Source organism: uncultured Aliivibrio sp. (assembly GCF_946479765.1).
In the GTDB taxonomy this organism is placed as follows: domain Bacteria; phylum Pseudomonadota; class Gammaproteobacteria; order Enterobacterales; family Vibrionaceae; genus Aliivibrio.
In genome coordinates, this window is the sequence record NZ_CAMLHO010000014.1 from 1 (window position 1) to 57,671 (window position 57,671).

The 57,671-nt window shown below is 40.3% G+C and carries 51 protein-coding genes and 1 tRNA gene; 32 read left to right on the forward strand and 20 right to left on the reverse strand.

The features are described from left to right. Nucleotides 1-119: 119 nt before the first annotated feature. A tRNA-Gly gene (locus Q1K78_RS07250) sits at nt 120-195 on the reverse strand. A 136-nt stretch (nt 196-331) separates the two neighbouring features. Next, entirely contained in the window at nt 332-877 is a 546-nt protein-coding gene (gene orn / locus Q1K78_RS07255) for an oligoribonuclease (protein ID WP_300176075.1), read from the reverse strand. Nucleotides 878-975: 98 nt separating this feature from the next. Between orn and rsgA the strand changes: the two genes are divergently transcribed. From rsgA to Q1K78_RS07270, 3 genes are all read left to right on the forward strand, one after another. Then, entirely contained in the window at nt 976-2,031 is a 1,056-nt protein-coding gene (gene rsgA / locus Q1K78_RS07260) for a small ribosomal subunit biogenesis GTPase RsgA (protein ID WP_300176078.1), read from the forward strand. 57 nt (nt 2,032-2,088) lie between these two features. Further along, nucleotides 2,089-2,952, forward strand: coding sequence for an archaetidylserine decarboxylase (asd, locus tag Q1K78_RS07265; protein WP_300176081.1), 864 nt, complete (start codon nt 2,089-2,091; stop codon nt 2,950-2,952). A gap of 177 nt (nt 2,953-3,129) precedes the next feature. Beyond that, the gene (locus tag Q1K78_RS07270) at nt 3,130-4,704 is read left to right on the forward strand and encodes a methyl-accepting chemotaxis protein (RefSeq protein ID WP_300176084.1); all 1,575 of its coding nucleotides are present in this window, start codon (nt 3,130-3,132) and stop codon (nt 4,702-4,704) included. Nucleotides 4,705-4,833: 129 nt separating this feature from the next. Here Q1K78_RS07270 and epmA read toward each other — a convergent pair whose 3' ends face one another. Further along, nucleotides 4,834-5,808 (reverse strand): elongation factor P--(R)-beta-lysine ligase, encoded by a 975-nt coding sequence (epmA, locus tag Q1K78_RS07275; protein ID WP_300176087.1) that lies wholly within the window; start codon nt 5,806-5,808, stop codon nt 4,834-4,836. A 407-nt stretch (nt 5,809-6,215) separates the two neighbouring features. Here epmA and frdA point away from each other — a divergent pair, with 407 nt between their 5' ends. The 4 genes from frdA to frdD are packed head-to-tail and all read left to right on the forward strand — an operon-like array spanning nt 6,216 to nt 9,524. Further along, nucleotides 6,216-8,021 carry a fumarate reductase (quinol) flavoprotein subunit gene (gene frdA, locus Q1K78_RS07280; RefSeq protein ID WP_300176090.1) on the forward strand — a complete coding sequence of 602 codons (1,806 nt, stop codon included), beginning with the start codon at nt 6,216-6,218 and terminating at the stop codon, nt 8,019-8,021. Then, nucleotides 8,021-8,764 (forward strand): succinate dehydrogenase/fumarate reductase iron-sulfur subunit, encoded by a 744-nt coding sequence (locus Q1K78_RS07285; protein ID WP_300176093.1) that lies wholly within the window; start codon nt 8,021-8,023, stop codon nt 8,762-8,764. Before frdA ends, Q1K78_RS07285 begins: the two co-directional genes overlap by 1 nt. A gap of 2 nt (nt 8,765-8,766) precedes the next feature. Then, complete coding sequence (frdC, locus tag Q1K78_RS07290) at nt 8,767-9,150, forward strand: fumarate reductase subunit FrdC (protein WP_300176096.1); 384 nt, start codon at nt 8,767-8,769, stop codon at nt 9,148-9,150. 11 nt (nt 9,151-9,161) lie between these two features. After that, nucleotides 9,162-9,524, forward strand: coding sequence for a fumarate reductase subunit FrdD (gene frdD / locus Q1K78_RS07295; RefSeq protein WP_017022845.1), 363 nt, complete (start codon nt 9,162-9,164; stop codon nt 9,522-9,524). A 72-nt stretch (nt 9,525-9,596) separates the two neighbouring features. Here the strand turns inward: frdD and efp are convergent, their stop codons facing one another. After that, nucleotides 9,597-10,163, reverse strand: a complete 567-nt coding sequence (gene efp, locus Q1K78_RS07300) for an elongation factor P (RefSeq protein ID WP_012551228.1) — start codon at nt 10,161-10,163, stop codon at nt 9,597-9,599. Nucleotides 10,164-10,195: 32 nt separating this feature from the next. On the opposite strand from efp, the gene epmB reads away from it, so the two are divergent. Continuing rightward, nucleotides 10,196-11,218: an EF-P beta-lysylation protein EpmB gene (epmB, locus tag Q1K78_RS07305; RefSeq protein ID WP_300176104.1), complete on the forward strand. Its 1,023-nt coding sequence runs from the start codon at nt 10,196-10,198 to the stop codon at nt 11,216-11,218. 105 nt (nt 11,219-11,323) lie between these two features. Here epmB and pfkA read toward each other — a convergent pair whose 3' ends face one another. The 3 genes from pfkA to Q1K78_RS07320 form a co-directional block, all read right to left on the reverse strand. Further along, on the reverse strand, nt 11,324-12,286 hold the full coding sequence (gene pfkA / locus Q1K78_RS07310; RefSeq protein WP_300176107.1) for a 6-phosphofructokinase: 963 nt from the start codon (nt 12,284-12,286) through the stop codon (nt 11,324-11,326). Nucleotides 12,287-12,502: 216 nt separating this feature from the next. Next, a complete protein-coding gene (gene fieF / locus Q1K78_RS07315; RefSeq protein ID WP_300176110.1) occupies nt 12,503-13,408 on the reverse strand; it encodes a CDF family cation-efflux transporter FieF in 906 nt (301 codons plus the stop codon). 158 nt (nt 13,409-13,566) lie between these two features. Next, a complete protein-coding gene (locus tag Q1K78_RS07320) occupies nt 13,567-14,070 on the reverse strand; it encodes a CpxP family protein (protein WP_300176113.1) in 504 nt (167 codons plus the stop codon). Nucleotides 14,071-14,272: 202 nt separating this feature from the next. Between Q1K78_RS07320 and Q1K78_RS07325 the strand changes: the two genes are divergently transcribed. The 3 genes from Q1K78_RS07325 to Q1K78_RS07335 all read left to right on the forward strand — a co-directional run bounded on the left by Q1K78_RS07325 (nt 14,273) and on the right by Q1K78_RS07335 (nt 16,951). Beyond that, nucleotides 14,273-14,959 (forward strand): response regulator, encoded by a 687-nt coding sequence (locus tag Q1K78_RS07325; protein ID WP_300176116.1) that lies wholly within the window; start codon nt 14,273-14,275, stop codon nt 14,957-14,959. An 18-nt stretch (nt 14,960-14,977) separates the two neighbouring features. Next, nucleotides 14,978-16,354, forward strand: a complete 1,377-nt coding sequence (cpxA, locus tag Q1K78_RS07330; RefSeq protein ID WP_300176274.1) for an envelope stress sensor histidine kinase CpxA — start codon at nt 14,978-14,980, stop codon at nt 16,352-16,354. Nucleotides 16,355-16,471: 117 nt separating this feature from the next. After that, nucleotides 16,472-16,951, forward strand: coding sequence for a tRNA (cytidine(34)-2'-O)-methyltransferase (locus tag Q1K78_RS07335; protein WP_300176119.1), 480 nt, complete (start codon nt 16,472-16,474; stop codon nt 16,949-16,951). Nucleotides 16,952-17,049: 98 nt separating this feature from the next. Here the strand turns inward: Q1K78_RS07335 and cysE are convergent, their stop codons facing one another. The 4 genes from cysE to Q1K78_RS07355 all read right to left on the reverse strand — a co-directional run bounded on the left by cysE (nt 17,050) and on the right by Q1K78_RS07355 (nt 20,139). Then, a complete protein-coding gene (cysE, locus tag Q1K78_RS07340) occupies nt 17,050-17,871 on the reverse strand; it encodes a serine O-acetyltransferase (RefSeq protein ID WP_300176277.1) in 822 nt (273 codons plus the stop codon). An 18-nt stretch (nt 17,872-17,889) separates the two neighbouring features. Continuing rightward, a complete protein-coding gene (gpsA, locus tag Q1K78_RS07345; RefSeq protein WP_300176122.1) occupies nt 17,890-18,921 on the reverse strand; it encodes an NAD(P)H-dependent glycerol-3-phosphate dehydrogenase in 1,032 nt (343 codons plus the stop codon). A gap of 166 nt (nt 18,922-19,087) precedes the next feature. Then, nucleotides 19,088-19,558 (reverse strand): protein-export chaperone SecB, encoded by a 471-nt coding sequence (secB, locus tag Q1K78_RS07350; protein WP_300176125.1) that lies wholly within the window; start codon nt 19,556-19,558, stop codon nt 19,088-19,090. A gap of 128 nt (nt 19,559-19,686) precedes the next feature. Then, nucleotides 19,687-20,139, reverse strand: a complete 453-nt coding sequence (locus Q1K78_RS07355) for a rhodanese-like domain-containing protein (protein WP_300176128.1) — start codon at nt 20,137-20,139, stop codon at nt 19,687-19,689. A 222-nt stretch (nt 20,140-20,361) separates the two neighbouring features. Here Q1K78_RS07355 and Q1K78_RS07360 point away from each other — a divergent pair, with 222 nt between their 5' ends. Beyond that, the gene (locus tag Q1K78_RS07360) at nt 20,362-21,507 is read left to right on the forward strand and encodes a peptidoglycan DD-metalloendopeptidase family protein (RefSeq protein ID WP_366899648.1); all 1,146 of its coding nucleotides are present in this window, start codon (nt 20,362-20,364) and stop codon (nt 21,505-21,507) included. 106 nt (nt 21,508-21,613) lie between these two features. Here the strand turns inward: Q1K78_RS07360 and Q1K78_RS07365 are convergent, their stop codons facing one another. Beyond that, entirely contained in the window at nt 21,614-22,147 is a 534-nt protein-coding gene (locus Q1K78_RS07365; RefSeq protein ID WP_300176132.1) for an FxsA family protein, read from the reverse strand. 432 nt (nt 22,148-22,579) lie between these two features. On the opposite strand from Q1K78_RS07365, the gene aspA reads away from it, so the two are divergent. The 7 genes from aspA to Q1K78_RS07400 all read left to right on the forward strand — a co-directional run bounded on the left by aspA (nt 22,580) and on the right by Q1K78_RS07400 (nt 32,870). After that, entirely contained in the window at nt 22,580-24,028 is a 1,449-nt protein-coding gene (gene aspA, locus Q1K78_RS07370; RefSeq protein WP_300176135.1) for an aspartate ammonia-lyase, read from the forward strand. Between the two features lie 164 nt (nt 24,029-24,192). Continuing rightward, nucleotides 24,193-25,494: an anaerobic C4-dicarboxylate transporter gene (locus Q1K78_RS07375; protein ID WP_300176137.1), complete on the forward strand. Its 1,302-nt coding sequence runs from the start codon at nt 24,193-24,195 to the stop codon at nt 25,492-25,494. A gap of 159 nt (nt 25,495-25,653) precedes the next feature. After that, nucleotides 25,654-27,504: a protein-disulfide reductase DsbD gene (locus Q1K78_RS07380; RefSeq protein WP_300176141.1), complete on the forward strand. Its 1,851-nt coding sequence runs from the start codon at nt 25,654-25,656 to the stop codon at nt 27,502-27,504. 107 nt (nt 27,505-27,611) lie between these two features. Continuing rightward, nucleotides 27,612-28,412 (forward strand): glucosamine-6-phosphate deaminase, encoded by an 801-nt coding sequence (gene nagB, locus Q1K78_RS07385; RefSeq protein ID WP_300176279.1) that lies wholly within the window; start codon nt 27,612-27,614, stop codon nt 28,410-28,412. A gap of 696 nt (nt 28,413-29,108) precedes the next feature. After that, nucleotides 29,109-31,061, forward strand: coding sequence for a PTS mannitol transporter subunit IICBA (locus Q1K78_RS07390; protein WP_300176144.1), 1,953 nt, complete (start codon nt 29,109-29,111; stop codon nt 31,059-31,061). 80 nt (nt 31,062-31,141) lie between these two features. Next, a complete protein-coding gene (locus Q1K78_RS07395) occupies nt 31,142-32,290 on the forward strand; it encodes a mannitol-1-phosphate 5-dehydrogenase (protein WP_300176147.1) in 1,149 nt (382 codons plus the stop codon). A 49-nt stretch (nt 32,291-32,339) separates the two neighbouring features. Continuing rightward, nucleotides 32,340-32,870 carry an MltR family transcriptional regulator gene (locus Q1K78_RS07400; protein WP_300176150.1) on the forward strand — a complete coding sequence of 177 codons (531 nt, stop codon included), beginning with the start codon at nt 32,340-32,342 and terminating at the stop codon, nt 32,868-32,870. Nucleotides 32,871-32,890: 20 nt separating this feature from the next. Here the strand turns inward: Q1K78_RS07400 and arsJ are convergent, their stop codons facing one another. The 6 genes from arsJ to Q1K78_RS07430 all read right to left on the reverse strand — a co-directional run bounded on the left by arsJ (nt 32,891) and on the right by Q1K78_RS07430 (nt 38,954). Next, a complete protein-coding gene (gene arsJ, locus Q1K78_RS07405) occupies nt 32,891-34,099 on the reverse strand; it encodes an organoarsenical effux MFS transporter ArsJ (protein ID WP_300176153.1) in 1,209 nt (402 codons plus the stop codon). A 68-nt stretch (nt 34,100-34,167) separates the two neighbouring features. Then, entirely contained in the window at nt 34,168-34,665 is a 498-nt protein-coding gene (locus tag Q1K78_RS07410; RefSeq protein WP_300176156.1) for a phosphatase, read from the reverse strand. 30 nt (nt 34,666-34,695) lie between these two features. Next, nucleotides 34,696-35,697 carry an ArsJ-associated glyceraldehyde-3-phosphate dehydrogenase gene (locus Q1K78_RS07415; RefSeq protein WP_300176159.1) on the reverse strand — a complete coding sequence of 334 codons (1,002 nt, stop codon included), beginning with the start codon at nt 35,695-35,697 and terminating at the stop codon, nt 34,696-34,698. A 23-nt stretch (nt 35,698-35,720) separates the two neighbouring features. After that, nucleotides 35,721-36,050: a metalloregulator ArsR/SmtB family transcription factor gene (locus Q1K78_RS07420; RefSeq protein ID WP_300176162.1), complete on the reverse strand. Its 330-nt coding sequence runs from the start codon at nt 36,048-36,050 to the stop codon at nt 35,721-35,723. A 186-nt stretch (nt 36,051-36,236) separates the two neighbouring features. Next, on the reverse strand, nt 36,237-38,069 hold the full coding sequence (gene glmS / locus Q1K78_RS07425) for a glutamine--fructose-6-phosphate transaminase (isomerizing) (RefSeq protein ID WP_300176165.1): 1,833 nt from the start codon (nt 38,067-38,069) through the stop codon (nt 36,237-36,239). Nucleotides 38,070-38,189: 120 nt separating this feature from the next. Further along, nucleotides 38,190-38,954, reverse strand: a complete 765-nt coding sequence (locus tag Q1K78_RS07430) for a DeoR family transcriptional regulator (RefSeq protein WP_300176167.1) — start codon at nt 38,952-38,954, stop codon at nt 38,190-38,192. Between the two features lie 226 nt (nt 38,955-39,180). Here Q1K78_RS07430 and Q1K78_RS07435 point away from each other — a divergent pair, with 226 nt between their 5' ends. The 4 genes from Q1K78_RS07435 (at nt 39,181) to Q1K78_RS07450 (ending at nt 42,691) form a co-directional block, all read left to right on the forward strand. After that, on the forward strand, nt 39,181-39,810 hold the full coding sequence (locus Q1K78_RS07435) for a response regulator transcription factor (RefSeq protein WP_300176171.1): 630 nt from the start codon (nt 39,181-39,183) through the stop codon (nt 39,808-39,810). Between the two features lie 85 nt (nt 39,811-39,895). After that, the gene (locus Q1K78_RS07440) at nt 39,896-40,519 is read left to right on the forward strand and encodes a MarC family protein (RefSeq protein WP_065592897.1); all 624 of its coding nucleotides are present in this window, start codon (nt 39,896-39,898) and stop codon (nt 40,517-40,519) included. Between the two features lie 191 nt (nt 40,520-40,710). Next, a complete protein-coding gene (locus Q1K78_RS07445; RefSeq protein ID WP_300176177.1) occupies nt 40,711-40,977 on the forward strand; it encodes a DUF4212 domain-containing protein in 267 nt (88 codons plus the stop codon). 10 nt (nt 40,978-40,987) lie between these two features. Then, on the forward strand, nt 40,988-42,691 hold the full coding sequence (locus tag Q1K78_RS07450) for a sodium:solute symporter family protein (RefSeq protein WP_300176180.1): 1,704 nt from the start codon (nt 40,988-40,990) through the stop codon (nt 42,689-42,691). 105 nt (nt 42,692-42,796) lie between these two features. Here Q1K78_RS07450 and Q1K78_RS07455 read toward each other — a convergent pair whose 3' ends face one another. Together Q1K78_RS07455 and Q1K78_RS07460 are read right to left on the reverse strand one after the other, a co-directional pair. Continuing rightward, nucleotides 42,797-46,243: a PAS domain-containing hybrid sensor histidine kinase/response regulator gene (locus tag Q1K78_RS07455; protein WP_300176183.1), complete on the reverse strand. Its 3,447-nt coding sequence runs from the start codon at nt 46,241-46,243 to the stop codon at nt 42,797-42,799. A 132-nt stretch (nt 46,244-46,375) separates the two neighbouring features. Then, nucleotides 46,376-47,521 carry a 3-phenylpropionate MFS transporter gene (locus Q1K78_RS07460; RefSeq protein WP_300176186.1) on the reverse strand — a complete coding sequence of 382 codons (1,146 nt, stop codon included), beginning with the start codon at nt 47,519-47,521 and terminating at the stop codon, nt 46,376-46,378. Nucleotides 47,522-47,735: 214 nt separating this feature from the next. Between Q1K78_RS07460 and Q1K78_RS07465 the strand changes: the two genes are divergently transcribed. The 9 genes from Q1K78_RS07465 to fis all read left to right on the forward strand — a co-directional run bounded on the left by Q1K78_RS07465 (nt 47,736) and on the right by fis (nt 57,603). Then, a complete protein-coding gene (locus Q1K78_RS07465; protein ID WP_300176189.1) occupies nt 47,736-49,568 on the forward strand; it encodes a putative nucleotidyltransferase substrate binding domain-containing protein in 1,833 nt (610 codons plus the stop codon). A gap of 3 nt (nt 49,569-49,571) precedes the next feature. After that, a complete protein-coding gene (locus tag Q1K78_RS07470) occupies nt 49,572-50,213 on the forward strand; it encodes a 3'-5' exonuclease (protein WP_300176192.1) in 642 nt (213 codons plus the stop codon). Between the two features lie 204 nt (nt 50,214-50,417). Continuing rightward, entirely contained in the window at nt 50,418-52,367 is a 1,950-nt protein-coding gene (gene acs, locus Q1K78_RS07475) for an acetate--CoA ligase (protein WP_300176195.1), read from the forward strand. Nucleotides 52,368-52,825: 458 nt separating this feature from the next. Beyond that, complete coding sequence (gene aroQ, locus Q1K78_RS07480; RefSeq protein ID WP_300176198.1) at nt 52,826-53,275, forward strand: type II 3-dehydroquinate dehydratase; 450 nt, start codon at nt 52,826-52,828, stop codon at nt 53,273-53,275. Between the two features lie 30 nt (nt 53,276-53,305). Next, the gene (accB, locus tag Q1K78_RS07485) at nt 53,306-53,764 is read left to right on the forward strand and encodes an acetyl-CoA carboxylase biotin carboxyl carrier protein (RefSeq protein ID WP_300176201.1); all 459 of its coding nucleotides are present in this window, start codon (nt 53,306-53,308) and stop codon (nt 53,762-53,764) included. An 11-nt stretch (nt 53,765-53,775) separates the two neighbouring features. Then, nucleotides 53,776-55,119 carry an acetyl-CoA carboxylase biotin carboxylase subunit gene (accC, locus tag Q1K78_RS07490; protein ID WP_300176204.1) on the forward strand — a complete coding sequence of 448 codons (1,344 nt, stop codon included), beginning with the start codon at nt 53,776-53,778 and terminating at the stop codon, nt 55,117-55,119. Nucleotides 55,120-55,235: 116 nt separating this feature from the next. Then, nucleotides 55,236-56,120: a 50S ribosomal protein L11 methyltransferase gene (gene prmA / locus Q1K78_RS07495; protein WP_300176207.1), complete on the forward strand. Its 885-nt coding sequence runs from the start codon at nt 55,236-55,238 to the stop codon at nt 56,118-56,120. Nucleotides 56,121-56,315: 195 nt separating this feature from the next. After that, complete coding sequence (dusB, locus tag Q1K78_RS07500; protein ID WP_300176282.1) at nt 56,316-57,284, forward strand: tRNA dihydrouridine synthase DusB; 969 nt, start codon at nt 56,316-56,318, stop codon at nt 57,282-57,284. A gap of 22 nt (nt 57,285-57,306) precedes the next feature. Further along, nucleotides 57,307-57,603, forward strand: a complete 297-nt coding sequence (gene fis, locus Q1K78_RS07505) for a DNA-binding transcriptional regulator Fis (RefSeq protein WP_005421285.1) — start codon at nt 57,307-57,309, stop codon at nt 57,601-57,603. Nucleotides 57,604-57,671: the final 68 nt, after the last annotated feature.

Sequence of the window (57,671 nt, forward strand, 5' to 3'; positions counted from 1 at the left end):
CTTCGGGTTATGAGCCCGACGAGCTACCAAACTGCTCCATCCCGCGTCCGGATGCATTGTTAAGTACAATGAAACTTTATCTTATCATTCAACGCATTGAACAAGAAGCTTTAATTTTTTGGAGCGACACACGAGGCTCGAACTCGTGACCTCAACCTTGGCAAGGTTGCGCTCTACCAGCTGAGCTAGTGTCGCATTCTGAATAAGAAGTAGCTCCTCGTTCAGAGGTTGCGAATTATACGAGTAAAACGTGATGATGCAAGCGGATTTTGAAAAAAAAACGAAATTTCTTTAAAATCCGCAACTTTCGCTCAACAAACAATCAAGTTGATTAAATAATGAATATGTTTTTACGGTAATACTTTAATTCAGCGATAGATTCTCTAATATCATCTAATGCTAAATGGGTTCCCGTTTTTTCAAAACCATCAAGTACTTCCGGTTTCCAGCGACGAGTCAGCTCTTTAATTGTACTCACATCTACATAACGATAGTGGAAATATTCTTCTAACTTCGGCATATGCTTATATAAGAAACGACGATCTTGACCAATACTGTTACCACAAATTGGCGATACGCCTTTTGGTACCCACTTCTCAAGAAACGCAATTGTCTCTTCAATAGCAGACGCTTCCGTATGCTCGCTCGCATTTACTCTAGCAACCAAACCACTATTAGTATGTGTATTGGTACACCAGTCATCCATCTTAGCCAACTCGTCTTCAGATTGATGAATAGCAATAACAGGCCCTTCTGCTAAAATATTTAGCTGAGCATCAGTTACAATGGATGCGATTTCGATAATTTTATGAGTTTCAGGATCTAAGCCTGTCATCTCCAAATCTACCCAAATCAGGTTTTGATCATTAATTGCCATAGAGAGTTGCCTATTTTGTAACTAAAAAGGGTATGATACTCGGGCCGATTTATCTTTCAACATAAAACTGAAAGCCAACCTACAAGTGAAATCATTTCGTGGCAAAGAAGAAAAAACTAACTAAAGGCCAAGTACGCCGAGTACGTTCAAATCAAAGCAAACGTATTGAAAAAATAAAAACCACTGTCGAGTGGGATGAATCTTCATTAGAAGCGGCTAAAGAAGGGTTAGTTATTACTCGCTTTGGTCAACATGCAGATATTGAAGATCCTGACAGCAAAGAAATACATCGTTGTAACTTACGTCGAGGTATTGAAAGCTTAGTCTCTGGCGACCGTGTTATTTGGCGTCCTGGTACTGAGATTCTTGCTGGTATTTCAGGTGTTGTTGAAGCGGTAAAGCCACGCACCTCCATGCTAACTCGCCCTGATTATTACGATGGTATCAAACCAGTTGCAGCCAACGTTGATCAAATGGTCATTGTCTCTTCTATTCTTCCTGAGTTGTCATTAAACATTATTGACCGCTATCTTATCGCCTCTGAGACTCTACAGATAAAGCCATTAATCGTATTAAACAAAGTCGACTTGCTTTCTGAACAAGAGTTTATTGACGTTAGACAAATTCTTAGCTTATATGAAGATATTGGCTATAAAGTAAAATTCGTTAGTAAAGAGTCCGGCTATGGCATACAAGAGCTTGAAGCTGAACTGAAAGATCACATTAATATTTTTGTAGGTCAATCCGGCGTAGGTAAATCAAGTGTTGTTAATGCATTGATGCCTGAGCTTGAAATTATGGAAGGCGCTGTATCTGAAAATTCAGGTCTTGGTCAACACACCACGACGGCTGCTCGTCTCTACCACTTCCCTCATGGTGGCGATCTTATCGATTCCCCTGGAGTTCGTGAATTTGGCTTATGGCATTTAGAAAAAGAAGAAGTAACCGCGTCTTTTGTTGAGTTCAAAGGTTTCATCGGTGGCTGTAAATTTAGAGACTGTACGCATAAAGATGATCCTGGTTGTCTTCTTCAAGAAGCAGTATCCAATGGCAAAATTGCCAAGCTTCGCTTTGATAGCTACCATCGAATTATTGAAAGCATGTCAGAAAACAAGGCCAATCGCCAATTTTCTCGCAGCAGAAAAGCCGATTAATAACAAAGTAAAGATGTGGTAATATTCACTATTATTGATAACTAGTAGGCAAAGAACGTGTCAGATAATTTAAAAATCGGGTTACAATATTTAACCCCAAAACATGCACTTACTCGTTTGGCTGGCAAATTAGCATCAGCAAAAATGGGTTGGTTAACGACAGCGGTAATTAAGTGGTTCATCAAACAATACAACGTTGAGATGAACGAAGCTAAAAACCCGGATCCTGCCGCATATTCTACATTCAACAACTTCTTTGTTCGTGAATTAGAAGATGGAGCACGCCCAATCAATGACGATAATAATGTTATCTCTCACCCAGCGGATGCTTGTGTAAGTCAGTTTGGTCCAATTACTGATGGTCAATTAGTTCAAGCAAAGGGGCACGTTTACTCAGCACAAGAGTTACTAGGTGGTGACGCTGAATTAGCTGAAGAATTCATGGGTGGCGAATTTGCTACTCTGTATTTATCACCACGAGATTATCATCGAGTTCACATGCCATGCGATGCGACATTACGCAAAATGGTTTATGTTCCTGGTGATTTATTCTCGGTTAATCCATTAACAGCAGAAAACGTCCCAAATTTATTTGCTCGTAACGAACGTGTTGTGTGTATTTTTGATACTGAGTTTGGTCCGATGGCTCAAGTCTTAGTCGGTGCAACTATCGTTGGCAGTATTGAAACTACTTGGGCTGATACGGTTACACCACCAACGGGTCCTGCTGTTAAAACATGGCACTACCCGCTTTCTGGCGATGATATGATTTGCTTTAAGAAAGGCGAAGAAATGGGTCGCTTTAAATTAGGATCTACGGTTATTAACCTATTTGCCCCTAATTCAATTACATTTGATGCCTCAATGGAAAATGGCGTCCCAACTCGTATGGGCACTCCATTCGCATATATTGCAAAATAAGTAATTTACTTAACATAAACCAAAAGTAGCGAACCTTGTGTTCGCTATTTTTTTGTATTGTATATTTATACCGCTAAGATTAGAATCCCCGATTACTTGTTTACTAACTATTTTATTTACAAAAAATTTATGATAAAAAAAATAACCACTCTCTTTATGATTTTGCTTTTTTCTGGCATGTCATTAATCGTATTATTTAATACTAATACAATGTTTAAAGCACTTAAAACTGAAAATAAAATCAGGGTTGACCAATTACTGCTAGTTCAAGCTCAAATGATTAATAACTTAGAAATGAAAGTAAAAAATCAAGAGATGACAAAAGAGAAAGCTCAAGCTCTAGCTATATATTTATTACGTAATACAAACTACGCTTCAGATGAATATGTTTGGGTTGCAAATAAAGATGAGAAAGGAATATTACGATTTTTATCTGCCCCATTAGACCCCGGTATTCATGATAAAGTATTTATTGATATTGTAGGTAAAGATACCGAAACAGCATTATTAAGTAATCTTGATAACGCTCCATCAAATACACTTATTAGTTATACTTGGAAATCGTCAAAAGGAAACGTAGTCGCTAATATTGATAGTGTTGCATTAAAAACAGGCGACTGGGGATGGTATTTAGGCAATGGTGTTCAAGAAGAATATGTAAAACAACGATTAATGGGATCAGCTTGGTATAATGCTTTCTTTATTCTCACCATCTGCGCCGTCTTGTTTATATTAATGCATATTATTTTAAAGAAAGAACTTCGTATTATACCTCAAATAAATAATGTTATCGGTAATATGAGAGAAGGTTTATTTAATCCTATTCAAATACCTAAATCTGGTAATGAATTAGATGGGATCTCAGAATCATTATCTGGATTACAAGAAAAGATTGAATCTATTGTGACATCATCAAGTTATCACATGAATGAATTATCAAATAACCAAATAAAAATCATCGATATTATCCAAGATAATTCAGATAATGCACAAAAAGAATTTTTAGAAGTAAAAGAAGTTGAAGAATCCATCCTTTCGCTATCTGCTGCTGCATCAGATGTAAATAAGATAATCACAGATTCAGGCTCTGTTGTTGCATCTACAATGGATATTATTTCCATTAGTTCGAATACATTACAACGCTCAGAAGGTATTGCGACTAAAGTAAATCATACAATGGAAGAATCTACGAATGTTGTAAATGAGTTACGTGAAAGTGCAGAAAAAATCAGCTCTGTTATTGATGTTATTGATGTAATATCTGAACAAACCAATTTATTGGCTTTAAATGCAGCAATTGAAGCAGCACGAGCAGGGGAGCAAGGCCGTGGTTTTGCTGTTGTTGCTGATGAAGTCCGTGCTTTAGCTGGTAAAACACAACAATCGACCATTGATATTCAACATACGATTACACAACTTCAAGACCTTTCGAAGCGTGCTAATGATTACATGCAACAAAGTTCAGAACTTGTTGCAGAGTCTCAAACCATCTCGAATGAATTGATTGAATCATTCCGCATTATTTCTCAAAAAGTAGCTGAAATTTCAGATATTAATACCGTTGTTGTCACTGAATCAAACAAGCAATTAAACGTAACGAATGAAGTATCTGAGCGCTTACAAAAGATCAACAGCATTGTTCAACACAACCTTTCAGGTGTAACAAAAGTGTCTGAAATGAATAATGATATCTCGAACTTAACCATTAATTTAAAGGAGGATTTATCCTTCTTCAAAGTTAAACACCATTGATCTACTAAAACTAAACACCATTTAACGATCTTCGATCGCGAAAGATACATAGTTCAATAATAAAGCACTAAGCCAGTTTTCTGGTTTAGTGCTTTTTTATATCATAAAAATAACACATCCATTGGCACGTTATGCTCTATCAAAAGGAAAAGCCATCACTTGGTCGATGTGCTTCTCTCCTATTGCTAACATAATCAAACGATCGACCCCTAACGCCACACCCGCACAATCTGGAAAGCCGGCTTCCAATGCTGCAATCAAATGATAATCAATCGGTTGTTCCATTAAGCCCATTGATTTACGTTTTGCATTATCTTCTTTAAAACGGGCAAGTTGTTCTTTTGCATTATCGAGCTCATGAAAGCCATTCGCTAACTCAATCCCTTTAAAATACACTTCAAATCGCTCTGCGACTCTAGGATCTTCAGGGTTAATTTTAGCAAGCGCTGCTTGAGAAGCAGGAAAATCATAAACACAAACAGGAACGGTTTGCCCTATTTTCTCTTCAACTCCCATACTAAATAGCAATTGCAATAACGTATCTCGGTCTTCTTCGACATCGGCAATATCTGATAAACCTAAAAGTGCAGCAACAGATCTAAGTTCACCCATTGATGCCTCTAATGGGCAAACACCAAGCACACGAATAAAAGCTTGTTGGTACGTCATTCGTTCAGCGTCACCACATTTTAAAACAAGTTTAAGTAACTCGTTCATCTCATCCATCAATTGGTGATGATCAAACGTTGGGCGATACCACTCCAACATCGTAAATTCAGGATTATGAAAACGCCCTGCTTCTTCATTACGAAATGCTTTATTAATTTGATAAATAGCACCGCTGCCAGCTGCCAATAATCGCTTCATATGAAACTCTGGGCTAGTCATAAAGTACAAGTGTACGCCATCAGCATAACCAGGCCCAACAAAGTCCGTTTGAAACGTATGAAGATGAACATCAGTGACTGTTGCGTGACTCATTGCTGGCGTGTCTACTTCCATCACTTTTCGTTCAAAGAAGAATGATCGGATTAAAGCAAGAATATCAGCACGTTGCTGTAATTGTTCAATTGATGCACTAGGCATCCAGTTTTGACTCATCATAATTTTACACATTAGAAAAACTTATCCAAAATGATACCCGATCCTTAATTTTAAAGTTACCTATTTTTTAACTTTATAAATACCCTTAGTCATCAAGGGGATACAGGTCTGATAAGAACTATTATCACTTAAAAAGCAACAACTTAACTACAATTTAACGCCAAAATTAACAGCTGTAACTAGTTGACGGAGATCACATTATTCGCAAGAAACCACCCCATAAGTGGTACTTGCACTACAAAACTTTATCCATATCAATTTTTATTACAAAAGCTCACATAGAATAGGTAACAGAATTTTTAAGTTATTATTTGCTCTTTTTTGTCACATGAGCAGGCTAGATTCACATAATTGATCATATTTGAATGATTAGTTTAATTTTTTATCTTTTATCCCGGAGAATAACTGTGAAAACTATAACCACAGATATTGCAGTGATCGGCGCGGGCGGTGCAGGTCTACGTACCGCTATAGCAGCAGCAGAAGCGAATCCAGAGCTAAACATTGCTCTAATCTCAAAAGTTTATCCAATGCGTTCGCACACTGTTGCCGCAGAAGGTGGATCCGCGGCCGTGACCAAGGAAGAAGATACACTAGACAATCACTTCAACGATACTGTTGGTGGTGGTGATTGGCTGTGTGAACAGGATGTTGTTGAATACTTTGTAAAAAATGCATACCGCGAGATGACTCAACTAGAACAGTGGGGTTGTCCTTGGAGCCGTAAAGAAAATGGCGAAGTAAACGTTCGTCGTTTTGGTGGTATGAAAGTTGAACGTACGTGGTTTGCAGCCGATAAAACGGGCTTCCACATGCTTCATACTCTATTCCAAACTTCAATGAAATACCCTCAAATTAATCGTTACGACGAATACTTTGTTGTGGACCTTCTTGTTGAAGATGGTCAAGTTCAAGGTTTGATTGCTATCCACATGGCGGAAGGCGAACTTATCTGCATCAAAGCTAAATCTGTTGTATTAGCAACGGGTGGCGCAGGTCGTGTTTACCACTGTAATACTAACGGCGGGATCGTAACTGGCGATGGTATGGCAATGGCATATCGTCACGGTATCCCTCTACGTGATATGGAATTCGTTCAATACCACCCAACAGGCTTACCAGGTACTGGTATCTTGATGACGGAAGGTTGTCGTGGTGAAGGCGGTATTATCGTAAATAAAAACGGCTATCGTTACCTACAAGATTACGGCATGGGTCCTGAAACTCCTGTTGGCGAACCTAAAAATAAATACATGGAACTTGGTCCTCGTGACAAAGTTTCTCAAGCATTTTGGCATGAGCAGCAAAAAGGCAATACTATCAAACACCCTCTTGGTGATGTAGTGCATTTGGATCTTCGTCACCTTGGTGAAGAATACTTAAATGAGCGCCTACCGTTTATTTGTGAGCTTTCAAAAGCCTACGTTAACGTTGACCCAGCTAAAGAACCAATCCCAATTCGTCCTACTGTTCACTACACCATGGGTGGCATTGAAACGGATAAAAACAACGAAACAAGCATCAAAGGCCTATTCGCTGTTGGTGAATGTTCTTCTGTTGGCCTTCACGGTGCAAACCGTTTGGGTTCTAACTCATTGGCTGAACTTGTTGTATTTGGTCGCCTTGCTGGTGAAAAAGCCGCTGAACGTGCAGCTGAATTCACTTCATGGAATGACGAATCAATTCAAGCACAAATCAAAGCGGTTGAAGCGCGTCTTGATGCCCTAATGGCACAAGAAGGCGATGAAAATTGGGCTGATATCCGTACTGAGATGGGCCATTCAATGGAAGCTGGCTGTGGCATCTACCGTAAAGAATGCGAAATGCAAGATACGGTTGAAAAACTAGCTGAGCTTAAAAAACGTTACAAAAAAATCAGCATTAAAGACAAAGGCAAAGTATTCAATACTGATCTTTTATACGCTATTGAAGTGGGTTACGGCCTTGAAGTTGCTGAAGCAATGGCTCACTCAGCTATTCAACGTAAAGAGTCTCGTGGTGCACACCAACGTCTAGATGAAGGTTGTACAGAACGTGATGATGTGAATTACTTAAAACACTCATTAGCGTATTACAACGAAGATGCAGCGCCTACAATCAAATACAGCGGCGTAACCATTACAAAATCTCAACCAAAAGCTCGCCTATACGGTGAAGCAGCAGAAAAAGCGGCAGCAGCAGAAGCAGCGAAAAACGCAGAGGAACAAGCATAATGACAGCTGGAAAAAGAGTCCAAAAAGTACATATTCTGCGTTATGACCCAATGACAGATTCAGAACCACACCTACAAACATTTGATGTACCTTGTGATGATACAACATCAGTATTAGACGCATTAGGCTACATCAAAGATAACCTAGATAAAGACCTTTCTTACCGTTGGTCTTGTCGTATGGCGATCTGTGGTTCTTGCGGCATGATGGTAAACAACGTACCTAAGCTTGCATGTAAAGCGTTCTTGCGTGATTACCCAGATGGATTAACTATCGAGCCATTAGCAAACTTTGCTATTGAGAAAGACTTAATTGTAGATATGACGCCATTCATTGAGCGCTTAGAAGCAATCAAACCTTACATCATTGGTAATGACCGTACTCCTGAACAAGGTCCAAACAACCAAACTCCTGAGCAAATGGCGAAATACAAACAATTCGCTGGTTGTATCAACTGTGGTCTATGTTACGCAGCTTGTCCTCAATTCGGTCTTAATCCAGAATTCATTGGCCCAGCAGCACTAACCATGGCACACCGTTATAATCTTGATAGCCGTGATAATGGTTCTGCTGAACGTATGAAACTTATCAATGGTGACAATGGCGCGTGGGGCTGTACTTTCGTTGGTTACTGTTCTGAAGTGTGTCCAAAACACGTTGACCCTGCTGCTGCAGTAAACCAAGGCAAGATCGCATCGTCTCAAGACTTTGTTATCGCAATGCTTAAACCTCAGGAGGCATAAAGATGAGCAACCGTAAACCTTACGTTCGCGAAATGACACGTACGTGGTGGAAAGATCACCCTTTCTACCGTTTTTACATGGTTCGTGAAGCAACCATTCTTCCATTGATTTTCTTTACTATCTGCCTGCTTGTTGGTTTAGGTAGTTTAGTAAAAGGTCCACTGGCTTGGGCTTCATGGTTAGATTTCATGGCCAACCCTATTGTGATTGCTTTGAACATTGTTGCTTTAGCGGGTAGCTTATTCCATGCTCAAACTTTCTTTAGCATGATGCCGCAAGTAATGCCGATCCGTCTGGGTGGAAAAACACTAGATAAAAAAGTGGTTGTGCTTGCACAATGGGCTGCTGTTGCAGCAATTACATTACTTGTATTGGTTATCGTTTAAGGAGAGTTATTGTGGTAAATCTTAATCCAAAGCGTTCTGACGAACCTGTATGGTGGGGCTTATTCGGTGCTGGCGGCACTTGGTTTGCAATGCTAACACCAGTAACAATCCTTGTTCTTGGTATTTTAGTACCACTTGGCGTGATCGGTCCTGAATCAATGAACTACCTACGTGTTGCTGGTTTTGTAACAAGCATCATTGGGGCATTATTTGTGATTGGTTCAATCTCAATGCCAATGTGGCATGCAATGCACCGTGTACACCATGGTATGCATGATCTTAAATTCCACACAGGAACAGCAGGCAAAATCGCTTGTTATGCAACGGCAGCACTAGCAACCGTTCTTTCTGTTGTATTTATCTTTATGATCTAATCTGAATTCAGATAAATAAAAAAAGGTTGGCTCTCATGCCAACCTTTTTTGTATCTGTAATATCAAATGATATTACTTCACACGACCTACGTATTCACCCGTACGAGTATCTACTTTAACTACTTCACCGATAGCGATGAATAGTGGAACACGAACAACAGCGCCTGTTGCTAATGTAGCTGGTTTACCACCAGTACCTTGAGTATCACCTTTCAGACCAGGGTCTGTTTCAGTCACTTCAATCTCAACAAAGTTTGGCGGTGTCACTGTAATTGGATTATCATTCCAAAGAGTCACAGTACAAGTGTTGTTTTCTACTAACCATTTAGCCGTGTCACCAACCGATTTAACATCAGCAGCGATTTGCTCAAAGCTTACGCTGTTCATGAAATGGAAGAATTCGCCATCACTATACAAGTAGTCAAGTTCTACATCGACAACATCAGCAAGCTCAAAGCTTTCACCTGATTTAAATGTTTTTTCTAGTGTTTTACCAGAAAGCAATTTGCGAAGTTTTACACGGTTGAATGCTTGGCCTTTACCAGGTTTAACATATTCATTGTCGATAATTGAGCATGGCTCGTTATCAAACATAAATTTCAAACCGCCTTTGAATTCATTGGTACTTACTGACGCCATGATTTCCTCTTAACATCGTTGAGTTATAAATAATGTCACACATAATAACCCGAAATGACGCTCCTGTTGAGCAAAACTGGCTCAAAGAGATCTCAAATGCGATCTCAGATCCTCATCAACTGCTTTCAACTCTAGGGATTGATAGCTCGCCTTGGGAGAAAGGATTAGAAGCGAAAAAGTTATTTGCGTTACGTGTGCCGACAAGTTTTGTCGATCGAATGGAGTTTGGCAACCCTTTTGATCCTTTATTACGTCAAGTATTGCCTTTAGATCAAGAATTCGAAGTACATGACGGATATTCGACCGATCCTCTTGACGAACAAGACAACGAACAACCCGGATTACTTCATAAGTATAAAAACCGTGTTTTGTTAATTTTGAAAGGGGGCTGCGCTGTAAATTGTCGTTATTGTTTCCGCCGTCATTTTCCTTATGAAGATAATAAAGGCGGAAAATCAGTCTGGCAAAATTCCATCAACTATATTGCAGCGCACCCTGAGCTCAATGAAGTGATTCTTTCTGGTGGCGATCCTTTGATGGCAAAAGACCATGAACTTGAATGGTTAATTCAACATCTCGACAAAGTACCGCATATTAAACGCCTTCGTATTCACAGCCGTTTGCCTGTTGTCATTCCGAATCGAATTACTGATACATTGTGTCGCCTATTTGCAGAGACTCGACTTCAAGTTATTTTGGTTACGCACATCAACCATGCCAATGAAATTAGTCCCTATTTCACAGATAAAATGACGCAACTAAAACAAGCTAACGTTACACTATTAAATCAAAGTGTCTTACTCAAAGACGTCAATAACACAACAGAAGCATTAAGAAATTTGAGTGAAGCATTATTTGATGCTGGCATCTTACCTTATTACCTTCATGTATTAGATAAGGTGCAAGGATCTGCCCATTTCTTTGTTTCCGATAAAGAAGCCAAACGATTGATGGGAGAGTTGATAGAGAACGTTTCTGGTTATCTTGTACCAACATTAGCAAGAGAAATCGGTGGCCGTAAAAGCAAAACACCACTCGATTTATATTTAGAATAAAGCAGGTATTTAAAATAATACGCTAAAATACACTCTGTATTTCAGACATAAAAAAACCGAAGCCTAAACTTCGGTTTTTCTTTCATAGCAACAACTGATTCTAAATTAGAATAATTCTTCTGCTACTTTATAAAGTTCTAGTTTCTCAGGACGACGCATGTTTTCAATCGCATCGATAATATCGTGATGAACAAGCTGCTCATTTTTGATACCAACACAACGACCACCATGACCTTCAACAAGCAACTTAACACCGTAATTACCCATACGAGACGCTAAGATACGGTCGAATGCACCAGGCTGACCGCCACGTTGAATGTGACCAAGAACCGTAGCACGAGTCTCACGACCAGTTTCTGCTTCGATTTCTTTTGCTAATGCGTTTACATCAGTCATTAATTCAGTAATCGCAATGATTGCGTGTTTCTTACCTTTTGCAATACCGTCTTGGATATTTTGAATTAATGCTTCTTTGTTTAAACCCGTTTCTGGTGTGATTACGTACTCACAACCACCGGCAATTGCAGCCATTAAAGTCAAATCACCACAGTGACGACCCATTACTTCTACAATAGAAATACGTTGGTGAGAAGACGATGTATCACGTAAACGGTCAATTGCATCAATAACAGTGTCTAATGCAGTTAAGTAACCGATAGTGTAATCCGTACCTGCAATATCATTATCGATAGTGCCAGGAAGACCAATACATGGATAACCCATTTCAGTTAGCTTCTTAGCGCCCATATAAGAACCATCACCACCGATAACGATTAACGCATCAATGTCATGTTTCTTAAGGTTTGCGATCGCTTTTTCACGAACAGCAACTTCTTTAAATTCAGGAAAACGCGCTGATCCCAAGAATGTACCGCCGCGGTTGATCATGTCAGATACGCTATGGCGCTCTAATTTTTCGATACGATCCTCAACAAGACCTAAGTAGCCATCGTGAATACCAAATACTTCCAAGCCTTGCGTTAATGCTGTACGAACAACACCACGCACCGCAGCATTCATACCTGGCGCATCGCCACCACTTGTTAAAACACCAATCTTCTTGACCATGGTTACCCTCTAATATGGTTGGGAATTTTAATTTCAATTTCTAATACAGCAAGCACACTCCCTAATCTGCTCACCATTAATAATCTGTAATTTTTTTCTTATGTAAGAGTATTACATTTTAATGAAAAAGTTCGTTGATTCACATCAGAATCAATCACGACTATTTCATTTTTCTGTTACGGAAAAACAATAACCGCTAATAATACTACTTAATTCTTACTGAAACTGAGATTGCTCTCTGTCTGAGTCTAGCACAACTGAAAGCGGGTCTTGATGAATTATAATATCTGAATGTGGGAAAACTACTAAAAGTTCATCTTCAACTCTATCAGCAATTCGATGCGCTTCAACTAATTGCATCTGATCTGGTAGCTCTAAGTGCAACTGAATAAATCGCGTTGGTCCGGCTAAACGAGTTCGCAAATCATGAATACCTCTAACCCCTTCTACACGACAACATGCTTCTCTGATCTGCTCTAATTCTTCTTTTGGTAATTGTCTGTCTAATAATAACTGAATCGCTTCATTTGCCATCTTAAAGGCACTAATTAAAATATAAACACCAATAACAAGAGCAAAAATAGCATCTGCTTCGTGCCATCCATACCAGCTTAATGCTAAAGCCAACATGATCGCTGCATTCATAAATAGATCGGTTTTATAGTGCAATGAGTCTGCCGCAATTGCTTGGCTGCCCGTTTGTTTAACGACCCACTGTTGAACCATCACAAGACCAAAGGTTAATACAATCGCAAAACCACTGACATAAACACCTAATTCAGGAGCAACCACATCTTGAGGGCGGAAAAAACGCTCAACACCATTCAATAATAAGAAACAGGCAGAACCAGAAATAAACATCGCCTGAGCCAAGGCGGCCAATGATTCAGCTTTACCATGACCAAAACTATGTTCTTCATCTGCTGGCTGAAGTGCATAACGCACTACCAACAGGTTAGTAATAGAAGCCCCCATATCAAGTAAGGAATCAACAAGCGAAGCCAATAGACTAACAGAGCCCGTTACCCACCACGTACCTAATTTGAATAACATTAAAATTGTCGCAACAATGGTTGCAAGCCATGCAGCCATGGTGACTAAAGAAGCGTATCGTTGAGTCATTTCTGTTCCACTACTTAAAAAATCAACTCTTAGTATAAAGCCTTAATTCAAGAATCGTTATTCCAATTATTAATATAACCTCAACAAAATCATAATATAAAAAAACGAGCCCCTATTTTCATAAGAGCTCGCTTTATTTATCTTCTGATTAAATCAGATTATTTATCACAATCTGCAATGTATTTATCTTGGTTTGCTTTAAATTCTGTTTTCTGTTCTGGTGTTAAAATATTCATCATTTCATGGCGTTTTTTTATCATTTCTACACGACGATCAATTTGACGCTCTGACATTTTCTCAGCTAACGAACGCACTGCTTGTTCATCAAAGTTGTCTGATAACATTAAGTTTTGCATTGCTTTATGATCCGCTTTCATCTCAGCCGTTGGTTGACGTTTTTGACCCTTTTTCGCTTTATGTTCTGCTTTACGAGCATCACGCATTGCATCAAATTGATCTTCTTGAGAATCAGTTAACTCCAGATCTTTAAAGGCTTTTTTATTGGCTTTCATCATGCACTTACTTCCGTGCATACCTTCACCCCCCTTCATGCCGCCTTTCATTCCACCCTCATGATGACCACCAGCTGCAAATGCCGAAGCAGAAGCGAGAGAAAGAGGAAGTACTACAGCGCCTAAAATCATTTTTTTCATCATGTTCATTATGTTATCTCCGTGGCAGAAAATTCAGTGTTATGTAAAGGCAGTTCACTTTCGTGCTGCTTGGTATGGAGTAAGAATAGCGCAAGCAAAGTAAATGAGTGTCTTTTAAGCGTAAATCAACGTAAATAGTATTTTGAAGGTTGGTATTCACCTGTTTATTTGGCGATACTATATCCATAAGGTATTACGCAGGTGAATAATAATGGCAAAGATTTTATTGGTTGATGACGATGTGGAACTAACCGCATTACTTAAAGATATTTTAAGCCTAGAAGGCTATAGCGTTGTTGAAGCCAACAATGGTATAGAAGGATTAGCCGCAATTAGTGATGATCTTGATCTTATCTTACTTGATATCATGATGCCAAAAATGAATGGCATGGACATGCTACGTAAATTACGTGAAACCAATGAAACCCCTGTCCTGATGCTGACGGCTAAAGGGGAAGAAATTGACCGTGTTATAGGCTTAGAACTTGGTGCTGATGACTATCTACCAAAACCTTTTAGTGATCGAGAGTTACTTGCTCGTATTCGTGCAATCTTACGTAGGACACAAAGTAAAACAAAAGAAAATAATAATAGCAGCAGTGTTAAATACCAAAATATTGAGATTTTCATAGGTAAACAAGAAGCCTACCACGACGCTGAATTATTAGACTTAACAGGAACGGAGTTTGGTTTACTGTCTCAGTTTATTCAAAAACCCGGAGAAGTCATCTCTAAAGAAGAGTTAAGCCTAGAAGTACTTGGAAAACGTTTAGCTCCTTTTGATCGTGCTATTGATATGCACGTTTCTAATCTTCGCAAAAAATTACCTCCATTATCAGAAGGGAAGCCTCGAATTAAAACCCTACGTGGCCGTGGCTACTTATTCGTAGAGGAATAACTCTTGTTTGCAAAGAAAATGAAATTTCCCGTACTTTCGAGCCTGTATGGTCGCATCTTTGCCATTTTTTGGTTCACTTTATTATTGGTTTTGATTGGGGTCGTTATCGGCCCTAATTTTGATCCACGATCTCGTCATGATATAGCCACGGAACATCTAAGTAAAATGACACAAGTGGCAGCCTATATTACTGGGAAATATTCGGAACGTGATAATTTAACAGTGGCCCTTAAAGAGATCAGTCATAAAGCTCATGATCATGATGAAAACCTAGATCTTTTTTTTACTACCCCAACAGGCGAAATCTTAGATAAGCCTAGGGAGCTGAGAGGCAGAAAAAAAGCGCTACTTAATTTTTTAACCTTATCTGATGATCCCAAGTTACCACAACAAAAGCTCTATGGCAGAACCATGATGGCAGGACCTTTCGACATCGTTATCGCCAAAGAAACGGTCTATATGTATGTGGGAAGGTATTGGAAAAAACCGCCTCCTTTCATTCTGCGCATTTTAGATAAACCGATACAATTATTGTTAGTTACTATGCTGGTCAGTACCCCCTTTTTACTTTGGCTTGCTTGGGCATTAAGTCAGCCTGCTAGACGACTACAAAAAGCGGCAGAACGTGTTGCTAGAGGCCAGTTTGAAAAAGATGAAGCACTAGAAAAAGGCCCAAGGGAATTCAGAAAAACAGGTCAAAGTTTTAACCAAATGGTGGGGTCATTAAATACCATGATCTCAGGTCAACAGCGGTTGCTCTCTGATATATCTCATGAGCTACGATCACCACTAACTCGCTTACGAATGGCGACAGCTCTTGCTACTCGTAAACAAGGTGAAAGTGCTGAGTTATCTCGTATTGATATGGAAGCCGAACGACTTGAGCAGATGATTTCAGAGCTGTTAGAACTGTCCCGCATCCAAGTTAATAGCCATCAAGAGCGAGAAAAAACCGATGCGTATTCATTATTATTTGATATTTTAGAAGATGCAAAATTTGAAGCAGAACACATGGACAAAGTTCTCACCTATTCTGGTTTGGCTGAAACCCCTCTTTTTGGCAATCCTAATTTATTAATGAGTGCAGTAGAAAACGTCATTCGAAATGCCATAAAATACGGCAACGACATTATTACGGTCAATCTAGATCAGACTGAAAATCACTTTATTATTCATGTTGATGATAACGGTGAAGGCGTACCTGAAGATGAGTTAAAAGATATTTTCAAACCCTTCTATCGTGTTTCAACCGCTCGAGACAGAAGCAGTGGCGGTACAGGATTAGGGCTTGCGATTACAGAGAGTGCGATTAATCAGCACAGCGGAACCATCATTGCGAGCAAAAGTCCTCTTGGCGGATTACGAATGACGATCACTTTGCCTATCGAACAATAATCCTTCCTAACAACATGGCTTATCTCAACCTAAGCCATGTTGTTACGAGTACGCCCTACCCCGATACCAATCAATTAGATATACTGCGTTTAATTTCCGTTTATTCAAGAGTTCATTATGTTTGAGATTGCGCTGTACGAACCTGAAATCGCCCCAAATACAGGTAATATTATTCGACTATCAGCTAACTGTGGTGCAAACCTGCATTTAATTGAACCATTAGGATTTGATTTAGAAGAGAAAAAACTTCGCCGCGCTGGGTTAGATTATCATGACTTAGCTCATGTAAAACGCCATAAAAACTACGCTGCATTTCTTGAATATTTAGAAAATGAAAGCGAAGGCGAACACCGTATTTTTGCTTGTACAACCAAAACGACAGGTCACCACACAATGCCAAGTTATCAAAAAGGTGATGTATTATTGTTTGGCCCAGAAACCCGTGGCCTACCGGCTGATTTAATCGATGCTTTACCAATGGAACAGCGTGTTCGTATTCCAATGATGCCTGACAGTCGCAGTTTAAATCTCTCTAACTCTGTTGCGATTATTGTCTTTGAAGCATGGCGTCAAATGGGCTTTGAAGGCGGATTATGATTTTTCTATCTACCCTGTCTCAATGCAAAAATAGCCACGATTAAGTGGCTATTTTTTTGATACAAAGAAGCTATAAAATGAGTTAACTGAATCGGATATTAAATTCCATCACCAGAAATAAACGTCTGAGACTTACCATTAAATTGCTGATCCATATCTAAAGACGGCATCTCAGAGCTAGGACGACCCACGATTTTAGCCGGAACCCCTGCCACTGTCGTATGAGGAGGAACCGCTTGAAGCACAACAGAACACGAACCAATCTTCGCACCGACACCGACTTCAATATTGCCTAAAATCTTAGCACCGGCACCAATCATCACGCCTTGACGGATCTTAGGATGACGATCACCACTCTCTTTACCAGTACCGCCTAACGTTACATCTTGGAGAATAGAAACGTCATTTTCAACAACCGCGGTTTCACCAATAACAATGCCTGTGGCATGGTCAAACATGATCCCTTTACCAATGGTAGCCGCAGGGTGAACATCCACTTGGCATGCAACAGAAATTTCATTCTGTAAGTAGGTTGCTAACGCAATTCGGCCTTGTTTCCATAGCCAGTTTGAAACACGATAACCTTGCAGCGCGTGATAACCTTTTAAGTACAATAAAGGCATTGAGTACATTGAAACCGCAGGATCTCGAGTTACCGTCGCACAAATGTCGCACGCGGCAGCATCCGTAATGCTTGGGTCTGAAGCGAACGCCTCTTCCACCACTTCACGAACCGCCATCGCAGGCATTGATGCCGTCGCTAATTTATTCGCAAGAATGTAACTTAACGACGCCGCTAAATTTTCATGTTTAATGATGGTGGCATGATAAAAGCTTGCAAGTATGGGTTCTTGCTCAGATTGCTCGCGCGCTTCCTGAACAATTTTTTCCCATACTTTATGTTTCTTACATTCATTCATCTTCATACCATCCTTGAATTACGATTCTGATTTTTTGTCGCGTGCTAGTAAATCCTGTGCAGCAACTCTTGCATCCTTTCCTTGATACAATACTTGATAAATTTGCTCAACTATAGGCATTTCAACGCCCATTCGTTCTGCAAGTAAAAACACTTCTTTGGTGTTTCTATACCCTTCAACGACTTGACCAATTTCAATCTGAGCACTCTCTACGTCACCACCTTGGCCTAAAGCAAGACCAAAACGACGGTTACGAGATTGATTATCGGTACACGTTAATACTAGGTCACCTAAACCAGCCATACCCATAAAAGTTTCAGCTTCTGCACCCAGTGCGACACCTAAGCGTGTCATTTCAGCTAAACCACGGGTAATCAATGCCGTACGAGCATTAGCACCAAAACCAATACCATCAGACATACCAGCACCAATAGCGATCACATTTTTCACCGCGCCGCCAAGTTGCATTCCAGTGAAATCATTATTCGCATACACTCGGAACGTTTTTGAACAGTGAATTTTATCTTGAAGATCTTTAACAAATTGCTGATCAGGTGACGCGACGGCGATCGCGGTTGGCATACCAGAAGCAAGTTCTTTAGCAAAAGTAGGTCCAGATAAGACAGCCAGAGAGTGTGACTCACCCAATGCTTCTACTGCCACTTCTTTTAATAAACGACCTGTTTCAGGCTCAAGCCCTTTTGTCGCCCAACATACACGAGAATCTTCACGTAGAAACGGTTTTACATTGCCTAGTACCAAACCAAACACATGGCTTGGAACCACAACAAGCAAATCACGACTCGCTTGAACTGATTTTTCAAGATCCGCAGACATAATCAGTGATGGTGGAAAAACAACACCAGGTAAAAACTCTTCATTTGCACGGTCCGCTTCAAGACGAGCCATATGAGTTGCTTCATGGCCCCATAAAATCACTTTTGCGCCATTACGAGCAAGAGAAATAGCAAGAGACGTTCCGTATGAACCAGCACCAAGTACGGTCATTGAAATATCAGAGTAATCAGTTTGTGTTGTCATTGTGACCATCCAAAACAAGTATCAAAAGATACAGTAGTAATAAAAACAAAATGCACTTGTTATCAACATATAGAAGCTATACAAACATATAGAACTATATTAGATAAAAAAGTGCATTTATTCTCTACAAATTAATCAATAGCAAAACGCCATCAATTCTTCATATTCAAAAGAATTACGCTTGAGCTGGTGCTTCTGCGTTTTCTTGAGCTTGGTTTTGTAGGTAGTTCATGAACAATGCGTCAAAGTTAACTGGCGCAAGGTTAAGTTGTGGGAACGTACCTTTAACAACTAGGCTAGAGATTGTTTCACGAGCGTATGGGAAAAGAATGTTCGGGCAGAATGCACCTAGGCAATGTGCTAATTGAGCGTCTTCCATTTGGCCAGCAGTAAAGATACCACCTTGTTGAACTTCACATAAGAATGCAGTTTCTTCTTCATTTTTAACCGTTACAGTTAAACGTAAAATTACTTCATAAACACCTTCACCTAGTTCACGGCTTTGAGTATCAAGATCCAGTTTAACATCTGGATTCCACTCTTTTTGGAACATAGTTGGTGAGTTAGGCGCTTCAAAAGACACGTCTTTTAGGAAGATACGTTGAATTGCAAAGTTTTGTTGTTCTTGTTGTGCTGCTTCAGCCATGGGAAAGTCCTTTCTATTAAATAAGTATAAATGCAGAATAACGATGTCTTATTACTCTGCATTCGTGATATCTAAAAAATGAGCCCGATATCACATCAATATGAGTCAGTTGCTTAGGAAATCGGCAATTACTTTTTGTTTTTTACCGACTTCGCTTTTACTAACGGTAGATTCGCTTCATTCCAAGAGATCAAACCATTCTTAAGTAATTTAACTTGCTCAAAACCAGCTTTATGCAAATCATTTGCTGCCGCTTGAGCTGTTTGACCTGTTTTGCATACAACAATAATTGGGGTGGTTTTTGAATTTTCAAGACCTGATAAGCTACCAGCTTTGATGTCGCTTGGTAAAATGTGACGAGCACCCGTAATGTGACCTGATTTGAACTCATCTTTAGAGCGAACATCTACAACAATCGCGTCTTCACGATTCATTAGAGTTGTTGCTTGTGCTGGATCAATCTCTTGGTAGCCTGATGTTTTTTGCTTTACTACGTTCTGAATTAACGCAACAATAATACCAACCCAAACAACAGCTAAAATCATGTTGTTGGTTACAAAATCGATGATTGACGTTTCCATATTCTTTATCTCTGATTTTTTAGATAACCACATGTCATTAGACAGTCCAGTTACCATAGGCGCTAAAATTAAAGCGAAAGTATACCCTAGGGTTTCTTTTGAAACTAGCGAGGATAAAAAAACAGCCTAATACAGCTAAAATGCTGTGATATTGGTTTTACAATTGAGACCAAATACAAACTCTGCCTAGTCAGAGTCCACTCTATCTGAAATAATGCTGCGATGAACATATCCCTTGTAAATACGTTTTTTTCTTTTCGTAAACTCTGTACGACGGCGTTAGTATGCCTGATATTTAGCTTTCCTATAATCTCTCATGCTAATGACGCAGAATTAAAGGGAATGAAACAAGAAATATCTCGTCAAAACTCCGTGCTAAACAAGCAGAAAAAAGAACTCTCTGGTCTTCAATCTAGCCTTAAAAAGCACGAATTATCGATCGCTAATGCCTCTAAACAAGCACGTAATGCAACAAAAGAACTTAATGCATTAAAACTCTCTATTACCGAACTAAAACAGCAACAATCCGAATTAAGCCAACAACAAATTGGGCAAATTCAGATCCTTAAAGATCTGCTAATTAATCACTATCTCACAAATCGGAATAATCAACTATCTAACGTATTAAGCGGTGATGATGTCATTAAAATAGATCGTATGACGCAATACGCTCAACGTTTATCTGAAGCAAGGGTGGGTGCTCTCTCTCAATTAGAGTTCACCACGATGCAGCTAGAAGAAAAAGAAGCCTCTTTGCTTAAGCAACAACAGAGACAAAGTGAGCTGCTTGCACAATACACGAAAGAAAAACAGACACTGCAAACGTCTCAAAATAAACGTAAGAAAACCGTTTCAAGCATTAAGCATCGCATCTCAAGTGAAAACGGTTATTTAAATGAATTACAGCAAAATGAAAAACGTTTAAAAGTTGCTATCGCCAAGGCAAAAGCTAAAAACAATGTTCCTATGGATGGTATTGCGCGTCAAAAAGGTCGTCTACCTTGGCCAATCGACAATCCTAAAACATTGCATAGCTTTGGTACTAAACAGACAGGACAACTAACCTGGAAGGGCATGGTGTTAGCGAGTCAATATGGAGCCCCAGTTAAAGCGATTGATTCAGGTAAAGTTGTGTTTGCTGATTGGTTGCGTGGCTATGGCTTAATGCTCCTCATTGACCACGGTAAAGGTGATATGACGTTATATGGTTACAACCAAAGCCTAATGAAGAAGGAAGGCGATAAAGTTCGCGCTGGTGAAACCATTGCAGTGGTTGGTGACAGTGGCGGTCAAGACAGACCTTCTCTGTACTTTGAAATCCGCCGTAACAGTAAAGCACAAAATCCTCGCTCTTGGTTAAAGCGTTAGTCATTACATAATTAATCAGTAAAGTCAGACATTAAAAAAGCCGCGTTATCTCTATTTGTATAGAAGGATAACGCGGCTTTTTTATTCAATTCATATAGCGAGCCGATTATTTTAAGGTTTTATTCGGATCATCTTCTTTACGTTGAAATTCACCTTCAAACACATCTCCTCGTTGACCGTTCTGATTTTCTTGATCAAATGGGTTACCTTGATTAAACGGGCCATTTTGATCGAATCCACCACCGAAACCAGCATGAAAGCCACCTTGTGATGCCCCCATTCCATTCACTTTTACTCTGCTCATTAATTGTTTTGCTAAATACGACCTTGGTGCTGGCAATAAAACTAACATACCTAATGCATCGGTCATAAAACCAGGAACCAGTAATAGCACACCAGCAATCGCAAGCATGACGCCTTCTATGATTTGTTGTGCAGGTAATTCACCTTGTTGTAACTTTGACTGCACCGACATCAACGTTTGGATCCCTTGACTTCGTACCAATGACGCTCCTACAAAAGCGGTAATAAGTACTAATCCAAGTGTCGGCCACATTCCTAACATGCCGCCAACTTGCACAAACAGCGCAATTTCAATAATAGGTACAAAAATAAACATGAGTAATAAAATAGGAAACACAACACACCTCAATTAAATTTAATACGATCTTTTCTTTTTTTGCTTTATTTAGTGTAGCAGGCATTAACCGCAAACCACTTTTTCTATCCCTATTATGATAGATGCGGCACACCAGTGAACTTTTCAAGAAATAACTCTGTAAAAGAATGTAAACAGCCACCAAATTCATTAACTCGATTAGCAGTTATACAACCTATAAAGTAATTATATTAACAACTAGTGAGAGCATTATCTCAATTTGAAATATTTTGCAAAAACTCGACGTAAAAAGTGATCAACTTAACATTTTTACCACTAAAGAGGTGTATGATGATTTCAAAACAAGGCATCAGGTACGATATTGATCAACTTTCTGACGAACGGATTCTACTCGCAGATATGATCACTTGGACAGAATCCAATAATTAAAATATAGAACCTCAAAGGCTTACTATGACTCAGATGCTTGATTTAGAAAAAACAAATACTGCTACCCGTATTGAAGAAGATTTGCTAGGTGAACGTCACGTTCCTGCTGACGCTTACTACGGTATTCATACCCTTCGTGCTATGGAAAACTTCAACATTTCGAATGTAACTATTTCAGATGTTCCTGAATTTGTTCGTGGCATGATCTACACGAAAAAAGCAGCAGCTTTAGCTAACAAAGAATTAGGTGCGATTCCTTCACAAGTTGGTGAGTACATCATCAAAGCGTGTGATTTAATTCTTGAAACTGGCAAGTGCATGGACCAATTCCCATCAGACGTATATCAAGGTGGTGCAGGTACTTCAGTTAACATGAATGCTAACGAAGTTATTGCTAACGTTGCTCTTGAACTAATGGGTAAAGAGAAAGGCGAATACGATATCATTAACCCTAATGATCACGTAAACCGCTCTCAATCAACTAACTGTGCATACCCAACAGGCTTCCGTATTGCTGTATACAACAGCATGATGAAACTAATCGAAGCGATTGAATACCTAAAAGGTGCGTTCGATCTTAAAGATCAAGAATTCCGTAACGTTCTGAAAATGGGTCGTACTCAGCTTCAAGACGCAGTTCCAATGACTGTTGGTCAAGAGTTCCACGCTTGGGGTGTTCTGCTTAAAGAAGAAGTAAAAAATCTTAACTACACAGCGCAACTTCTTTTAGAAGTAAACATCGGTGCGACTGCAATCGGTACTGGCTTAAACGCGGCTACTGGTTACCAAGAAGCTGCGGTTCGTCATCTATCAGAAGTAACAGGCCTAGAGTGTGTTGCTGCTGAAGATTTAATTGAAGCAACTTCTGACTGTGGTGCTTATGTTATGATCCACGGTGCGCTAAAACGTACTGCGGTTAAGATGTCTAAAATTTGTAATGATTTACGTCTTCTTTCTTCTGGCCCTCGTGCTGGTTTCAATGAATTGAACTTACCTGAGCTTCAAGCTGGTTCTTCAATCATGCCTGCTAAAGTAAACCCAGTAATTCCAGAAGTTGTAAACCAAGTATGTTTCAAAGTAATTGGTAACGATACAACAGTAACTTTCGCTGCTGAAGCGGGTCAACTGCAATTAAACGTAATGGAACCAGTAATTGGTCAAGCACTTTTCGAATCTATCGAAATCTTGAAAAATGCATGTGTGAACTTACGTGACAAGTGTATCGACGGTATCACGGTAAATAAAGAAATATGTGAAGCTCACGTATTTAATTCTATCGGTATCGTTACATACCTAAACCCATTCATTGGCCACCACGAAGGTGACATTGTTGGTAAAATTTGTGCTGAAACAGGCAAAAATGTTCGCGATGTTGTTCTTGAGCGCGGTCTACTAACTGAAGAGCAACTAGATGACATCTTCTCTGTAGAGAATCTAATGCACCCTCAATACAAAGCAAAACGTTACGATTAATTATTAATTGTAAATAGCGAGCTCTTTAGGGCTCGCTTTTTTTATCCTTTTAAAATATTTATAAAATTCATCAAGTAATCATTCATACTTTTATTGGTTTGTTATATATAGCTACTCAATAAAAATCTGAATAATTATTTTAAATTTAAACTTTGGAGTTATATATGATTGCTGTACAGCTTCTCGTCGTATTATTGTTCATCTATTTAGGTGCACGTATCGGCGGTATTGGTATCGGTTTTGCGGGTGGTGCGGGCGTTCTTGTCCTTACCATGATCTTAGGTTTAGACGCAGGTTCTATCCCTATCGACGTTATTTTAATTATCATGTCTGTAATCACGGCTATTGCTGCAATGCAAGTGGCTGGTGGTATGGATTGGTTGGTTGACCTAGCTGAACAATTTCTTCGTAAAAATCCAAAACGCATTACTTTCTACGCACCAATCGTGACTTACTTCATGACAATGCTAGCAGGTACAGGTCACACTGCATTCTCTACGCTTCCAGTTATTGCAGAAGTTGCTAAAGAACAAGGTGTTCGCCCATCTCGCCCACTTTCTATTGCTGTTGTTGCTTCTCAAATTGCAATCACTGCGTCTCCAATCTCTGCGGCGGTTGTATTCTTCTCTGGCATCCTTGAGCCACTAGGTGTGGATTACTTAACGCTATTAGCGGTATGTATTCCTTCAACATTCCTAGCCTGTATGGTTGGTGCATTTGTTGCTAACTTCCTAGGTTGTGAGCTGAAAGATGATCCTGTTTATCAAGAACGTCTTGCAAAAGGTCTAATCAAAATGAACGGCGCAGGTAAACGTGAAATCTTACCTACGGCAAAAACATCTGTTTATATCTTCTGTGTTGCTATCGTCGCTGTTGTTGCTTATGCAACGATGATCAGTGGCAGTGTTGGCCTGATTGAAAATCCAACAATTGGTCGTAACGAAGCTATCATGGCCCTAATGCTAACAGCGGCTGCTGCTATCGTTACTTTCACTAAGATTGATGCCTCTAAAATTGCTAACGCAGCAACATTCAAATCAGGCATGAGTGCTTGTGTGTGTGTTCTTGGTGTAGCATGGCTTGGTGATACCTTCGTTTCTTCTCATATTGGTGAAATCAAAGAATTCTCTGCTGAAATCCTTGCACAATACCCGTGGATGCTAGCAATTGTTTTATTCTTTGCTTCAATGCTTCTTTACTCTCAAGGCGCTACAACGACAGCACTAATGCCTGCTGCATTGGCAATTGGTGTAGCACCAATTACTGCGGTTGCTTCTTTTGCGGCAGTAAGTGCGCTGTTTGTTCTTCCTACTTACCCTACGCTTCTGGCTGCGGTTGAGATGGATGATACTGGCTCAACACGTATTGGTAATCTTGTATTTAACCACCCATTCTTCATTCCGGGTGTAGCAACGATTTCTACTTCTGTTGCACTAGGCTTTGTATTTGGCGGTATTATTCTTTAATTAAGATTTATATATCACCTAAAAAAGGCAGCTAAAATTAGCTGCCTTTTTTTATCCAAAATTTTATGAGCAGATCATTAATGCAATTGATACTATACTTGCCGAACTCTTGACCATTTCGATAGTCATATCCGTATCTATTTTTATAAAGACTTCCACATGACGAATTTACTCCGATTTCGAGCTGCCCTTTTATCATTCTTCATTCTATTCACTTCTTTCGCTCCACAAGCCTTGGCTGCGTTTGATTTAACTAAATTACAAAACCAACAAGGTTCTTCTTTTGTAACGGTAAATGAAGCATTTCCTTTTAATTTTATGCAACAAGGAGATCGTATTTATTTAGATTGGCAAGTAAAACCTGATTACTATTTATATCAACAACGTATATCTGTCTCTTCTAATGGTGCTGAAATTGCTAATTTAGTCATGGAAGAAGGTACTCCTCATAATGATGAGTTCTTTGGTAGTGTGAATATCTACACAAAACCATTGACCATTACTGTGCCATTAATTTCTGTTAGTGATAATGCAGAATTGATCGTTCGATACCAAGGCTGTGCAGAAGCTGGATTCTGTTATCCACCAGAGATCCGTAAAGTTCCATTATCAGTACTAACAGCATCAAGTTCATATCAAGATGAAACGGCAAATACTCACGTAGTAGCTAAAAGTGATGCCGCACCAGTTAGCGTAGAAAAGAACACGTCATCAGCGACTGAACAAAAAACCGTATCCCAAACTCAACAACAAGAGCTAGCAGATGACCTAGGTGATGCTTGGTGGACTCCCTTCTTATTCTTAGCGTTAGGGGTTGGTCTTGCTTTTACACCTTGTGTATTACCTATGTACCCTATTCTTACGGGTATTGTTCTGGGCGGTGGAAAGCTGTCTCACGGTAAGGCTTTTAAGCTCTCTTTTATTTACGTTCAAGGCATGGCCTTAACCTATACCCTACTTGGGTTAGTGGTTGCTTCGGCAGGCATGCAATTTCAAGCGGCATTACAACACCCTTATGTATTGATTGGTTTGAGCATCATGTTTGTGTTGCTCGCATTATCTATGTTTGGCGCTTACACAATCCAACTGCCAAGCAGTTTACAAACCAAATTAAATGACATTAGTAACCAACAAAAAGGCGGTAACCTAGGTGGTGTATTTGCTATGGGTGCTATATCTGGTTTAGTTTGTTCACCATGCACAACAGCTCCGCTCTCTGGTGCACTGCTTTACGTAGCAAAAAGTGGCGACTTACTGACTGGTGCAGTTGCTCTGTATGCCTTAGCGATTGGTATGGGGATCCCTCTAATTTTAGCGGCAGTATTTGGTAATAAATTACTACCAAAAGCAGGCGTGTGGATGACACATGTGAAGACGCTATTTGGCTTCATTTTGTTAGCGGTTCCTGTGTTCTTGTTGGAACGTATTCTTCCCCATAGCATTACGCCATTTATTTGGTCTGCATTGGGTATTGCTGCGTTTGGTTGGTTATATCATGTCAAAGCGACGATGCCTCAATCATGGAAAACCAGTGTTGCTGGGATCATCGCTATCTTGGGTATTGTGGGCTCTGCAATCCCTGTGATTGATGCAATTTCAGGTAAGGCGAATACTGAAGTGAGTGCTACAACTCAAGCCGTAACGTTTAAAAAGATAAGTACGATTGAAGACTTAAGCCGAGAATTGGAAGCGGCAAAAGCACAAGGAAAACCTGTAATGCTCGACTTTTATGCTGACTGGTGTGTCGCTTGTAAAGAGTTTGAAAAGTACACATTCCATAATGAAAATGTAGAACCGCTCTTAGGTGAATTTATCTTATTGCAGGCTGACGTAACTAAAAACAGCCCTGAAGACATTGAGTTACTTAAACAATTGAAAGTCCTTGGCTTACCAACTATCGACTTTTGGAATACGAACGGTGATTACTTATCAACTTCACGCTTAACTGGATTTATGAAAGCAGAGCCTTTTATTCAGCATTTGCAACAAAATGTGAGCTTGGTTGAATAATTTTGCTCCTTTATTGACCAAAATCATTAGCATTATGAAGACACTTATTTTACAATGCGAATTAACGCAATTAAGCGAACAATTACATTAATTTTTTGAGGTATATGATGAGACTTATTCCATTAAACCAAGCAGAACAAGTAGGCGCGTGGTCAGCACAACACATTGTTAACCGCATCAATGAGTTTAACCCAACAGCAGATCGTCCATTTGTTCTTGGTCTTCCTACTGGTGGAACTCCTCTTAATACTTACAAAAAGCTAATTGAACTGTACAAAGCAGACAAAGTAAGCTTTAAGAACGTAATAACATTCAACATGGATGAGTACATCGGTCTTGATACAAATCATCCAGAATCTTACCGTACTTTCATGTTTGAAAACTTTTTCAACCATGTTGATATCCAAGAAGAAAACATTAACCTTCTAAACGGTAACACTGACAACCACGAAGAAGAATGCCAGCGTTACGAAGACAAAATTAAGTCTTACGGCCGCATTAACTTGTTCATGGGTGGTGTTGGTAACGACGGTCATATCGCATTTAACGAACCAGCTTCATCTCTAGCATCTCGTACTCGTATCAAAACACTAACTGAAGATACTCGTATTGCTAACTCTCGTTTCTTCGACGGCGATATTGCTCAAGTACCTAAGTACGCATTAACTATCGGTGTTGGTACTCTGCTTGATTCTGAAGAGATCATGATCCTAATCACTGGCCACAACAAAGCACTTGCTCTACAAGCTGCTGTTGAAGGTTCTGTAAACCACATGTGGACAGTATCAGCACTTCAAATTCACCCTAAATCAGTGATCGTTTGTGATGAAGCATCACAACAAGAACTGAAAGTGAAAACAGTTAAATACTTTAAAGAACTAGAAGCTGAAAACATTAAGCACGTTTAATCTTCTGCTTTATATATCGCAAAAAGGAGAACTTATGTTCTCCTTTTTTATGTCTATTTTTTGGATTATCATTTCAACACCACTCCACTAATCCACATTTAACCACTCACATCATATTCTTTTTCTATTCTCATGATCTTTTACCTCCAAAATACGCTTCAAATTCCACGCATACAAAAAACACCTTCTAATTGAAAGCACCCACAAACAAAAAACAAAGTCGTAAAATGGAAATAAAGCAAATGAGGGATAATACTTAAGAGGCAGTTTTATTCGTAATAAAATTTCAGTTTACAAGCAACGAAATTAAACGATTTAATTCGAAGCGTGAATAAAAGATGAAAATGTGAAGCAAATCACTTTGATGTTTAATTATTTAAATTCAAATTCAAAATTCGTGACAAGGGTCACCATTTCTTACTTGAGATAATCTCTACAAACGAGATCTTGATCGACAAATAGTAATTGACAAAGTTGAAATTTATTTTTTGTAGTAAATTTTCAATACGTTAATGCAACGAAGATCTACTTTATTTATTGCAGATGGAGTGAAAACGTGACTTGATTCACGAATTTCCCGTTATCGGTTCAATTAAAAAATCTATGGTAAATTATATCTGTACTTAGAAATTAACCAATGACTTTGGCGAGTCATTTTTAGACAGTTTAATAAAAACCTCAAACGGGGAATCACTCATGATATCACCAGATGCAAAGATCAAGATACAAAATTTTGGTCGTTTTTTATCAAATATGGTAATGCCTAACATTGGTGCGTTTATCGCATGGGGCTTTATCACTGCTTTATTTATCCCAACAGGTTGGATCCCTAACGAAGAATTAGCGAAACTAGTTGGCCCAATGATTACTTATTTGCTTCCACTACTTATCGGTTACACCGGGGGTAAATTAGTGGGCGGCGAACGTGGTGCCATTGTTGGTGCAATTACCACTATGGGTGTGATTGCTGGTACTGATATTCCAATGTTCATGGGAGCAATGATGGTGGGTCCTATGGGCGGCCTAGCGATTAAACTGTTCGACCAAAAAGTCGATGGTAAAATCAAAAGCGGCTTTGAAATGCTAGTTAACAACTTTTCTGCCGGCATCATTGGTATGTTATGTGCAATTGTTGCTTTCTTCTTCATTGGTCCTTTTGTTAAGGTCTTATCTGCGGGTCTTGCTGGGGGGGTTAACTTCTTAGTCGATGCAGGTCTTCTGCCTTTAACTTCTATTTTTGTTGAACCAGCAAAAATTCTATTCCTGAACAACGCCATTAACCACGGTATCTTTTCTCCTCTAGGTATCCAACAGGCAAACGAAACTGGCCAATCTATCTTCTTCTTAATTGAAGCAAATCCAGGACCTGGCTTAGGTATTCTTCTTGCTTATATGTTCTTTGGTAAAGGCACAGCAAAACAAACCGCTGGTGGTGCATCTATCATTCACTTCTTTGGTGGTATTCACGAAATTTACTTCCCATACATTCTTATGAACCCGCGCTTAATTCTTGCAGCGATTGCAGGTGGCATGACAGGAGTATTCGTTCTAACTCTGTTTAATGCAGGTATGGTTGCTCCAGCATCTCCAGGCTCTATCTTTGCCATCTTACTATTGACACCTAAAGCCTCTGCGCTTGGCGTAATCTGTTCAATTTTATCTGCGACTGCCGTTTCATTTACTGTTGCCGCAATCCTAATGAAAACTCAAGCAACATCAGATGAAGATGACGGAACATCGCTCGATGATGCGACATCAAAAATGCGTAATATGAAATCTGATTCAAAAGGTCAACCTTCTGGTATCACTGCTGAAAAAAGTAACTCAACAAAATTCAATAACATCCAAAAAATCATCGTAGCGTGTGACGCAGGTATGGGGTCAAGTGCAATGGGTGCAGGTCTGCTTCGCAAAAAAGTACAAGCAGCAGGCTTAAAAATCAGCGTAACAAACTGTGCTATCAATAACTTACCTACGGATGTCGATATTGTGATAACTCATAAAGATTTAACGGACCGTGCACGTAAGCACGCAGAAAATGCAGAACATATTTCATTAACAAACTTCTTAGATAGCCATATCTATAACGATTTAGTCGCACGCATTATGGCATCGACTTACCCAGAAGCGGCGAACGATGATGAAATACCACAAGTATCTCCAGTGGCTGCGAATGATGAATTTTTTGAACCACAAAACGCACAACCATTTCAAATAGAAGCAAAGAACATCCATCTTGGATTAACCTTTAAGACTAAAGAAGAAGCGATTCAATACGCAGGTGAACAACTTGTGTCTCTTGGATACGCAGAACCAGAATATATAGCGGCGATGTTTGACCGTGAAAAACTAGTATCAACCTACCTTGGTGAATCTATTGCCGTACCACATGGAACAATAGAAGCCAAAGACCGTGTAATCAAAACAGGTATCGTTATCTGTCAGTATCCATCAGGTGTTCAATTCACTGAAGACGAAGATGACATAGCTAAATTGGTTATAGGTATCGCAGCTAAAAATGATGAGCATATTCAAGTAATTACATCAATTACCAATGCGCTTGATGAACCGGGTGCCATTGAAAAGCTAACATCTACTAATAGCGTTAATGAGATTTTAGAAATTCTTTCAGGCGAACAAGCAGCATAACAATCACATATAAAACATAGGTCAACCTTCCCCCTATAGTGTTGACCTATCTCCTAATATCTAAATTGAAGGTAATTATTATGAAAGCAGTACATTTTGGCGCAGGTAACATCGGTCGTGGTTTTATTGGTAAAGTTCTTTCGGATTCAAACGTCGCAGTTACATTTGCAGACGTTAATGCACCATTAGTTGATCAGCTTTGTCATGACCAATCATACAAAGTGAAAGTTGTTGGGTCTAAATGCCAAATCGACACAGTTACTCATGTAACTGCCGTAAACTCAGCCAGTGACGACGTTATTGAACGTATTGTACACACCGATTTAGTGACAACCGCGGTTGGCCCTAACGTATTAAATATTATTGCAAAAACCATCGCAAAAGGTTTAACCAAACGTTTTGAAGCCAACAATGAATCACCACTTAATATCATTGCTTGTGAAAACATGATTCGAGGTACTACTCACCTTAAAAATGAAGTGTACTCTCATCTTGACGAATCCTTTCATGCACGTTGTGACGAATTAGTTGGTTTTGTAGATTCTGCGGTTGACCGTATTGTTCCACCATCAGAAGCGGCCAATGACGATTTACTTGAAGTCACCGTTGAAAGTTTCAGTGAATGGATTGTTGATGAAAAACAATTCAAAGGTGGCGTACCTAATATTGCTGGAATGGAAAAAACAGACAACCTAATGGCGTTTGTTGAGCGCAAACTCTTCACTTTAAATACGGGTCATTGCATTACGGCTTATCTTGGTGCATTAAAAGGCCATGAGACCATACGTGACGCGATTCAAGACCCTGAAATTAGAACCGAAGTAAAAGCCGCAATGGAAGAGAGTGGTGAAGTGCTCATTCGTCGCTACGGTTTTGATAAAGAATTACATGCTGCCTATATCGAAAAAATCTTAGGCCGATTTGCGAATCCGTATTTACGAGATGAGATTGATCGCGTTGCCCGTCAGCCAATTCGTAAATTAGGTGAAAATGATCGCCTAATCAAACCGTTATTAGGTACAATCGAATACGGAATTGAAAATAAAACACTATTAAAAGGCATCGCTGCCGCATTTAAATACGTAAATGACACAGATCCACAAGCAGTAGAGCTACAAACTCGCTTACAGGAATCTGGCTTAAAAGCGACATTAGCGCATTACACCGGATTAAATGAAAACAGTTCAGAAGCGAAAAAGATTGAAGCAATCTTTACGACATTAAACTAATAATAAACAGTTAGAGAGGCGTAATGCCTCTCTCTTTTATGGCTATTTTATGACAGAAGTAATAAACGAATCTAACATCATTGAACGACTAGACGATGCACCTTCTGTGCGTGGTTTTTTCATCATTGCTGTCGATATTCTTAATGAGTCTATCGACGGGTTAATCCAACGGATTTTTCGTAAAGATGACTTCGCAGTTCAATCCGTGATCGGCCCATTACTTCAAGATTCAGGTCCACTCGGCGATTTAAACGTAAGGTTAAAGCTTCTTTTTGGCTTAGGTGTATTACCCAATAATACGTATCATGATATTGAAGGCTTAATTCAACTTCGTAATAAATTAAACGCTGAAATGAATGAATTTCAATTTACCGATCCACAAGTAATTACACCTATAAACTCACTTCATTTAGTTAAAAGAATGGGAATGCTCCAACTAGAAATAGCCCCAATGAATGACGACACCGACCTTATGTTCTATCAAATGCAAATAGATCGACAAAAACAAATGATCCGTTCTGGTCTGTCATTAGCAATTGTCGATATTTGCGCAGAATTACAAAAAGAAAGTCCATTTTAATGATTTAATCTCTATTAACGTCATTCTGTATTTTTAGGCAATTTTATCGAGATCAACGTAGTTAGCACCAAAAAGCCAAACGATACCCACAAGCACGCTGCAAACCCTGCCATTTGATACACTAATCCAGATAAAACCGTTCCAATTAAACGCCCCATTGCATTCGCCATATAGTAAAAGCCAACATCCATAGACACCCCATCACCTTTGGCATAGCTGACAATTAAATAAGAGTGCAGCGATGAGTTAATCGCAAACACGGCACCAAAAATCAATAAGCCAATGACGATAACATATTGAGCTTGCCACCCTATTTGCACACCATAGGCAATAAACCCAGTAACCAGAGTTAGTAAACCTGCCCACCACATTGCAGCACGGCCATCGGGTACTTTACCTTCTGCTTTTCCTGTGATTTTTGGCGCAAAGCCTTGTACAAATCCATAACCAATCACCCACAGAGCGAGAAACCCGCCAACCCATGAATGATCCCAGCCAAAGGTTGTGCCTAAGTAAATCGGTAATGCGATCACAAACCAGACATCTCTCGCACCAAATAAAAATAAGCGTGCAGCGGAAAGAATGTTGATCTCACTCGATTTAGAAAACAGCTGTGTAAATTTTGGCTTAGATTTGGCTTTGCCCATATCTCCATCAAGAAAAACTAAACTGCCAATCAATACCCCAAAAAGAACCACAGCCATGGCGATAACTGCCGCTTTAAATCCGATGGTAGAAAGCAGAACCCCTCCTAAGAAGAAACCCGCTCCTTTTAGTGCATTTTTAGATCCCGTTAAGATAGCAATCCACTTGTAGAGAGCTCCTTCTTGATCGCTTGGTACTAATGTTTTTATCGCACTTTTCGCACTCATTTTATTGAGATCTTTTGCGATGCCAGAGAGTGCTTGAGCCGCCATTACCCAAGGGATAGTGAGCCAAACAGTAGGCACAGCAAGCATCAATAATGCAAATACCTGCATACCTAAACCGACGTTCATGGTTTTATTTAACCCCAAACGCGCACCAAGCCACCCACCAATTAAATTCGTCACTACCCCAAAGAATTCATAAAACAAAAAGAGGGAGGCAATGGCCAAGGTGCTGTAGCCCAAATCATGGAAATAGAGCACCACTAACATCCGCAAAGCGCCATCGGTAATGGTGAAATTCCAGTAATTGAACGTCACTAGCATGTACTGTCGTACACTATGGCTTAATTGAGAAAACATAAAATTCATCCGTTCAAATAAAAAAGCCCCAGAAGATAATCACTTTCTGAGGCCTTATCTACAATTGATTATTTGCTAGCAATCGCATTAATGTATTCAATTTGCACAGATTTAGTAAATGCCCCGGGACGTAACGCTTGAACTTGCTGTTTAATTACATCCAAATCCCAGCCTAAATCCAGCAGTAAATGCCCTGCAAGTAACCCTGTACGACCAGAACCCCCCATGCAATGCATTGCTACTTTGCCATTATTTTCTAGCACTTGTTGCAGTTCAGGCGTTGCTGATTTCCATTGTTGATGAAATTTATCATCAGGAGCACAATCATCTTCAATTGGAAGGTAAAACCATTTCATTCCTAGACGTTGCACTTCTTCACCAAGAGAGCCTACGCCTTTTTCTGTTAATTCATCTTGGTTTAATGCTGTTGCTACCGCTTTAACACCTTGTGCTTTTAATTGCTCTAATGAGGCTGTTAACTCAACCCCTTTTGTTCCCGGACACGGAGTCAAAATTAATGCGCCATTAGTCCCTGAAACCGGTAATTCCCAAGTAGGATGTGTCATTTGAAATTCCTCAAATCAATGCCATTAATATTAAGCTAAGCCAACGTTACGAACTAACTCAGCAGTACGAGTTGCGTAGCCCATTTCGTTGTCATACCAAGCGTAAATCTTCACCATGCGCTTACCCACAAGCATAGTAGACAGTGCATCAACAATGGTTGAGCGTTGGTCACCTTTATAATCAATCGATACTAGTGGGCGCTCCTCGTAACCTAAAATACCGTTTAGATCACCATAAGCCGCATCCTTTAATAACTGATTTACTTCTTCAACCGTGGTATCTCTTTTTACTTCAAAAATGATATCTGTCAGTGATGCATTCGCCAGAGGAACACGTACCGCATGACCATCAATTTTATCTTTTAACTCAGGGAAGATTTCTACAATCGCTTTAGCAGAGCCCGTAGTTGTTGGGATCAAACTCATGCCACACGCACGTGCACGGCGAAGGTCTTTATGGGGAGCATCTAAAATGGTTTGTGTATTGGTCAAATCATGAATGGTGGTAAATGCTGCATTTTCGATACCCAACTCCTTATTGATAACTTTAACAATTGGAGCAAGGCAATTGGTAGTACAAGATGCCGCAGTCACGATTTGGTGAACAGCCGGATCAAAAATATCGTCGTTAACACCAACCACAATGTTCGCTACCCCTTCTTCTTTCACCGGAGCAGACACAACGACACGCTTAACACCTTGCGCTAAATATTTATCGAGAAATGAGCGAGAGCGATGAACCCCTGTCGCTTCAATAACAACATCACAACCAGACCAGTCAACAGCATCAATGTCTTTTTCTTGTGTGGCCATTAGCTTTTGGTCACCAATGATCATAGTGTTGCCATCGGTAGTCACTGCATGATTCCAACGCCCTTGAATTGAATCGAACTCAAGTAAATGCGCTAGAGTATGGGCATCACCCGCGACGTCGTTAATTTGCACAAATTCCAGTTCAGGCCAATCGAATGCAGCTCTTAATGCCAAACGTCCAATACGGCCAAAACCGTTAATTCCTACTTTAATTGTCATCGTTTTCTTTTCCCTAAATGAAGTTAACAACACGCTTTCATGGCGTTTAATTTATCGGTGTCTTTTTGATATTGAGCCTGCAAACAATTTGATTGCTTCAAGCCAAAAATAATTTTATTTAACCATCCCGGTAATTCGGTGCTGATTTGGTAATACACCCACTGGCCTTCACGCGTATCAAGCAATACACCTGATTGACGTAGTAAAGCTAAATGACGTGAGATCTTCGGCTGGCTTTCATCTAATGCTTCTGTCAGTTGATTTACACATAAACGACCTTCACGAGCAATAAGTAATAGACAACGCATCCGTGTTTCATCAGAAAGCAGTTTAAAAAATTGAGGAGGTAACATAATGAACCTTAAATATGGATATATGCATTTCCATATATATTAATTAAAGAACGAGAAAGATCAAGAGTGGGAAGTGATATGTAATAAAAAATTCATAAAAGAAAGGCGACACAAATTAATTATTGATATCGCCTATGCTAGGTTATTTTCACCAAGTGAAACTTAAGTCAATCAACGTCAGTATTTCTACTCAACCGTTACCGCTTTTGCTAAGTTGCGTGGCTGATCGACATCTGTTCCTTTAATTAATGCAACATGGTAAGCCAATAACTGCATTGGAATGGTGTAATAGATGGGTGCCGTAATATCGCTAACATGCGGCATGGTAATGATCTTCATGTTTTCATCGCCTTCAAAGCCTGCTTGCTCGTCCGCGAAAACATACAGTAAGCCACCACGAGCACGAACTTCTTCTACATTCGATTTTAGTTTCTCTAATAAATCATTGGTTGGGGCAACCACAACCACTGGCATATCAGCATCAATTAACGCTAAAGGACCGTGTTTTAGTTCACCTGCCGCATACGCTTCAGCATGAATATAAGAAATTTCTTTCAGCTTTAAAGAGGCTTCAACCGCGATTGGATAAAACTCACCACGACCTAAGAATAGCGTGTGTTGCTTGTCAGCAAAGTCAGGTGCTAACGCTTCAATCTCTTTATCAAACGATAATGCTTTTTCAATTTCACTTGGCAGTGCATGCAGAGCTTCAACTATCTCTTTTTCTTTTTCTTTTGAGATGCGATTTTGTTGCTTACCAAGTGCCGTCACTAACATCAATAACGCCGCAAGTTGAGTGGTAAAGGCTTTAGTCGATGCCACACCAATCTCTGTTCCTGCACGCGTCATAAAGGCAAAATCAGATTCACGAACAAGAGATGAACCAGCAACATTACACACCGTCATTGCGCCCATGTAACCACGCTCTTTTGCTAGACGAAGGGCCGCTAACGTATCAGCCGTTTCACCTGATTGAGATAAAGTGATCAATAAGCTGTTTGGACGAGTCACAAATTTACGGTAACGGAATTCAGAGGCGATTTCGACATCACAACTCACACCCGCCAATGATTCAAACCAATAACGAGCCGTCATACCTGCATTGTAAGAGGTACCACAAGCAATAATTTGTACATGTTCTACTTTATTTAGTATCTCAACCGCGTTAACACCAATACTTTCAGTCACAACAGAGTCATTGGTGATTCGCCCTTCCATGGTATTGATTAAGGCTTTTGGCTGCTCGAACACTTCTTTTTGCATAAAATGACGATATTGACCTTTGTCTCCCGCATCATGCTCGGCGTTCGATTCTGTCACTTCACGCTCAACTTGTTCGCCACGCGCATCAAACACTCGAACATCACGACGAGTAATTTCAGCAACATCTCCTTCTTCAAGGTACATAAAGCGACGAGTTACGTTTAATAACGCCAGTTGATCTGACGCTAAAAAGTTTTCACCCACACCACGACCAATAACGATTGGGCTACCAGAGCGAGCGACAACTAAACGCTCAGGATCACGACGATCCATTGCAACAGTACCGTACGCACCATCAAGTTGAGTCGCTGTTTTTTGTACCGCTTCAATCAAAGAATCCGACGTTCGTAATTCCCACTCAACTAAGTGTGCAATAACCTCGGTATCCGTTTGAGATTCAAATACATAACCGCGTTCTTTTAATAGCGCACGTAATGATTCGTGATTTTCAATAATGCCATTGTGAACAATCGTAATATCACCGGAAACGTGTGGGTGAGCATTCACTTCAGACGGCTCGCCATGCGTTGCCCAACGAGTATGAGCGATACCAGTACCGCCGACCACATGTGATTCATTGACTGCATCCGCTAATTCTTTAACTTTACCTAAGCGACGCAGTCGAGTGTAATTACTGTCTGCATCAACAACGGCAACACCAGCCGAATCATAACCGCGATATTCTAAACGGCGTAATCCTTCAACTAATATTTCCGCAACGTCTCTTTGTGCAACAGCACCTACGATTCCACACATGGCAATACTCCATTATTCTATTTTTAAATTTAGTGGGCCCAATCCTGGTAATGCGATTGGTCTAGATAATGAGCTGGCAACAAAAAGCTCACTATTGATATTCTTTATTGAGGAATTAAATCACTGAGCTCTAATGACTCGTACGTTATGTAACTCAATTTTTTTCTGATGTTCTTCGCTTAAATCATTATTGGTGATCAGCACATCAATACTGTCCCATGGCAATTCCACATTCGGAATTTTTCGACCAATTTTTTCTGATTCAACCATTAAAATTACTTCACGAGCGACTTCAGACATCACTCGACTTAAACCCACCAGTTCATTGAAGGTCGTAGTTCCACGCTCTAAGTCAATGCCATCTGCACCAATGAACAACTGATCAAAATCATAGGATCTTAATACCGACTCTGCCACTTGACCCTGAAATGAATCAGAATGACTGTCCCATGTTCCACCTGTCATTAATAACGTGGGTTCATTCTCGATTTCTTGCAATGCATTCGCCACCGGTAATGAATTGGTCATAACAACCAAACCATTTTTCGTTGATAATTGGTTAATCAACGCCGCCGTCGTACTGCCACTATCAATAATGATTCGATTATGATCTTTAATCAGTTCTACCGCTGAAATAGCCAAAGATAACTTTCGATTCGAAACTTCTTCGCACGTATCTTCTTGAATGATATTTGAAGGCATTAACACCGCCCCGCCATACTTACGCATCAGCAAACCATTCTTCTCTAACTCTGTTAGATCTTTACGAATAGTTACTTCTGAGATATCAAAGAGCTCCGAAAGTTCTTCAACCGTAATTTCCCCTTTCTCAATTAATAAAGAAAGGATCATATGTCGACGTTGTTTAGTGTTTCTTTTTGACATGACAAATCCAGTAAGTTTCGATTTGAAAGAAGTTTAGTTTCGTTTCGTTTAATTGTCTAGAGCTGGAAATTAATTCGTTTTAAATAATAAGATCATCACTATTGTTCGTTTCATCTCAAAAATAACGATCAGTAAGAGAGGCAGCGCAGACTTTAACGCCTATAAATTGCTCATAACGCGGTTAGATGTTAATTTTATTCCATAACTTATGAGGAATAATGTAGCCATGGACGACAACTACACCATTATTATTGCAGACGATCATCCCTTATTTCGTAATGCACTTTTTCAATCCATCCATATGGCGATCAGCGGAGCCAATCTACTCGAAGCCGATTCTCTAGATGCACTCTTAACCGTATTAGAAAAAGAGCCCGATCCCGACTTATTATTACTCGATCTTAAAATGCCGGGCAGTAACGGAATGTCTGGTTTAATTCACCTTCGCTCTCAATATTCAGACCTGCCTATTGTGGTTGTCTCTGCCAGCGAAGAAAGCAGCATTGTCTCTCAAGCAAAGAGCCATGGGGCCTTTGGCTTTATTCCAAAATCAAGTGACATGCGATCATTAATTTCAGCGTTGAACCAAATTTTGGCAGGGGACTCTTATTTTCCAGAAGGCTCGATTAAAAACAGCCAAGCGTGTGATGATCTCACAACAAGAATAAGCAGCCTTACTCCTCAACAATATAAAGTGCTTGGTATGCTGTCTGATGGGTTGCTTAATAAACAAATTGCTTATGACTTAGATGTATCTGAAGCCACAATAAAAGCGCACATGACAGCCATTTTTAGAAAGTTAGGGGTAAAAAATAGAACCCAAGCCGTTATTCTATTGCAACAAACTGAAAGTTAACTTTGATATAACATACTGGTCTATAAATTAAGGTATATTACCCGTTCATTTTATCCCTCTGTTTAACCTAACTCTGGGAGAGTTCATGATAAGCATCCTCGTTACTCAATTCGTTGTTCTTTGGGCTGTTATTGATCCTATTGGTTCTGTACCCGTCTATCTTTCACAAACTCAACATCTATCGGCTAAGCAACGTAAAGTTGTTGCTTTAAAAGCCGTTGCTATTGCCACCTCTGTCCTGTTATTTTTCCTCGTTATTGGTCAATTACTATTAGAAGCGATGCAGATTCCATTACCCGCGTTTCAAGTTGCAGGGGGATTGGTTCTTCTCATCTTTGCCTTAACAATGATTTTTGGTGAGAGTAAACCCGAACAAGAGCAAAAAATGAGTGAAGAAATTAGTCATTCAGATCTCGCAGATTTAGCGGTTTACCCTTTAGCGATTCCCTCCATTGCTTCTCCAGGCGCAATGATGGCAATTGTGATGCTGACAGATAATTCTCGATATTCCTTTTTAGACCAATCAGTGACTGCAGCGGTCATGATTGTGGTGCTCATCATTACTTTATGCCTTCTACTTGGGGCTACCTTTATTCATAAAATAATAGGAAATGTTGGCGCAGCTATCATTAGCCGTGTAATGGGGCTAATTTTAGCCGCCGTTGCCGTAAATAACCTGCTACTTGGAATTAAAGATTTCTATTTTTAATGAATACCGTGCCTTAGACCTTGGTATTGATTAACATAAATTTAACACGAAAAATCACAACCCACCTCACATAAAACGCTCATATTTTGGGCGTTTTTCTTTATCTGCTCGACTAAAGTTGCACTGTTTTCTTACTCACTCGCTGCTAATCTCTTTTTGGTTACATATCATTAACATTAAAGGAGCCGGCTATGGCGTTCGAAACAAAAGAACAAGCACAAGCCTATTGGAAGGAAAATCTAAGAATAATGGGGGGGCTACTCTTCGTCTGGTTCGCCGTCTCATTTGGTGCAGGCATTTTATTTGTAGATGCTCTGGATACGATTCAAATTGGTGGCTTTAAATTAGGCTTCTGGTTTGCACAACAAGGTTCAATTTATACCTTTGTTGCCCTGATCTTTATCTATGTGGTTCGCATGAACACATTGGATAAAAAATACAATGTACAAGAAGACTAGAGGAATTAGCATGGATATCCAAACTTGGACGTTTATATTAGTAGGTATCACTTTTACCCTTTATATCGGCATTGCGATATGGGCAAGAGCTGGATCAACCAGTGAATTCTATGTTGCTGGCGGAGGGGTTCACCCTATTGCCAACGGCATGGCAACCGCCGCTGACTGGATGTCGGCAGCGTCATTTATCTCAATGGCAGGTATCATTTCTTTTGTTGGTTATGATGGGACTGTTTATCTAATGGGTTGGACTGGCGGCTATGTTTTATTAGCTTTATGTCTTGCGCCTTATTTACGTAAATTTGGTAAGTTCACTGTGCCAGATTTTATTGGTGAGCGTTACTACTCACGAACCGCTCGTATGGTAGCGGTGTTCTGTGCCATCTTTGTCTCTTTCACGTATGTGGCAGGACAAATGCGTGGTGTTGGCGTAGTGTTCTCTCGGTTCCTAGAAGTTGATATTAACATCGGCATCATCATTGGTATGGGTATCGTATTTTTCTATGCGGTATTAGGCGGCATGAAAGGCATCACTTATACGCAGGTTGCTCAATTCTGTGTTCTCATTTTCGCCTTCCTTGTTCCTGCTGTTTTTACCTCAATCATGATGACGGGTAATGTATTTCCTCAAATTGGTATGGGGTCTACTGTTACCGGCTCCGAAGTCTACTTATTAGATAAATTGGATGGATTAACCACTGAATTAGGGTTTACACCTTATACCGATGGCTCTAAGAGCATGGTCGATGTCTTCTTTATCTGTGCTGCACTAATGGTTGGTACAGCAGGGCTTCCTCACGTAATTATTCGTTTCTTCACGGTTCCTCGTGTTAAAGATGCACGTATTTCTGCGGGTTGGGCGTTACTGTTCATTTCATTCTTATACACCACTGCACCTGCGGTTGCCGCGTTTGCTCGTGTGAATATGATTGAAACCATCAATGGTCCAGACAGCCAAGGAGTTGCAGCTGCTGATGCACCGAGTTGGTATAAAAACTGGGAAGACACAGGTCTAGTTGGTTGGGAAGATAAAAATGGCGATGGTAAAATGTTCTACTCTGGTGATGAACGTAATGAAGTGGACATCAACCGAGATATCATCGTTCTAGCATCTCCTGAACTGGCAAACTTACCAAACTGGGTTGTTGCATTACTAGCGGCCGGTGGCTTAGCCGCGGCATTATCAACGGCTGCCGGTCTACTACTGGTAATCTCAACGTCTATCTCTCATGATTTATTAAAGAAAGGCTTTAAGCCAAACATGACCGATAAACAAGAACTGCTCGCCGCCAGACTTGCCGCCGTTGTTGCTATTATCGGTGCTGGTTACTTAGGGATAAACCCACCGGGATTTGTTGCACAGGTGGTTGCCTTCTCCTTCGGTTTAGCAGCAGCTTCTTTCTTCCCTGCGATCATCTTAGGTATTTTCTATAAGAAGATGAATAAGGAAGGCGCTATTGCTGGCATGGTTTCTGGTGTTACCTTTACTACTGCTTACATTGTTTACTTTAAATTCATTGACCCAGCAGCAAGCACACCAGACAACTGGTGGTTTGGTATCAGCCCTGAAGGGATCGGTACCCTAGGTATGTGTCTAAACTTTATTGTTTCAATTGCAGTAAACAAAGTCACCGCAGAAGTACCACAAGATGTTCAAGATCTGGTTGAATCGATTCGTTACCCTAAAGGTGCCGGTGAAGCTCACGATCATTAATCTGATAATGTTCAGTTTAATAGAACCAGAATAACGTCAGAAAAATAATTTGGCTGATATGAAAAGGGAGTTAGTTATGCTAGCTCCCTTCTTTTATGATTAGTCCTAAACCGCTGAGGTAGTATGGCGATTTAACACAGACCTTAATTTTAACGGTTTGACTGGCTTTGCAATAAAACCAAAACCATTACTTTTAATACTTTCTAGTAAATCCTCAGTTTTATCTGCACTGATCATTACCCCTTCAAAGTTATTTCCTAAACGTAAGCGGCATTGTTGTAATACTTCTAATCCGGTTCTGTCGTTATCCAATCGGTAATCTGAGAAGATGACATCGGGTACCCAATCGTCTTCTAAACAACGTAAACTTCCCATTAAATCTGTCGCAGTTTTTACTTCACAACCCCAACGTTCAAGTAGCGATTCCATGCCAATTAAAATATCTGGTTCATTGTCCACACACAACACGCGAACCAAACTTAATGGTAATTCCGGCTTTTGGGTTATGGTAGGCGTATCGCTTTCAAGCGCCACACCACGCTCCAATGTGACAGAAAATACCGAGCCTTTATTCACCCATGAACGCAGAGAAATAGTATGTCCGAGCACATGAGAGATCCCTCTCGCAATCGCTAACCCTAACCCTAACCCTTGATCAGCTCTGCTTTGATCGACACGAGTAAATTCTTCAAAAATGGCTTGTTGTTTTTCTGCTGGAATACCAATGCCGCTGTCCCATACATCAAGACGAATTTTACCTTCGACTCTTCTGGCACCCAGTACCACTTTACCCTCTGGGTTATATCGAAAGGCGTTGGTTAAGAAGTTCTGTAATACTCGACGTAATAATTTCGGATCGGATTCCACCACCACATCAGAATGAATCACTGAAAAATCAATGCCTTGTTGTTTTGCTAACGCACCAAATTCGGCTTCTAAATTAGAGAGCATATGGTGGAGTGAAAAGCCGTGAACATTAGTTTCTAACTTACCCGCTTCTAAACGAGAAATATCCAATAAATCGCCGATTAACTCTTCTGCCGCCCCTAATGCACTTTCAATATGCCCTGATATTTTCTTTGTCTCACCGTCTTTAGCGACTTCGCTTAATGAAGACGCAAACAAGCGGGCGGCATTCAAGGGCTGCATTAAATCATGACTCACCGCTGCTAATAATCGTGTTTTTGAGTGCGAGGCTTTTTCTGCACTTTGGGTAGCGCCCACCAATCTCTGATTCAATTTTTCTAATTCTTTGGTTCGTTCATGCACTCGAAACTCTAGGCTTTCATTGGTTTCTTTTAGGGCTTTTTCTGCCTGTCTAAATATCGTGATGTCCGTAAAGCTCATCACAAAACCGCCATTTGGCATCGGGTTCCCTTGCACTTCGATCACCTGTCCATCCGCTCGAATTCGAGAAGACACGTGTCGAGTGCCTCGCTCTAAATGCTCAACTCGTCGCTTAACGTGCACTTCAGGATCACCCGGCCCACAAAGCCCTTGTTCTGCATTGTGTCGGATAACATCCGCTATCGGACGCCCCACTTGAATAAGTCCTGCCGGAAACGTAAATAACTCTAAATAACGCTGATTCCATGCCACTAGCTTCATCTGCTTATCAACCACAGCAATGCCTTGGCTTATGTGTTCAATCGCTCCTTGCAATAACCCACGGCTAAAATCATAAAGTTCAGAAGCCTCATCAACAATGGTCGCGACCTCTTCAAGTTGCATATTTCGTCCCTGCAAAGCAGACGTCAGTACTAAGCGAGAAGAAGAAGCACCAAACACCCCGGCTAAAACTCGCTCGGTATGACGGATTAGTGCAGAGCTTGCTTGTTGCTGCGGGAGTAATTCTTGATCATGTTGCAGTGAAAACTGACGGAAAGCTTTTTGCGCTCGACGGCGACCAACAAACCGAGAAGCAAGCATTTCGATTTCAGCGACCGTTACACGAGTTTGATAAACACTGACATCTTCGTTTTCTGGCAGGGGAGCACCTACAAATACGGCGGCTTGTAAGCGCTCACTTAATGATGCTCGAGTCACCGAAGACACTAGAATAAATAACACCGCATTTAAACCTAAACTGAGCATCATTCCCCAATCAGCGGTTTTAACCTCTACTATTTGTAACCACTCCGGCGGAGTAATTAACCATAATAAAAAATTATTTTCAGCCGTCCCTGCTAGTATTTGGGTTTGACTCATAAGAGTAATTACCCACACCAGAAAGCCGATAGTTAATCCTGCATACACTCCTTTTCTATTTGCATTACGCCAATACAATCCACCAATCAATGCAGGGGAAAATTGAGCGATCGCCGCAAACGCCAATAAGCCAATTACCGACAATGATTCAATTGAATCTAATGCTTGATAGAACCCCCACGCCCCAACTAATAATAGAACTATCAACAACCGCCGAATCGTCACTAATAATTTAGAAAAATGCCCAAAGGTTCGAGATGTGGTTCTTACTCTACGTAAGAGTAAAGGCAATACTAAATCATTTGAAACCATAATCGCGAGCGCAATGGTCGAAACAATAACCATACCACTCGCCGCTGAAGTACCTCCAACAAACGCAAGCAATGCCATGTACTCTGCGCCTACCGACAACGGCACACTAATAACAAAACTATCACTAACGCCACCAAAAAGCAGAGCTTGCCCTGCCCATGAGATAGGTAAAACAAATAATCCCATCAATAATAAATAAAGAGGAAAGACCCAACGTGCAGTCCTTAAGTCTTGCGCTTGTTCATTCTCCACCACTGTTGTGTGGAACTGACGGGGCAAACAAATTATCGCCGCCATCGTTAATAACGTATGAAACAATAAGGTAATTAAATTGGGCGGTTGGTAGGTGTCTTTTGCTACGGTAATCAGGTCAACCGTTGGCTCTGAATACGCCAAATATAAAATGAATCCACCAACCGAAAGAAAGGCAACAAGCTTAACAATAGACTCAAATGCCACAGCCATCATCAATCCACGATGATGCTCTGTGGTATCTATATGTCGAGTACCAAATAGAATAGTAAAAATCGCTAATGCACCACCGACAAACCAAGAGATGTGACCATCTTGATACCCTAAATCTTGCGCTAAATTAGGAGCCACAAGATCGAGCCCCATGGTGATCCCTCTCAGTTGCAGCGCAATATAAGGAAGAATACCAATCACCGCAATGACCGTAATCACACCAGCTAAACCTTGAGATTTACCGTAACGAGCCGCAATAAAATCAGCAATGGACGTAATGTGCTCTCGCTTTGCAATCAGAATAATTCGGGCTAAAAAACGCCATGCAAAAACAAACACAAGAATGGGGGCAAGATAAATAGGAAGAAAAGACCACGGGTTGCTAGTGGCTTGGCCTACCGTGCCATAAAAGGTCCAAGAGGTGCAGTAAACCGCAATAGAAAGACTGTAAATCCACGGGCGATAACGCGATAACCACCCTTTTTGACGATCACCATACCAGGCAATTAAAAATAGCAATCCTAAATAAGCCAGCGAAACTGGCACGACGATCCATCCTTGTGTCATCACTCATCCTTGGTGATACCACTCTCAGTTCTGAGCATAAAAAACGCCAGAGTGGTACGAATATTCTGTCGCACCAGTCTAACGTTTTATTATTACTTCGCTTTTATCCAAGCCAACAAATGTGATTAGGACCTATTTATCTTTTACTTTATCCAGCTTAATCATTAAGGCAAAGGCACCCATCACTGCCATACCCCAGAAAATATGCGCTCCCCACACTTCATAACCCCAACCACTTAATGTTGTCATTAAGGCAATAAAGGCACCAAGCGGAATCGCATTATATAAGGCTTGTAGTGGGATCATTTTGTTTTGAGGGAATTTTTGAATGTATTGAATGGCGGCCAAATGTGCCATCGCAAAGGTCACACCATGCAGTGCTTGAACCAATATTAGTGCCGATAACTCTGTCGTTGCCGCCGTTAATCCCCAGCGGATCATGACACCAACGGCTGCCACTTTAAATAAAGTCGAGACTTTCCATCCCGCGAACAATTGTCTGCTAAAAGCAAACACCAACACTTCAGCGACGACACCTAAGCTCCACAAATAACCAATGGTACTTTCTTCATAGCCTGACGCTTTCCAATAAATAGAGCTGAAACTGTAATACGCGGCATGGCTACCTTGAATTAACGACACCAAAATAATAAATTTTAATACCGGAGCTTCACGAAGTAAGGTCAATAATTTAGGGCGAGTTTGATCTTCTTCCGAGACTGACACTGGCATTGGATTTGGATTACGCATCACTAAGAATAATGCTGCTAAGATACCGGCAATCGCAGTGTACACAATCATGTCGGTGCCAAAGCCTGACACTAGGTAACCCACGACCGTTGAGCCGGCAATAAAACTGACTGAACCCCATAAACGAGTTCGGCCATAATCTAATAATTTATTTTTCGCATAATAATTCGTCATTGCATCAGAGAGAGGGATAGCTGGACCACAGGACAAATTAAACAACACGGTGACAAATGCCATCCACCAGAAGTTGCCGCCATTAATAAGAAACAACCCAAGTGCAATCAAGGAGGCAAACGTTAATGCGCGCAGGGCTGGAATTAAATATTCAACTTTATGCAAGCGAGGAGTGATCACTAAGTTCGCCACACAACGCGTCGCAAATCCCAAACCAATTAAAACACCAATATCTCCTGCTGATACCCCTTGGTCGGCAAACCACAGCGCCCAAAAAGGCAAATACACACCATAGGCAAAAAAGAACCCACCAAAATATTGAGAGATCCAAGCAAAGGGAGAAACGCTTACCATGACAATGTCCAAAGGGAATAAAAAAGAGACACTCATTATGGCACTGTATTTGTTTATAAAAAGGGAAAACAAAACAGAAGAAAACTGCACCTTTTAAAATGTGACTTCGCCTTCAAATTTCACACCTTTTATGAAAATCCTAGACTAAAGTCGTCTTCATTCTTATCTAATTTTTGGGGAAAATCAGATAAAATAATTATGAAAGGATGGGGTTATGCCAAGTGAACTCAATTTCTCAATTGCTCCATTCAATCTTCTAACGGTAAAACAGAAAAATCTACTCGCCCAGCATGTTGATATAATCTATTTTCGTTCCGGTGATATTATTTTGCATGAAGGGCAATCAACAGAGAGCTTATTCATCATAATTAAAGGCGTTGCGGAGGAACGTTCTAATGACAGCGGTGAGGTTTATGCACACTACACTAATGATGATATTTTTGATGTTAGATCTCAATTAGAGCAGTCTGTAAAACACAGCTATCACGCCCTTGAAGACACCTTATGCCATCTTATTCCTCGTGATATTTTTACCTCTATTTATCATGATAATAAAGATTTTTCTGCCTATTTTAACAGTAGCTTGGCAACCCGTAAGGCACTTCTCACTCAAGCTCATCAACAGCAAAACTTAGCGGAGTTTATTCTCACCAAAATAGATAACGAAACCATTCAACCCAGTTTAGTTGTTGATTGGAATACCTCATTAAAACAGGTGACCCATTTACTTAAAGAACATAATGTCGACGCCCTCTTTGTCGAACTCAACCAATATGATCCAAGGCATAAAGCAAATCAACATCAACTCCCCATAGGCATTATTACTCGTACCGATTTATTGCACGCATTAGTTCTCGATAACCACCAACCCAATCATCCTGTGGGGCCAATTGCCACCTACCCAATCGTACATATTCAAAAGCATGATTACCTTTTTAACGCCATGACACTAATGACTCGCCGCCATATAAAAAGAGTTGCCGTGTTGGAAAAGGATCAATTGATCGGCATGTTGGACATGACACAAGTATTGAGTCTTTTTTCTACTCACTCTCATGTGCTAACACTGCGTATTGCCCGAGCGCAAAGCATTGATGAATTAGCAATTGCTGCCAACAGTCAAACACAGTTAATCGAAACCTTAATGAATAATGGCATTCGTACCCGATTTATTATGGAGCTTATCTCAACCGTTAATGAACAGATTATAGAAAAAGCCTTTAGTTTGATCGTCCCTAAAAGTCTGCATGATCATTGCTGCTTGATCGTGATGGGATCAGAAGGAAGAGGCGAACAAATTCTTAAAACCGATCAAGACAATGCCTTAATCATTAAAGAAGGATTGGAGTGGCATCAATGCCATGAACTGATGAAGAAGTTCACTCACACCCTGCTGCAGCTAGGCTATCCATTATGCAAAGGGAATATCATGGTCAGCAATGCGCATTGGGTAAAAACTGAACGTGAATGGCAACATTACATCACCAAATTAAGCACCGAATATAACGGTGAAAACATGATGCACCTTGCTATTTTATCGGATGCTCATGCCGTTGCGGGAAATCATCAATTACTTTCTCCTCTAAAACATTTATTAACTCAGAAGATGCAAGAAAATGAGCTCGCACTCAGTATCTTTGTCCGCCCTGCATTGCAATTTATTGTGCCATTAACTCTATTCGGAAAAGTAAAAAAGAAAAAAGAAGGGATCGATATCAAACAAGGTGGGATTTTCCCAATTGTTCACGGTATTCGCGCACTATCCTTAGAGCAAGGCATAGAAAAAACCAATACCTTCCAACGCATTGAAGAGTTAAATCAGCGTAATGTATTAGAACACTCGACAGCAGATAATTTAACAGAAGCGTTAAAACTGTTTTTTAAATGGCGACTTCGTCATCAACTACAAGAGAGTAGAAATAGACAATCTAACTACATTCATCTTGAACAGCTTGATAGAACAGAGCGAGATTTATTGCGTCATAGCTTACATGTCGTGAAGAAATTTAAAGAATGGCTTGGCTACCATTATCAAATAAGGGATTAACCAATGAACATTCTGCAACGATTATGGTGGCAATATAAATTACCCAACCACCCTCATCACAACCTTTTTGACCAATACCAAGGAGATGAGTTGGTCTCTATTGATTGTGAAACCACCAGCCTTGACCCAAATCACGCAGAAATCGTTTCTATTGCAGCCATTAAAATTCAACATAATCGAATATTAACCAGTAAAACGATTCATTTAAAACTGACGCCTCCACAAAGTTTAACCTCCGATTCAATTAAAATTCATCACCTTCGCCATCAAGATTTAACCCATGGCCTTTCAGAAAAAGAAGCGATCACTCAACTTATTCAATTTATTGGCAATAGACCCATCGTGGGTTATCACATTCGCTATGATAAAAAAATATTAGACCGTGTCTGTTTGCGTCATTTATCTCACCCTCTACCAAACCGCTTAATTGAGGTGAGTTACCTATATCATCATAAATTAGAAAAATTACTCCCTAACGCGTATTACGACCTCAGTATTGACGCGATCTCCCGACATTTAGACCTACCACAGGCAGAGCGCCATGACGCACTTGAAGATGCGATTGCCGCAGCCCTAATTTATGTTCGCTTAACTTATGGCGATTTTCCTGATCTACCTAAAATACGAAATGCTCACCGTTACTGATCTGCCTCTCAAAAATCAACACTCATTGCTCTGAAAATTCAGTCAACCCTTATTTCTCTGACTAAAGTCTAATTGTTGAAAAGCCATTTCTAACCGACAGTACTATCAACCCTACTAATAAAAAAGCAGAACCAATGAAGGTGCTGCCATAAAATCCAGCGACACACCAACAGGATATTTGCTGTATTCACAAGGAGAACAAACATGAGTGACATTCACGTATACCCAGTCAATCAATACATCGTAAAAAATGCCCATGCAGATGAAGATAAATATCGTGAAATGTACCAGCAGTCCGTTATTAACTCTGAAGGTTTTTGGCGCGAACATGGACAAATAGTCGATTGGATGACTCCTTACACTAAAGTAAAAAATACGTCTTTTGATACTGGCCACGTAGATATCAAATGGTTTGAAGATGGCGAATTAAATGTCTCTGCAAACTGTATTGATCGCCATCTTGCAACCCGTGGTGATGAAGTCGCTATTATTTGGGAAGGTGACGATCCACAAGATGATGCATCAATTACCTTCAATGAGCTGCACGAACAAGTGTGTAAATTTTCTAATGCACTGAAAAGCCAAGGCGTACGTAAAGGTGATGTGGTATGTATTTATATGCCAATGGTCGCTGAAGCCGCCGTTGCCATGCTTGCCTGTACTCGTATTGGTGCGGTTCACACTGTTGTCTTTGGTGGCTTCTCTCCAGAAGCATTGGCGGGTCGAATCGTTGATTCAGATGCGAAAGTCGTGATTACCGCCGATGAAGGCGTTCGTGGCGGTCGTACCGTACCTCTAAAGAAAAACGTCGACGATGCATTAAATAACCCTGAAGTAACAACCATTGAAAAAGTCGTTGTATTCCAACGCACCGGTAATGATATTGATTGGAATGAAGAACGCGATGTATGGTGGCATGAAGCAACAGCCGTAGCATCTGCGCATTGTAAACCAGAAGCCATGAACGCAGAAGACCCTCTTTTTATTCTTTATACCTCAGGGTCAACAGGTAAACCAAAAGGCGTATTACACACCACAGGTGGTTACCTTGTTTATGCCACAATGACCTTTAAATACATTTTTGATTATCAAGAAGGCGAAGTCTTTTGGTGTACCGCTGATGTAGGTTGGATCACTGGCCATACTTATTTAATCTACGGACCTCTCGCTAATGGCGCAAAAACCATTCTGTTTGAAGGTGTACCAAACTACCCAAGCACTAGCCGTATGAGTGAAGTGGTTGATAAACATAATGTAAATATTCTTTATACTGCCCCAACCGCTATCCGAGCATTAATGGCTCATGGTAATGACGCAGTAGAAGGCACATCAAGATCCTCATTACGAGTCATGGGCTCAGTAGGTGAGCCAATTAACCCTGAAGCATGGGAATGGTATTACAACACCATTGGTGATGCTCGTTGCCCAATCGTTGATACGTGGTGGCAAACTGAAACTGGCGGGATCTTAATCTCTCCTCTTCCTGGTGCAACCGCATTAAAACCAGGATCGGCAACTCGACCATTCTTTGGTGTTCAACCTGCTTTGGTTGATAACATGGGTAACTTTATTGAAGGCGCTGCTGATGGTAACTTAGTTATTACCGATTCTTGGCCGGGACAAATGCGTACTATTTATGGCGATCATGAGCGTTTTGAACAAACCTATTTCTCAACCTTTAAAGGCATGTATTTCACCAGTGATGGCGCTCGACGAGATGACGACGGTTACTACTGGATAACAGGTCGTGTTGATGATGTGCTCAATGTGTCTGGTCACCGAATGGGAACCGCTGAAGTTGAGTCAGCCTTAGTCGCTTTTGATAAAATAGCAGAAGCCGCGATTGTTGGCGTTCCTCATGATATTAAAGGACAAGCCATTTATGCCTACATCACGCTAAACTCTGGTGAAATACCAAGTGCTGAACTGCATAAAGAAGTAAAAGATTGGGTAAGAAAAGAAATTGGACCGATTGCCACCCCTGATTTCTTACACTGGACCGACTCATTACCAAAAACACGTTCAGGAAAAATCATGCGTCGTATTCTTCGTAAAATTGCCACTGGTGATACCTCTAATCTAGGAGACACCTCCACACTGGCCGATCCAAGCGTGGTTGATAAACTAATTGAAGAACAAAGAAAAATCGCTTAAATAAGTAGATTGGTCAATACCAACCGATAGAGTAAAAACTCTTATGAATGAAAAAAGCCGCTATTATCCTTAATAACGGCTTTTTTCTTGTGACTTCTAGCCCAAATTGACAGAACTTTTATTTCTTTCCTTTCTCTCTGCTAATAAACAAAATTAAAAACTGTATAATTGTTCCACACGTTAGAAGTATTTGTTAACTAACAGATAAAATAACTGAACTTAACTTATCTCTTTCAGTTCTAATTATCATAATTTAGCCAAAATATATTTTATTGCCTAAGCAAACAATGCAACTTAGAGCTGATAAGACCAGTATTTTGCTGCGATTTGCTGTGATATTGTCTATAATTGCTTTTTATGATCATTCGCAAGACAAAAATTGCAAAAGCTCATCAAATCTACTATAAAAGATGTGTTTTTTTTACTTTAACCGTAAAAACAAGGAATTTAGCATCACAATGTCTACTCAATCGCGAATTTTAGTTCTCAATGGTCCGAACCTTAATTTATTAGGCCTTCGAGAGCCGGCACATTACGGCAGTCAAAATTTAGAACAAATTGTTAACGCTTTAACCGTTCACGCCAATTCATTGGATATTGAACTTGAGCATTTACAATCTAATCGTGAATATGAGTTGATTGAAGCTATCCATAATGCTTATAAGCGTATTGATTTCATTATCATCAACCCAGCAGCGTTTACTCATACGAGTGTCGCTTTACGTGATGCATTGCTTGGGGTTGGTATTCCTTTTATAGAAGTACACTTATCTAATGTCCATGCACGCGAACCTTTCCGCCACCACTCTTATCTTTCAGATAAAGCGGTTGGTGTAATTTGTGGATTAGGTGCTGATGGCTACGAATTTGCTTTGAATGCAGCGATAAAGCGTCTGCGTTCAAATTGATCACTGAATATAAACAGAAGAGATTACACAATGGATATCCGCAAAATTAAAAAACTAATCGAACTAGTTGAAGAATCTGGCATTGCAGAACTTGAGATTTCTGAAGGTGAAGAATCGGTACGCATCAGCCGTGCGGTAGCGCCTATGGCTCAACTAACGCCTATGCAACCATTTGCTGCTCCTGTTGCACCAGTAGCAGCTCCAATCGCTGCCCCTGTCGCTGCTCCAGCAATTGAAGCACCCGTTGAATCTGCTGGTCATAAAGTTCGCTCTCCAATGGTTGGTACTTTCTACGGCGCTTCAAGCCCTGATGCAAAACCATTTGTAAAAGTTGGCCAACAAGTCACTGCTGGCGATACACTATGTATCGTTGAAGCGATGAAAATGATGAACCAAATCGAAGCAGATAAGTCAGGCGTAGTTACCGCAATTCTTGCTGAAGACGGTAACCCGGTTGAGTTTGATCAACCTCTTGTTATCATCGAATAATAGAGGTCTCTATGTTAGATAAATTAGTTATTGCAAACCGTGGTGAAATTGCACTACGTATCTTGCGAGCATGTAAAGAACTTGGCATTAAAACCGTTGCTGTACACTCAACGGCTGACCGTGACTTAAAACACGTATTGCTTGCTGATGAAACCATTTGTATCGGTCCTGCTCGTAGTGCTGACAGTTACTTAAACATTCCTCGCATCATCAGTGCTGCGGAAGTAACAGGCGCAGTTGCTGTTCACCCAGGTTACGGTTTCTTAGCTGAAAATGCTGATTTTGCAGAGCAAGTTGAGCGTTCAGGTTTTATCTTTGTTGGTCCTAAAGCAGAAACTATCCGTATGATGGGTGACAAAGTATCAGCGATTACTTCAATGAAGAAAGCTGGTGTACCTTGTGTTCCTGGTTCTGATGGTCCGCTAGATAATGACGAAGCAAGAAACAAATCATTTGCAAAACGCATTGGCTACCCTGTAATCATCAAAGCCTCTAGTGGTGGTGGTGGTCGTGGTATGCGCGTTGTTCGTGCAGAAAAAGACCTAATCGAAGCTATCGCAATGACACGTGCAGAAGCAACTGCGTGTTTTGGTGACGGCACGGTTTACATGGAAAAATTCCTTGAAAACCCTCGTCACATCGAAGTTCAAATTATTGCAGATGGTCAAGGCAACGCGATTCACCTTGGTGAGCGTGATTGTTCTATGCAACGTCGTCATCAGAAAGTAGTTGAAGAAGCTCCGGCTCCTGGTATTACTGAAGAAATGCGTAAATATATTGGTGAGCGTTGTACGCGTGCTTGTGTTGATATCGCTTATCGTGGTGCCGGTACGTTTGAATTCCTATATGAAAATGGTGAATTCTACTTCATTGAGATGAATACTCGTATTCAAGTTGAACACACGATTACCGAAATGGTGACGGGCATCGACTTAATCAAAGAGCAACTGCGCATCGCGGCAGGTCAACCTCTTTCATTTACTCAAAATGACATCAAGCTTAGTGGTCATTCAATTGAATGTCGTATTAATGCAGAAGATCCTGTTCGTTTCCTACCGTCACCAGGTAAGATTACAAGTTTCCATGCACCAGGTGGCATGGGTGTTCGTTGGGAATCTCACATCTATACAGGCTACACAGTACCACCACATTACGACTCAATGATCGGTAAGCTAATTACTTACGGTGAGAACCGCGATGTTGCTATCGCTCGTATGAAGAACGCATTAAGCGAAATGATTATTGAAGGCATCAATACTAATATCACTTTACACTTAGATATTATGAACGATGAAAACTTCCAACACGGCGGTGCGAATATTCATTACCTTGAGAAAAAATTAGGCCTTCAATAAGACGCCAATTTTATTCTTTAAGTTAAAGAAAAAAATAAAGGCCGTGAGTGATTACACTCACGGCCTTTTTCTATGGTAAAATTCGCCGATATTTTCAACTAAACAAAGTGATCCCCATGCCTTGGATTCAAGTAAAACTAAACGCAACATCTGAAAATGCTGAACAAATCAGTGACATGCTAATGGAAGAGACTGGTGCTCTTTCCGTAACATTTTTAGATGCAAAAGATGTCCCTATCTTCGAACCTCTTCCAGGAGAAACTCGTTTATGGGGAGAAACGGATATTGTTGCTCTTTATGATGCAGAAACCGACATGGATTTAGTGGTTACACAGTTGAAAGCAAGTAACGTTCTAGACGATAACTTTGCTTACAAAGTTGAACAGTTAGAAGACAAAGACTGGGAACGTGAATGGATGGATAACTTCCACCCAATGAAATTTGGTGAGCGCTTATGGATTTGTCCAAGCTGGCGTGAAATCCCAGAGCCAGACGCGATTAACGTCATGCTTGATCCTGGCCTTGCCTTTGGTACAGGAACTCACGCGACAACCGCACTTTGTCTTGAGTGGTTAGAGAGTATCGATCTTAAAGGTAAAACAGTCATCGATTTTGGTTGTGGTTCTGGCATCTTAGCGATCGCCGCGATTAAACTAGGCGCTGCGAAAGTAGTAGGGATCGATATTGATCCTCAAGCGATCACAGCCTCAAAAGACAATGCGACTCGTAATGGTGTTGCTGACCAATTAGAGTTATTCCTACCTCAAGACCAGCCAGAAAACCTTGTTGCAGACGTTGTAGTTGCTAATATTCTTGCAGCCCCTTTACGTGAGCTTTCAAGTATTATTACCGCTCATGTGAAACCTAAGGGTGTCTTAGCGATGTCTGGTGTACTTGATATTCAAGCGCTTGATGTGGCTTCATACTACTCTGAGAACTTCACTCTTGATGCAATTGCAGAGCAGCAAGAATGGTGCAGAATCTCAGGAATTAAGAAATAATATCCTCTCGGACCTACTCTTCCTAGAAAAAACTTCAATGCCTCAATACTAAATTTGAGGCATAAAACCGTCTAATTGACTGAAATATAAACAAATTGCATAAACTATTTGTAAATGCTCAAAATTTGGTCTTTTCAGATGAACAAAAAATGCGTAAAATGCGCGCCCTTGCTGGCACAAACGTGTGTGGATGTTTTGCAGATAGGTAAATATACATTAAAGAACAATCTTATCGTTGCTCCTATGGCTGGTGTAACTGATAAACCTTTTCGTGAGTTATGTATGCGTTACGGCGCAGGCATGGCTGTGAGCGAGATGATGTCTTCTAATCCAAAACTGTGGAAAACATCTAAGTCCCAAAATCGCATGGTACATGAAGGTGAATCTGGTATTCGCTCGGTACAAATTGCAGGGGCTGATCCAAAGTTAATGGCGGAAGCAGCGCAATACTGTGTTGAAACTGGTGCGCAAATCATCGATATCAATATGGGGTGCCCTGCTAAAAAAGTGAATAAGAAGCTTGCAGGCTCAGCGCTTCTACAACGACCAGATTTGATTGAAGAGATCTTATTGGCAGTTGTGAATGCGGTTGACGTTCCTGTTACTCTGAAAACGCGTACAGGCTGGGATCCAGACAATAGAAACTGTGTTCAGGTTGCAAAAATGGCAGAACAGTGTGGCATTCAAGCTTTAGCGCTCCATGGGCGTACTAGAGCTTGTATGTACAACGGTAATGCTGAGTACGACAACATTAAAGCGGTAAAAGAAGCGATTTCTATTCCGGTTATAGCGAACGGTGATATCGACTCGCCGGAGAAGGCTCGCTTTGTGCTTGATTACACCGGCGCAGACGCTTTAATGATCGGCCGTCCTGCACAAGGTAGGCCATGGATTTTTCAAGAAATCCAACATTATTTAGAAACGGGCGAACTCATGCCACCTCTTCCAATTGAAGAAGTGAAGGCTACTTTACTTGGCCATGTTCATGCGCTTCACCAATTTTATGGTGAGTTTTTAGGCCCCCGCATTGCTCGTAAGCATGTGGGTTGGTACTTAAAAGAGCATGAGCAAGCAAATGAGTTCCGCCGCGGCTTTAATGCTATTGAAGATGCCCATCAGCAACTTCAGCAGCTTGAAAGCTATTTCGACCACGTTGCATCATAATAACAGAAGAGCTAAACAGAATATGTTCGATCAATCTATGACTTCAGAAGCATTAACAGTTACAACAGTTACAGCACAAGACCAAATTACTCAGAAACCACTACGTGACTCTGTTAAGGCTTCGCTGAAAAACTACTTAGGCCAACTAAACGGTCAAGAAGTTAACGACTTATATGAATTAGTATTAGCTGAAGTAGAGCAACCTCTACTAGACATGATCATGCAGCATACTCGCGGCAACCAAACAAAAGCAGCAAATATGATGGGTATCAACCGTGGTACGCTTCGTAAGAAACTTAAAAAATACGGCATGAACTAATCACGCCTTATAAACAACTTAAAGCAGTGTTAAGCAATTAACGCTGCTTTTTTTATGCCTGTTATAAA

What these genes read in the sequence shown, in the direction of transcription:
- orn (WP_300176075.1), bottom strand. Translation starts at nt 877, where the DNA reads ATGGCAATTAATGATCAAAACCTGATTTGGGTAGATTTGGAGATGACA.
- Q1K78_RS07270 (WP_300176084.1), top strand. Translation starts at nt 3,130, where the DNA reads ATGTCATTAATCGTATTATTTAATACTAATACAATGTTTAAAGCACTT.
- epmA (WP_300176087.1), bottom strand. Translation starts at nt 5,808, where the DNA reads ATGATGAGTCAAAACTGGATGCCTAGTGCATCAATTGAACAATTACAG.
- Q1K78_RS07285 (WP_300176093.1), top strand. Translation starts at nt 8,021, where the DNA reads ATGACAGCTGGAAAAAGAGTCCAAAAAGTACATATTCTGCGTTATGAC.
- frdC (WP_300176096.1), top strand. Translation starts at nt 8,767, where the DNA reads ATGAGCAACCGTAAACCTTACGTTCGCGAAATGACACGTACGTGGTGG.
- efp (WP_012551228.1), bottom strand. Translation starts at nt 10,163, where the DNA reads ATGGCGTCAGTAAGTACCAATGAATTCAAAGGCGGTTTGAAATTTATG.
- epmB (WP_300176104.1), top strand. Translation starts at nt 10,196, where the DNA reads ATGTCACACATAATAACCCGAAATGACGCTCCTGTTGAGCAAAACTGG.
- pfkA (WP_300176107.1), bottom strand. Translation starts at nt 12,286, where the DNA reads ATGGTCAAGAAGATTGGTGTTTTAACAAGTGGTGGCGATGCGCCAGGT.
- fieF (WP_300176110.1), bottom strand. Translation starts at nt 13,408, where the DNA reads ATGACTCAACGATACGCTTCTTTAGTCACCATGGCTGCATGGCTTGCA.
- Q1K78_RS07320 (WP_300176113.1), bottom strand. Translation starts at nt 14,070, where the DNA reads ATGAACATGATGAAAAAAATGATTTTAGGCGCTGTAGTACTTCCTCTT.
- Q1K78_RS07325 (WP_300176116.1), top strand. Translation starts at nt 14,273, where the DNA reads ATGGCAAAGATTTTATTGGTTGATGACGATGTGGAACTAACCGCATTA.
- cpxA (WP_300176274.1), top strand. Translation starts at nt 14,978, where the DNA reads ATGAAATTTCCCGTACTTTCGAGCCTGTATGGTCGCATCTTTGCCATT.
- Q1K78_RS07335 (WP_300176119.1), top strand. Translation starts at nt 16,472, where the DNA reads ATGTTTGAGATTGCGCTGTACGAACCTGAAATCGCCCCAAATACAGGT.
- cysE (WP_300176277.1), bottom strand. Translation starts at nt 17,871, where the DNA reads ATGAATGAATGTAAGAAACATAAAGTATGGGAAAAAATTGTTCAGGAA.
- gpsA (WP_300176122.1), bottom strand. Translation starts at nt 18,921, where the DNA reads ATGGTCACAATGACAACACAAACTGATTACTCTGATATTTCAATGACC.
- secB (WP_300176125.1), bottom strand. Translation starts at nt 19,558, where the DNA reads ATGGCTGAAGCAGCACAACAAGAACAACAAAACTTTGCAATTCAACGT.
- Q1K78_RS07355 (WP_300176128.1), bottom strand. Translation starts at nt 20,139, where the DNA reads ATGGAAACGTCAATCATCGATTTTGTAACCAACAACATGATTTTAGCT.
- Q1K78_RS07360 (WP_366899648.1), top strand. Translation starts at nt 20,362, where the DNA reads ATGAACATATCCCTTGTAAATACGTTTTTTTCTTTTCGTAAACTCTGT.
- aspA (WP_300176135.1), top strand. Translation starts at nt 22,580, where the DNA reads ATGACTCAGATGCTTGATTTAGAAAAAACAAATACTGCTACCCGTATT.
- Q1K78_RS07375 (WP_300176137.1), top strand. Translation starts at nt 24,193, where the DNA reads ATGATTGCTGTACAGCTTCTCGTCGTATTATTGTTCATCTATTTAGGT.
- Q1K78_RS07380 (WP_300176141.1), top strand. Translation starts at nt 25,654, where the DNA reads ATGACGAATTTACTCCGATTTCGAGCTGCCCTTTTATCATTCTTCATT.
- nagB (WP_300176279.1), top strand. Translation starts at nt 27,612, where the DNA reads ATGAGACTTATTCCATTAAACCAAGCAGAACAAGTAGGCGCGTGGTCA.
- Q1K78_RS07390 (WP_300176144.1), top strand. Translation starts at nt 29,109, where the DNA reads ATGATATCACCAGATGCAAAGATCAAGATACAAAATTTTGGTCGTTTT.
- Q1K78_RS07395 (WP_300176147.1), top strand. Translation starts at nt 31,142, where the DNA reads ATGAAAGCAGTACATTTTGGCGCAGGTAACATCGGTCGTGGTTTTATT.
- Q1K78_RS07400 (WP_300176150.1), top strand. Translation starts at nt 32,340, where the DNA reads ATGACAGAAGTAATAAACGAATCTAACATCATTGAACGACTAGACGAT.
- arsJ (WP_300176153.1), bottom strand. Translation starts at nt 34,099, where the DNA reads ATGTTTTCTCAATTAAGCCATAGTGTACGACAGTACATGCTAGTGACG.
- Q1K78_RS07410 (WP_300176156.1), bottom strand. Translation starts at nt 34,665, where the DNA reads ATGACACATCCTACTTGGGAATTACCGGTTTCAGGGACTAATGGCGCA.
- Q1K78_RS07415 (WP_300176159.1), bottom strand. Translation starts at nt 35,697, where the DNA reads ATGACAATTAAAGTAGGAATTAACGGTTTTGGCCGTATTGGACGTTTG.
- Q1K78_RS07420 (WP_300176162.1), bottom strand. Translation starts at nt 36,050, where the DNA reads ATGTTACCTCCTCAATTTTTTAAACTGCTTTCTGATGAAACACGGATG.
- glmS (WP_300176165.1), bottom strand. Translation starts at nt 38,069, where the DNA reads ATGTGTGGAATCGTAGGTGCTGTTGCACAAAGAGACGTTGCGGAAATA.
- Q1K78_RS07430 (WP_300176167.1), bottom strand. Translation starts at nt 38,954, where the DNA reads ATGTCAAAAAGAAACACTAAACAACGTCGACATATGATCCTTTCTTTA.
- Q1K78_RS07435 (WP_300176171.1), top strand. Translation starts at nt 39,181, where the DNA reads ATGGACGACAACTACACCATTATTATTGCAGACGATCATCCCTTATTT.
- Q1K78_RS07440 (WP_065592897.1), top strand. Translation starts at nt 39,896, where the DNA reads ATGATAAGCATCCTCGTTACTCAATTCGTTGTTCTTTGGGCTGTTATT.
- Q1K78_RS07445 (WP_300176177.1), top strand. Translation starts at nt 40,711, where the DNA reads ATGGCGTTCGAAACAAAAGAACAAGCACAAGCCTATTGGAAGGAAAAT.
- Q1K78_RS07450 (WP_300176180.1), top strand. Translation starts at nt 40,988, where the DNA reads ATGGATATCCAAACTTGGACGTTTATATTAGTAGGTATCACTTTTACC.
- Q1K78_RS07455 (WP_300176183.1), bottom strand. Translation starts at nt 46,243, where the DNA reads ATGACACAAGGATGGATCGTCGTGCCAGTTTCGCTGGCTTATTTAGGA.
- Q1K78_RS07460 (WP_300176186.1), bottom strand. Translation starts at nt 47,521, where the DNA reads ATGGTAAGCGTTTCTCCCTTTGCTTGGATCTCTCAATATTTTGGTGGG.
- Q1K78_RS07465 (WP_300176189.1), top strand. Translation starts at nt 47,736, where the DNA reads ATGCCAAGTGAACTCAATTTCTCAATTGCTCCATTCAATCTTCTAACG.
- Q1K78_RS07470 (WP_300176192.1), top strand. Translation starts at nt 49,572, where the DNA reads ATGAACATTCTGCAACGATTATGGTGGCAATATAAATTACCCAACCAC.
- acs (WP_300176195.1), top strand. Translation starts at nt 50,418, where the DNA reads ATGAGTGACATTCACGTATACCCAGTCAATCAATACATCGTAAAAAAT.
- aroQ (WP_300176198.1), top strand. Translation starts at nt 52,826, where the DNA reads ATGTCTACTCAATCGCGAATTTTAGTTCTCAATGGTCCGAACCTTAAT.
- accB (WP_300176201.1), top strand. Translation starts at nt 53,306, where the DNA reads ATGGATATCCGCAAAATTAAAAAACTAATCGAACTAGTTGAAGAATCT.
- accC (WP_300176204.1), top strand. Translation starts at nt 53,776, where the DNA reads ATGTTAGATAAATTAGTTATTGCAAACCGTGGTGAAATTGCACTACGT.
- prmA (WP_300176207.1), top strand. Translation starts at nt 55,236, where the DNA reads ATGCCTTGGATTCAAGTAAAACTAAACGCAACATCTGAAAATGCTGAA.
- fis (WP_005421285.1), top strand. Translation starts at nt 57,307, where the DNA reads ATGTTCGATCAATCTATGACTTCAGAAGCATTAACAGTTACAACAGTT.